At 63.0% G+C, this 56721-nt stretch carries 53 protein-coding genes and 2 pseudogenes (1 of these 55 cut by a window edge); 44 read left to right on the top strand and 11 right to left on the bottom strand.

All coding sequences use genetic code 11. From position 1 onward, the window contains the following. Window positions 1–89: the beginning of a metallophosphoesterase family protein gene (locus tag UCMB321_RS01325; protein ID WP_040063240.1), read on the bottom strand. 883 nt of this gene lie to the left of the window's left edge; 89 of the gene's 972 nt are visible here — the first part of the coding sequence; its start codon is at window positions 87–89; its stop codon lies off the left edge, out of view. 148 nt (window positions 90–237) lie between these two features. On the opposite strand from UCMB321_RS01325, the gene UCMB321_RS01330 reads away from it, so the two are divergent. Next, on the top strand, window positions 238–750 hold the full coding sequence (locus UCMB321_RS01330) for a sigma-70 family RNA polymerase sigma factor (protein ID WP_040063242.1): 513 nt from the start codon (window positions 238–240) through the stop codon (window positions 748–750). Next, window positions 743–1510 carry an anti-sigma factor family protein gene (locus UCMB321_RS01335; protein WP_040063244.1) on the top strand — a complete coding sequence of 256 codons (768 nt, stop codon included), beginning with the start codon at window positions 743–745 and terminating at the stop codon, window positions 1508–1510. Before UCMB321_RS01330 ends, UCMB321_RS01335 begins: the two co-directional genes overlap by 8 nt. Window positions 1511–1544: 34 nt before the next feature. Here the strand turns inward: UCMB321_RS01335 and UCMB321_RS01340 are convergent, their stop codons facing one another. From UCMB321_RS01340 to phhA, 3 genes are all read right to left on the bottom strand, one after another. Then, entirely contained in the window at window positions 1545–2741 is a 1197-nt protein-coding gene (locus tag UCMB321_RS01340) for an amino acid aminotransferase (RefSeq protein WP_040063246.1), read from the bottom strand. Then, complete coding sequence (locus UCMB321_RS01345) at window positions 2741–3097, bottom strand: 4a-hydroxytetrahydrobiopterin dehydratase (protein WP_040063248.1); 357 nt, start codon at window positions 3095–3097, stop codon at window positions 2741–2743. The genes UCMB321_RS01340 and UCMB321_RS01345 overlap by 1 nt, the downstream gene beginning before the upstream one ends. Before the next feature lie 101 nt (window positions 3098–3198). Continuing rightward, window positions 3199–3984, bottom strand: coding sequence for a phenylalanine 4-monooxygenase (phhA, locus tag UCMB321_RS01350; RefSeq protein ID WP_040063250.1), 786 nt, complete (start codon window positions 3982–3984; stop codon window positions 3199–3201). Window positions 3985–4271: 287 nt separating this feature from the next. Here phhA and UCMB321_RS01355 point away from each other — a divergent pair, with 287 nt between their 5' ends. Then, the gene (locus tag UCMB321_RS01355; RefSeq protein WP_040063251.1) at window positions 4272–5828 is read left to right on the top strand and encodes a sigma-54-dependent phenylalanine hydroxylase transcriptional regulator PhhR; all 1557 of its coding nucleotides are present in this window, start codon (window positions 4272–4274) and stop codon (window positions 5826–5828) included. A 52-nt stretch (window positions 5829–5880) separates the two neighbouring features. On the opposite strand, the gene UCMB321_RS01360 is transcribed toward UCMB321_RS01355, so the two are convergent. Together UCMB321_RS01360 and UCMB321_RS01365 are read right to left on the bottom strand one after the other, a co-directional pair. Beyond that, window positions 5881–6603: a TylF/MycF/NovP-related O-methyltransferase gene (locus UCMB321_RS01360; protein ID WP_040063257.1), complete on the bottom strand. Its 723-nt coding sequence runs from the start codon at window positions 6601–6603 to the stop codon at window positions 5881–5883. Further along, window positions 6600–7466 carry a 2OG-Fe(II) oxygenase family protein gene (locus UCMB321_RS01365; RefSeq protein ID WP_040063261.1) on the bottom strand — a complete coding sequence of 289 codons (867 nt, stop codon included), beginning with the start codon at window positions 7464–7466 and terminating at the stop codon, window positions 6600–6602. Before UCMB321_RS01365 ends, UCMB321_RS01360 begins: the two co-directional genes overlap by 4 nt. Window positions 7467–7801: 335 nt before the next feature. Here UCMB321_RS01365 and UCMB321_RS01370 point away from each other — a divergent pair, with 335 nt between their 5' ends. The 41 genes and pseudogenes from UCMB321_RS01370 to hcnC all read left to right on the top strand — a co-directional run bounded on the left by UCMB321_RS01370 (window position 7802) and on the right by hcnC (window position 52857). Next, complete coding sequence (locus UCMB321_RS01370) at window positions 7802–8542, top strand: flagellar basal body rod protein FlgF (protein ID WP_040063263.1); 741 nt, start codon at window positions 7802–7804, stop codon at window positions 8540–8542. Between the two features lie 46 nt (window positions 8543–8588). Then, on the top strand, window positions 8589–9374 hold the full coding sequence (flgG, locus tag UCMB321_RS01375) for a flagellar basal-body rod protein FlgG (RefSeq protein ID WP_040063265.1): 786 nt from the start codon (window positions 8589–8591) through the stop codon (window positions 9372–9374). 55 nt (window positions 9375–9429) lie between these two features. Beyond that, a complete protein-coding gene (flgH, locus tag UCMB321_RS01380; protein ID WP_040063267.1) occupies window positions 9430–10107 on the top strand; it encodes a flagellar basal body L-ring protein FlgH in 678 nt (225 codons plus the stop codon). An 11-nt stretch (window positions 10108–10118) separates the two neighbouring features. Then, complete coding sequence (locus UCMB321_RS01385) at window positions 10119–11228, top strand: flagellar basal body P-ring protein FlgI (RefSeq protein ID WP_040063269.1); 1110 nt, start codon at window positions 10119–10121, stop codon at window positions 11226–11228. A gap of 10 nt (window positions 11229–11238) precedes the next feature. After that, window positions 11239–12531, top strand: a complete 1293-nt coding sequence (gene flgJ / locus UCMB321_RS01390; RefSeq protein WP_040063270.1) for a flagellar assembly peptidoglycan hydrolase FlgJ — start codon at window positions 11239–11241, stop codon at window positions 12529–12531. A 10-nt stretch (window positions 12532–12541) separates the two neighbouring features. Beyond that, entirely contained in the window at window positions 12542–14581 is a 2040-nt protein-coding gene (flgK, locus tag UCMB321_RS01395) for a flagellar hook-associated protein FlgK (RefSeq protein WP_040063272.1), read from the top strand. 13 nt (window positions 14582–14594) lie between these two features. Then, a complete protein-coding gene (locus UCMB321_RS01400) occupies window positions 14595–16160 on the top strand; it encodes a flagellar hook-associated protein 3 (protein WP_040063273.1) in 1566 nt (521 codons plus the stop codon). A gap of 112 nt (window positions 16161–16272) precedes the next feature. Then, window positions 16273–19857, top strand: coding sequence for a glycosyltransferase (locus UCMB321_RS01405; RefSeq protein ID WP_040063274.1), 3585 nt, complete (start codon window positions 16273–16275; stop codon window positions 19855–19857). A 170-nt stretch (window positions 19858–20027) separates the two neighbouring features. After that, on the top strand, window positions 20028–20801 hold the full coding sequence (rfbF, locus tag UCMB321_RS01410; RefSeq protein WP_040063276.1) for a glucose-1-phosphate cytidylyltransferase: 774 nt from the start codon (window positions 20028–20030) through the stop codon (window positions 20799–20801). Continuing rightward, window positions 20783–21865, top strand: coding sequence for a CDP-glucose 4,6-dehydratase (rfbG, locus tag UCMB321_RS01415; protein WP_040063278.1), 1083 nt, complete (start codon window positions 20783–20785; stop codon window positions 21863–21865). Before rfbF ends, rfbG begins: the two co-directional genes overlap by 19 nt. Next, a complete protein-coding gene (locus UCMB321_RS01420; protein ID WP_040063280.1) occupies window positions 21862–22422 on the top strand; it encodes a dTDP-4-dehydrorhamnose 3,5-epimerase family protein in 561 nt (186 codons plus the stop codon). Before rfbG ends, UCMB321_RS01420 begins: the two co-directional genes overlap by 4 nt. Continuing rightward, entirely contained in the window at window positions 22419–23645 is a 1227-nt protein-coding gene (locus UCMB321_RS01425; protein ID WP_040063281.1) for a class I SAM-dependent methyltransferase, read from the top strand. The genes UCMB321_RS01420 and UCMB321_RS01425 overlap by 4 nt, the downstream gene beginning before the upstream one ends. Further along, complete coding sequence (locus tag UCMB321_RS01430; protein WP_040063284.1) at window positions 23642–24763, top strand: DegT/DnrJ/EryC1/StrS family aminotransferase; 1122 nt, start codon at window positions 23642–23644, stop codon at window positions 24761–24763. The genes UCMB321_RS01425 and UCMB321_RS01430 overlap by 4 nt, the downstream gene beginning before the upstream one ends. After that, complete coding sequence (locus UCMB321_RS01435; protein WP_040063286.1) at window positions 24760–25425, top strand: acetyltransferase; 666 nt, start codon at window positions 24760–24762, stop codon at window positions 25423–25425. Before UCMB321_RS01430 ends, UCMB321_RS01435 begins: the two co-directional genes overlap by 4 nt. Before the next feature lie 26 nt (window positions 25426–25451). Then, on the top strand, window positions 25452–26180 hold the full coding sequence (locus tag UCMB321_RS01440; protein WP_040063288.1) for a cephalosporin hydroxylase family protein: 729 nt from the start codon (window positions 25452–25454) through the stop codon (window positions 26178–26180). A gap of 70 nt (window positions 26181–26250) precedes the next feature. After that, complete coding sequence (locus UCMB321_RS01445; protein ID WP_040063289.1) at window positions 26251–29172, top strand: TIGR00180 family glycosyltransferase; 2922 nt, start codon at window positions 26251–26253, stop codon at window positions 29170–29172. A gap of 30 nt (window positions 29173–29202) precedes the next feature. Continuing rightward, window positions 29203–29352 (top strand): hypothetical protein, encoded by a 150-nt coding sequence (locus tag UCMB321_RS30535; protein ID WP_157015834.1) that lies wholly within the window; start codon window positions 29203–29205, stop codon window positions 29350–29352. After that, complete coding sequence (gene pseC, locus UCMB321_RS01450) at window positions 29349–30518, top strand: UDP-4-amino-4,6-dideoxy-N-acetyl-beta-L-altrosamine transaminase (RefSeq protein WP_040063292.1); 1170 nt, start codon at window positions 29349–29351, stop codon at window positions 30516–30518. The genes UCMB321_RS30535 and pseC overlap by 4 nt, the downstream gene beginning before the upstream one ends. A gap of 34 nt (window positions 30519–30552) precedes the next feature. Beyond that, a complete protein-coding gene (locus UCMB321_RS01455) occupies window positions 30553–31173 on the top strand; it encodes a pseudaminic acid biosynthesis-associated methylase (RefSeq protein ID WP_040063294.1) in 621 nt (206 codons plus the stop codon). Beyond that, window positions 31170–31880, top strand: coding sequence for a pseudaminic acid cytidylyltransferase (gene pseF / locus UCMB321_RS01460; RefSeq protein WP_040063296.1), 711 nt, complete (start codon window positions 31170–31172; stop codon window positions 31878–31880). Before UCMB321_RS01455 ends, pseF begins: the two co-directional genes overlap by 4 nt. Beyond that, on the top strand, window positions 31877–33382 hold the full coding sequence (gene pseG, locus UCMB321_RS01465; RefSeq protein WP_040063298.1) for a UDP-2,4-diacetamido-2,4,6-trideoxy-beta-L-altropyranose hydrolase: 1506 nt from the start codon (window positions 31877–31879) through the stop codon (window positions 33380–33382). Before pseF ends, pseG begins: the two co-directional genes overlap by 4 nt. After that, window positions 33375–34427 (top strand): pseudaminic acid synthase, encoded by a 1053-nt coding sequence (gene pseI / locus UCMB321_RS01470; RefSeq protein WP_040063300.1) that lies wholly within the window; start codon window positions 33375–33377, stop codon window positions 34425–34427. Before pseG ends, pseI begins: the two co-directional genes overlap by 8 nt. Window positions 34428–34656: 229 nt before the next feature. Continuing rightward, window positions 34657–35583: a ketoacyl-ACP synthase III gene (locus UCMB321_RS01475; RefSeq protein WP_040063301.1), complete on the top strand. Its 927-nt coding sequence runs from the start codon at window positions 34657–34659 to the stop codon at window positions 35581–35583. 81 nt (window positions 35584–35664) lie between these two features. Continuing rightward, on the top strand, window positions 35665–36957 hold the full coding sequence (locus UCMB321_RS01480) for a motility associated factor glycosyltransferase family protein (RefSeq protein WP_040063302.1): 1293 nt from the start codon (window positions 35665–35667) through the stop codon (window positions 36955–36957). Beyond that, a complete protein-coding gene (locus UCMB321_RS01485) occupies window positions 36954–37223 on the top strand; it encodes a hypothetical protein (protein WP_040063303.1) in 270 nt (89 codons plus the stop codon). Before UCMB321_RS01480 ends, UCMB321_RS01485 begins: the two co-directional genes overlap by 4 nt. 192 nt (window positions 37224–37415) lie before the next feature. Then, a complete protein-coding gene (locus UCMB321_RS01490) occupies window positions 37416–38267 on the top strand; it encodes a flagellin domain-containing protein (protein ID WP_040063304.1) in 852 nt (283 codons plus the stop codon). Between the two features lie 73 nt (window positions 38268–38340). Continuing rightward, window positions 38341–38700 (top strand): flagellar protein FlaG, encoded by a 360-nt coding sequence (locus tag UCMB321_RS01495; RefSeq protein ID WP_040063553.1) that lies wholly within the window; start codon window positions 38341–38343, stop codon window positions 38698–38700. 81 nt (window positions 38701–38781) lie between these two features. Then, on the top strand, window positions 38782–40212 hold the full coding sequence (gene fliD, locus UCMB321_RS01500; protein ID WP_040063305.1) for a flagellar filament capping protein FliD: 1431 nt from the start codon (window positions 38782–38784) through the stop codon (window positions 40210–40212). A gap of 131 nt (window positions 40213–40343) precedes the next feature. Beyond that, window positions 40344–40739, top strand: coding sequence for a flagellar export chaperone FliS (gene fliS, locus UCMB321_RS01505; RefSeq protein WP_040063306.1), 396 nt, complete (start codon window positions 40344–40346; stop codon window positions 40737–40739). A 9-nt stretch (window positions 40740–40748) separates the two neighbouring features. Next, window positions 40749–41045, top strand: coding sequence for a flagellar protein FliT (gene fliT, locus UCMB321_RS01510; RefSeq protein ID WP_040063307.1), 297 nt, complete (start codon window positions 40749–40751; stop codon window positions 41043–41045). A gap of 170 nt (window positions 41046–41215) precedes the next feature. Continuing rightward, window positions 41216–42691: a sigma-54 dependent transcriptional regulator gene (locus UCMB321_RS01515; protein WP_040063308.1), complete on the top strand. Its 1476-nt coding sequence runs from the start codon at window positions 41216–41218 to the stop codon at window positions 42689–42691. Window positions 42692–42819: 128 nt separating this feature from the next. Then, a complete protein-coding gene (locus tag UCMB321_RS01520) occupies window positions 42820–44019 on the top strand; it encodes a sensor histidine kinase (protein ID WP_167337413.1) in 1200 nt (399 codons plus the stop codon). After that, window positions 44016–45419 carry a sigma-54-dependent response regulator transcription factor FleR gene (gene fleR, locus UCMB321_RS01525; RefSeq protein ID WP_040063311.1) on the top strand — a complete coding sequence of 468 codons (1404 nt, stop codon included), beginning with the start codon at window positions 44016–44018 and terminating at the stop codon, window positions 45417–45419. Before UCMB321_RS01520 ends, fleR begins: the two co-directional genes overlap by 4 nt. 132 nt (window positions 45420–45551) lie before the next feature. Then, complete coding sequence (fliE, locus tag UCMB321_RS01530) at window positions 45552–45881, top strand: flagellar hook-basal body complex protein FliE (RefSeq protein ID WP_040063314.1); 330 nt, start codon at window positions 45552–45554, stop codon at window positions 45879–45881. Window positions 45882–45902: 21 nt separating this feature from the next. Then, a complete protein-coding gene (gene fliF / locus UCMB321_RS01535; RefSeq protein ID WP_040063316.1) occupies window positions 45903–47690 on the top strand; it encodes a flagellar basal-body MS-ring/collar protein FliF in 1788 nt (595 codons plus the stop codon). Next, window positions 47683–48702, top strand: coding sequence for a flagellar motor switch protein FliG (gene fliG / locus UCMB321_RS01540; RefSeq protein ID WP_040063318.1), 1020 nt, complete (start codon window positions 47683–47685; stop codon window positions 48700–48702). The genes fliF and fliG overlap by 8 nt, the downstream gene beginning before the upstream one ends. 10 nt (window positions 48703–48712) lie before the next feature. Beyond that, a pseudogene (locus tag UCMB321_RS29640) lies at window positions 48713–48883 on the top strand (flagellar assembly protein FliH); the annotation flags it as partial. Continuing rightward, window positions 48850–49728: pseudogene (locus UCMB321_RS01545) on the top strand (efflux RND transporter permease subunit); the annotation flags it as partial. The pseudogenes UCMB321_RS29640 and UCMB321_RS01545, both read left to right, overlap by 34 nt. Window positions 49729–49891: 163 nt before the next feature. Then, window positions 49892–50206: a cyanide-forming glycine dehydrogenase subunit HcnA gene (gene hcnA / locus UCMB321_RS01550; RefSeq protein WP_040063321.1), complete on the top strand. Its 315-nt coding sequence runs from the start codon at window positions 49892–49894 to the stop codon at window positions 50204–50206. Further along, window positions 50203–51603, top strand: a complete 1401-nt coding sequence (gene hcnB / locus UCMB321_RS01555) for a cyanide-forming glycine dehydrogenase subunit HcnB (RefSeq protein ID WP_040063322.1) — start codon at window positions 50203–50205, stop codon at window positions 51601–51603. The genes hcnA and hcnB overlap by 4 nt, the downstream gene beginning before the upstream one ends. Before the next feature lie 3 nt (window positions 51604–51606). Beyond that, a complete protein-coding gene (gene hcnC, locus UCMB321_RS01560; RefSeq protein ID WP_040063324.1) occupies window positions 51607–52857 on the top strand; it encodes a cyanide-forming glycine dehydrogenase subunit HcnC in 1251 nt (416 codons plus the stop codon). 47 nt (window positions 52858–52904) lie between these two features. Here the strand turns inward: hcnC and UCMB321_RS01565 are convergent, their stop codons facing one another. The 5 genes from UCMB321_RS01565 to UCMB321_RS01585 all read right to left on the bottom strand — a co-directional run bounded on the left by UCMB321_RS01565 (window position 52905) and on the right by UCMB321_RS01585 (window position 56586). Continuing rightward, window positions 52905–53219: a helix-turn-helix domain-containing protein gene (locus UCMB321_RS01565; protein ID WP_040063330.1), complete on the bottom strand. Its 315-nt coding sequence runs from the start codon at window positions 53217–53219 to the stop codon at window positions 52905–52907. Continuing rightward, complete coding sequence (locus UCMB321_RS01570; protein ID WP_040063332.1) at window positions 53209–53559, bottom strand: hypothetical protein; 351 nt, start codon at window positions 53557–53559, stop codon at window positions 53209–53211. Before UCMB321_RS01570 ends, UCMB321_RS01565 begins: the two co-directional genes overlap by 11 nt. Window positions 53560–53725: 166 nt before the next feature. Then, window positions 53726–55051 carry an Nramp family divalent metal transporter gene (locus UCMB321_RS01575; RefSeq protein WP_040063337.1) on the bottom strand — a complete coding sequence of 442 codons (1326 nt, stop codon included), beginning with the start codon at window positions 55049–55051 and terminating at the stop codon, window positions 53726–53728. A 133-nt stretch (window positions 55052–55184) separates the two neighbouring features. Beyond that, on the bottom strand, window positions 55185–55580 hold the full coding sequence (locus UCMB321_RS01580) for an SH3 domain-containing protein (protein WP_040063339.1): 396 nt from the start codon (window positions 55578–55580) through the stop codon (window positions 55185–55187). A gap of 61 nt (window positions 55581–55641) precedes the next feature. Further along, complete coding sequence (locus tag UCMB321_RS01585) at window positions 55642–56586, bottom strand: 2-hydroxyacid dehydrogenase (protein WP_040063340.1); 945 nt, start codon at window positions 56584–56586, stop codon at window positions 55642–55644. Window positions 56587–56721: the final 135 nt, after the last annotated feature.

A 56721-nucleotide genomic window follows, 5' to 3' on the forward strand; every position in this document is an offset into this window, starting at 1 on the left:
GCCCAGGCCGAGCATTTGAGCAGTGTCCTGCGCTCGGGATCGAGCGGGCCGTCGGTGCGTCTGTCGTGTGGTGTTGGGTGCTTGTCCATGGGAACGCCCTCGCTGGCGGTCTACAGTGATTGAGCTCACATCTGTAAAACCGGGCGGCGCGGGGCTTTATTCCTGAAAATAAAAAAAATATTTCGGGAATAAAGCCGGGGCTTTCACCGTTATAGGGACAAAGGTATCGGAGCCACTATGAAGCGATTCGAGGCGCTGTTTGCGCCGCACCTGGATGCGGCCTATAACCTCGCGCGCTGGCTCACCGACAGTGAGAGCGCCGCGCAGGATGTGGTACAGGAAAGCGCCTTCAGGGCCTTCAAGTTCCAGCACCGTTTTGTCGACGGCAATGCCAAGGCCTGGTTCCTGACCATTGTCCGCAATGAAAGCTACAACTGGCTCAAGGCCTCGGCAGGACGGCGTTGGGTGGTCATCGATGATGAGTATCTGCAGGGCGAGCCGGCGTTGACCGATGTGTGTACGCCCGAGGCACAGGTCATCCGGGCCCAGGAAGCCGAGCAGGTGCGGCTGGCGCTGTTGGCGTTGGCGCCGGTGTTCCGCGAAGTCATTGTCCTGAAGGAGTTGGAAGACATGCCCTACAAGGACATAGCGAAAGTCGTCGATATCCCCTTGGGCACCGTCATGTCACGGCTGGCCCGGGCGCGCGCCATGCTCAAGAGCGAACTGCTGAAGTTGTATCCTTATGAATGACCTCGACTGCAAGACCTGCCATGAATTGATCCATGGCTACCTCGACCATGAACTGGACGCTGTGACTTCGGCACGGGTGGCCGCGCACCTGGCGGGTTGCGTCGAGTGTGCGCGGCTGCATGAGCAGGTCCGTCAACTGATTGACGACGTCAAGATCCGGGCTCCGTATTACCGTGCGCCCGAGGCCCTGAGTCGTAGCCTGTTGAGCGGTACTCCGGCTCGTCCCTCGGTCCGCGCCGGTTTCATGCAGGGGTTGCGAGCGGCGTCGGGACGCTGGTGGGCTCCGGCGTTTTCGGCGGTGGCCTTGAGCCTGGCGGTCATGTTGTACGTGGTGACGCCGTCCGCCGAGCAACCCTGGCTGGATGAGGCGGTGTCCAATCATGTCCGTTCGCTGATGGCCGAGCATTTGAACGATGTGGTGTCGTCCGACCGGCATACGGTGAAACCCTGGTTCACCGGCAAGCTCGACTTCGCGCCGCCGGTCTTCGACTATGCGGCGCAAGGCTATCCGCTGCTGGGGGGGCGATTGGATTATCTGCAACACCAGACCGCCGCCGCACTGGCGTATCGGCATGCCAAGCACACCATCAATCTGTTTATCCTGCCGACGGCCGAGGCTGATCGGGCTCGGGAGAGCCTGTCCCTGCGGGGCTACAACGTGGTGTCGTGGCGACGTGATCACCTGCGCTTCATCCTGGTTTCGGACCTGGAGAAGGGTGAGCTCGAGGCGTTCGGGCAGTTGATCGAGAAGGGGGCCTGAGCGTGGCGGCCCCCTTGGATGCGTTGCTCCTACATCAGTCCTGGCAGACGGCAGCTATCGCCTGCGCCAGGGCATCCAGGCGCGTTGCGTCGATACCGGCGACGTTGGCCCGGCCGGAACTGACCATGTACACGCTGTGCTCGTCGCGCAGGCGTTTGACCTGGGCCGGCGACAGGCCGGTGTAGGAGAACATGCCGCGCTGCACACCGATATGCGCGAAGCGCTCGGCCAGGCCGTGAGGCCGGAGGGCTTCCACCAGGCCGCTGCGCAGTTGCGCAATGCGCAGGCGCATGGCTTCCACTTCATCGGCCCACAGGGCTTTCAACTCGGGGGTGCCGAGAATGGTGGTCACCACCGCCGCGCCGTGATCCGGTGGGTTCGACCACAGGTTGCGGGCCACCGCCGCCAGTTGGCTGCGTACGTCCAGCAGTTTCTCGGCATCGCCGGCGCAGACGATCAGCGCGCCGGTACGTTCGCGGTACAGCCCGAAATTCTTCGAGCAGGAACTGGTGATCAGTACTTCCGGCAGTTCCCGGGCGAACAACCTGGCAGCCCAGGCATCCTGCTCCACGCCATCGCCGAAGCCCTGGTAGGCGAAGTCGATCAGCGGCAGCAGTTCGCGACGGCGGACGATGTCCAGCACCTTGTACCAGTCGTCGTGGGACAGGTCGAAACCGGTCGGGTTGTGGCAGCAGGCGTGCAACAGCACCACGTCGCCCCGCGGGACCTGTTCCAGGGCGGCGAGCATGGCTTCGACGTTCAGCCGGTTATCGCGGTCGACGTAAGGGTAGTGACTGATCTTCAAGCCGGCGGCGGCGAAGATGGTCTCGTGGATCGGCCAGGTCGGGTCGCTGAGCCAGATGCCACGGCCCGGCAGGCAGTGGGCGATGAAGTCGGCGCTCAGGCGCAAGGCACCGGTACCGCCTGGCGTCTGGGTCGCACCGACCCGCTGGGCGGCGATCAGCGGCGAGTCGGCACCCATCACCAGGTCGTTCAGCAGGCTGCCGAAACGCAGGTCGCCGTGGCCGCCGATATAGGACTTGGTCAGTTGCCCGTGCACCAGTCGCTGCTCGGCCTCTTTGACCGACTGCAGGATCGGGGTCAGGCCCTGGGCATCCTTGTAGACGCCGACGCCCAGGTCGAACTTGCGGGGATTGGGGTCCTGGGCATAAGCCTCCAGCAACCCGAGAATCGGGTCGCCGGGTACACGCGCGATGGCGTCGAAATGCATTATTTACGGCCCTCGGCGGCGTGGCTGACCTCGTCGGTGCGTGCCGCCATGATGAAATCGTTACGGTGCAGGCCCTTGATCGAATGGCTCCACCAGGTCACGGTGACTTTGCCCCATTCGGTCAGCAGGCCCGGGTGATGGCCTTCGGCTTCGGAAATTTCACCGACGGCGTTGGTGAAGGCCAGGGCGAACTTGAAGTTCTTGAACAGGAAGACCTTCTCCAGTTGCATGATGCCGTCACGCACTTCGATGTTCCAGTCCGGAATCTGTTTGATCAGCACCGGCAGTTCTTCGTCGCTGACCTGGGGGGCATCGGCGCGGCAGGCTTCGCAGTGGGCTTGGTTCAAGGTGTTCATGGTGGATTCCTGAAATCGTTTTTTATTCAAGGACGCCGTTCGAATACGCTATTCGAAAACGTCGGTTCGAGAAAGACGCACGTAGCCCGCAAAGTCGCGGATCAGGCGGCCTTGGGTGGGAATTTCGGGGCGTGCAGACCCAGCTGCCGGCCGCGCTCGACCAGGGCCATGATGTCTTCGTGGGCCAGGTCGAACAAGCGCTTGAGGTCCGGCAGGACGAAGTACAGTGGCTGCAGGATGTCGATGCGATAAGGCGTGCGCATGGCTTCCAGCGGATCGAAGGCCTGGTGCTCGGGTTCGCCGGACAGGCTGTACACGGTTTCCTTCGGCGAGGAGAGAATGCCGCCGCCGTAGATGCGCCGACCTTGCGGGGTGTCCACCAGGCCAAACTCGATGGTCATCCAGTACAGCCGCGCCAGGTACACCCGTTGTTCCTTGCTGGCTTGCAGGCCGAGCTTGCCGTAGGTGTGGGTGAATTCGGCGAACCAGGGGTTGGTCAGCAGCGGACAGTGGCCAAAAATCTCGTGGAAAATGTCCGGTTCTTGCAGGTAGTCGAGTTCTTCTTCGGTGCGAATGAAGGTTGCCACCGGAAACTGCTTGTTGGCGAGCAACTCGAAAAAGGTCTGGAACGGAATCAGTGCCGGCACCCGGGCGACTTGCCAGCCGGTGGTGGCGCCAAGGACCCGGTTGATCTCGCCGAGTTGCGGAATCCGGTCGTGGGGCAGGGCCAGTTTTTCAATGCCGTCCAGGTATTCCTGGCACGCACGGCCCTCGATCACTTTCAGTTGACGAGTGATCAGGGTATTCCACACGGCATGCTCGGCGGCCGGGTAGTCGATAAACCCTTGCGCATCGGGCTCGCGAGCCACGTACTGCGTCTGCTTCATACAGCTCTCCTGCTAGGGGATTCGTTCTTGTTATGTGCAGCGATGAGCCTAGTGTTAACCCGTTGAGGGCTCGTGTGCATCCGGGGCGAGGCGCTGAAGGGCGGGGTGAAGGGTCTCATTTCGTAAAGAAAACGTTACGAACTGCCTTTCTGGTGATGTATAAGGCGTTTTGACGTGGCGATCAGGCGGGTTTGTGTCACATAATCTTGACGACTAACTGCAGCGTACTGAAAAAAGTACCCGCTCCGCAGGGACCGGTATGTCCCGGCCATCTTTCGAGCCTTTCCATGCGTATCAAAGTGCATTGCCAGAACCGCATCGGCATTCTTCGCGACATTCTCAACCTGCTGGTGGACTACGGCATCAACGTCGCCCGTGGCGAGGTCGGCGGCGACCAGGGCAACGCCATCTACTTGCATTGCCCGAATCTGATCAATCTGCAATTCCAGGCCCTGCGTCCGAAGTTCGAAACCATTGCCGGGGTCTTTGGCGTCAAGCGCGTCGGCCTGATGCCCAGCGAGCGTCGGCATATGGAACTCAACGCCCTGCTCGGGGCGCTGGAGTTTCCGGTGCTGTCCATCGACATGGGCGGCTCGATTGTCGCGGCCAACCGGGCGGCGGCGCAGTTGCTGGGGGTCAGGGTCGACGAGGTGCCGGGCCTCCCGTTGTCGCGCTATGCGCCGGATTTCGACCTGCCGGAGTTGGTGCGCGCCAACCAGTCGCGGATCAACGGCCTGCGGGTGAAGATCAAGGGTGACGTTTTCCTGGCGGATATTGCCCCGCTGCAGTCGGAGCACGATGACAGCGAGGCCATGGCCGGCGCGGTGCTGACCTTGCACCGTGCCGACCAGGTCGGCGAGCGTATCTACAACGTGCGCAAGCAGGAGCTGCGCGGTTTCGACAGTATTTTCCAGAGCTCGAAAGTCATGGCGGCGGTGGTGCGCGAGGCCCGGCGCATGGCACCACTGGATGCGCCGTTGCTGATCGAGGGCGAAACCGGGACCGGCAAGGAGTTGCTGGCCCGGGCCTGTCACCTGGCCAGTCCGCGCGGGCAGGCACCGTTGATGGCGCTCAACTGCGCCGGCTTGCCGGAGTCCATGGCCGAGACCGAGCTGTTCGGTTACGGTCCCGGCGCGTTCGAGGGCGCGCGGGCCGAGGGCAAGCTCGGGCTGCTGGAGCTGACGGCTGGCGGCACCTTGTTCCTGGACGGGGTGGGGGAGATGAGCCCGCGCTTGCAGGTCAAGTTATTGCGTTTTCTGCAGGACGGCGGTTTTCGTCGGGTTGGCAGCGACGAGGAGGTGTACCTGGATGTGCGGGTGATCTGCGCGACCCAGGTCGACCTGTCGGAGTTGTGCTCGCGGGGCGAGTTTCGCCAGGACCTCTATCACCGCCTCAACGTGTTGTCCCTGCATATTCCGCCCCTGCGCGAGTGCCTGGACGGGTTGACACCCTTGGTGGAGCATTTTCTCGACCAGGCCAGTCGGCAGATCGGCTGCCCCTTGCCGAAGCTGGCGCCGGCGGCGCTGGATCGTCTCGCACACTACCACTGGCCGGGCAATGTCCGGCAATTGGAGAACGTGCTGTTCCAGGCGGTTTCCCTGTGTGAGGGCGGGGTGGTCAAGGCCGAGCATATCCGCTTGCCGGACTATGGCGTGCGCCAGCCCCTTGGGGAATTTTCCCTGGAGGGCGGGTTGGACGAGATTGTCGGTCGGTTCGAGCGGGCGGTGCTGGAGCGCCTGTATTCGGAGCACCCGAGCAGTCGCTCGCTGGGCAAGCGACTGGGGGTTTCCCATACCACTATTGCCAACAAGCTGAAGGCGTATGACCTGGGTAAGGGAGAGTAGGCATGAATCGTCGAAAACAACGCCTGCGCCAGGCGTTGTTTTCAGGGGTGCATCAGATGTGGAAGTAACCCACGCAGGAATCGAACGGCAGGCGCTTGAGCTCGATCTTGTTCATGTCGAACACTTCGCGCAGGGCCTTGGTTTCGCCCGGGAAGTTGCGATAGGCAACCTCGTCGAGGACCACGATGGCGCCTTTCGGCATGTACGGCAGGAAGGTTTCCAGGGCGACCTTGGTCGGCTCGTAGAGGTCGGTGTCGAGGATCAGCATGGCCACCACCAGGTCCGGACGGGACTTGACGAACTCCGGCGCGGTCTTGCAGATGTCGCCCTTGACCAGCTCGCAACGCGGGATGCGGTTGACCGGACGCAGCAGGTCGTTGGCGTCGATCATGTCCTGGATCAGCGACTGGTCGGTGTCGGAGAACATGTCCTCGTTGATGTCGGCCGGATCTTCATCCTTGTTGATGCTGGTGAAACCTTCGAAGGTGTCGAAGCCGACGATCGAACGGTTGATGGCGTAGGGTTCGAGGATCATCGACAGGTGCATGTAGAGCATCAGCGAGTTGCCCTTGTACACACCGCATTCGATGATCGCGCCCGGCACATCCAGGACTTTCTTGAACAGCTCCATGCGCGACATGGCGGCCGTCACGTTGATACGGTTGGCGAACACGAACGGTGCGTCGGCCACATACTCGGCATCGACCCGCTTGAGCACGCCGGCGCGGGTTTCGTTGTATTGGGCCTCGGCAGGCGTAATGCGGCGCTTGGTCATTGATAGATTCCTTGGAAATTCGAGAAGTCGTGGGCGTGGAAGTAGTCTTTGAAGCCGGCCCCGACATCCGGGCAGGCGCTGTCGACGTTGGGGGCGCCGCGTTTGTGTTGCAGGTCGTCCAGGTGCATCAGGCGGAAGTCCACGCTGAAGCGGGTCTGTTCGGTGTAGTTCGGCACGGTGCCATGCAAATGTGAACCGGAGAAGATCAGCATCTCGCCGGTGTTGCCGGCAATGCGGATTTCCGACGAGGTGTCGATGTCGGCCAGGGGCACCGGGTGCACGCGCGTTTCTTCGGTCAGGTTGTCCTTGGCCTTGTGTCGCTGGTTGTTGACCCAGTCGTTCAGGCTCCAGTCCTTCGAAGTGTTGAGCAGCGGTTTTTCGAAGTAGCCGGGATTGATCATCATGGTCTGGTCCGGCGCGATGGTGTAGACCGGCATCCAGGTATTGATCTGGCAATCCACGCCGCCGTACCAGGTATCGCGATGCGGCTTGTAGGCGTAGCTGACGCCGGCGTGCAGGTAGTTGTAGTTGGGTACGACACGCAGGCGCGGGACGTCGAAGATGTAGTCGCGCGGGTCGATACCGATCTCGCGGATGAACGCCTGGATCAGGTCCTTGACGCGTTGGCTGTTGGTGAACTGGCCCTTGAGGCGGGTGACCCGGCTGACGAACTCTTCGACCGGCATCATCTTGTGCAGGGACTGGTGATCGGTTTCACCGTCGAAGGCCAGGGTGATGCTTTCTCTGGCAAAGTCACAGAGCTTCTTGGCGGTCGCCAACTGGGTGTCCAGGAAGATGGCGCCTGAATAGATGGCTTCCTTGAAGTCAGCTTTTTTCTGGAGCTGGTTGATGTACAGGTTCACGCGAGCCCTCCTGAATACTGTGGCTAGTTCTGGGTGTCGGCAGCCCCAGGGCAAACTTAAAGTCGGTCGCCGTATGACGGGTTGGCTTGCAAGGTCCATTCCAGGGTGGTTTCTCTGGCGCCCGTGTCACGGGGGGAGGAGACCGATGCTTGCCGCCAGCGGCATAACCGCGCCGTTTTTTCGTCTGCCCTCAAGGCCTTGAAAACCCGCGAAATGTACGCAACCCCCCGGTCCATGGGCTTGTCTTGCGTCAAAAAACAAGTTGGTTCGGAAATTGCTTGCGCCTCTCGCCGTACAGCGGTGGCGGCAAACGTCCGTCAGGAAGAGGAAAGACTGTGGACAAGTACCTTTACGTGGCAATGACCGGTGCCAGCCAGAATGCCCTGGCGCAAAAGGCCCATGCCAACAATCTGGCGAACCTCTCGACCAACGGTTTTCAGCGCGACCTGGAACAGGCCCGTTCGATGCCGGTGTTCGGCGACAGCTTTCCGGCGCGGGCCTTTGCCATGAGCGAACGCCCGGGCACCGATTTCGCGCCGGGCCCCATGGTTCAGACCGGTCGTGATCTGGACGTGGCGGTGTCCGGCGATGGTTGGGTCGCCGTGCAGACGCCTGACGGCAGTGAAGGTTACGTGCGCACCGCGAGCATGAATATTGACGCCCTGGGGGTGCTGCGCGCCGGCAACGGCATGCCGGTCATGGGCAACTCCGGGCCTATCGCCGTGCCGCCCCAGTCGCAGATCGAAGTGGGCGAGGACGGGACCATCAGCATTCGTGCCATGGGCGAAGGGCCGCGAGTGGTGGCGGAGGTCGACCGCATCAAGCTGGTCAACCCGGACCTCAAGAACATGACCAAGGGCCCGGATTCGGTGATTCATACCAAAGACGGCAAGCCGGCGTCTGTCGACGGCAACGTCAAGGTGGTATCGGGCTTTCTTGAAGGCAGCAACGTCAATGCCGTCGAGGAAATGACCTCGGTGCTGGCCCTGTCCAAACAGTTCGAATTGCACATCAAGATGATGACCACCGCCAAAGACGATGACCAGGCGATGGCTCGGGTCTTGCAGAACAGCTAATCACCAGAACGTGGCGCCGTAAAACAGGCGCGCGAAGGAGAACAGAATGCTTCCGGCTCTATGGGTTGCAAAAACAGGTTTGGCGGCACAGGACACCAACCTGACGACGATTTCCAACAACCTGGCCAACGTCTCGACCACCGGCTTCAAACGTGATCGCGCCGAGTTCCAGGACCTGCTGTACCAGATCAAGCGTCAGCCGGGTGCTCAGTCGACCCAGGACAGCGAATTGCCGTCGGGCCTGCAGTTGGGTACTGGTGTGCGGATCGTCGGCACCCAGAAGAACTTCACTGCCGGTAGCCTGCAAACCACCGACCAGCCGCTGGACATGGCCGTCAACGGCCGGGGTTTCTTCCAGATCCTGCAACCGGACGGCACCACGGCCTACACCCGTGACGGTACCTTCCACCTGAGCAACACCGGCCAGATCGTTACCGCCAGCGGTTTCGCCCTGCAGCCGGCGATCACCATTCCAAACAACGCCCAGACCTTCACCGTCGGCAAGGACGGTACGGTCTCGATCACCGTCGCCGGCAGCCCGACTTCGCAAGTGCTCGGCAACATCCAGACCGCCGACTTCATCAACCCGGCCGGCCTGCAGGCCGTGGGCGGCAACCTGTTCCTGGAAACCGCCGCCAGCGGCGCGCCGCAGGTCGGCACACCGGGCCTCAACGGTTTCGGTACCACCGAGCAGAGCACCCTGGAAACCTCCAACGTCAGCACCGTGGAGGAGATGGTCAACATGATCACTACCCAGCGTGCCTACGAGATGAACTCCAAGGTGATTTCCACCGCCGACCAGATGCTCCAGTACGTCGCACAGAACCTGTAATCAAGTCTATGAGGCGGCCTGAAGGGCGCCTGCAACACCGTGAGGTAATAGGGTCATGAATCGGTTGTTTCCCATGCTCGCGTTGAGCGCGATGGCACTGTTGGCCGGCTGTGTAAGCCCGCCGCCCAAGCCCGATGACCCGTATTACGCGCCGGTGTTGCCGCGCACCCCGTTGCCCGCGGCGGCGAACAACGGTTCGATCTACCAGGCCGGTTTCGAGCAGAACCTGTATGGCGACCGCAAGGCTTTCCGGGTGGGCGACATCATCACCATTACCCTGAACGAAGCCACCCAGGCCAGCAAGAACGCCAACTCCGACCTGTCGAAGAAGGATGCCAACAACTTTGGCCTGACCTCGCTCTTCGGCTCTCCGGTGACCAGCGGCAACGTGAACCTGGGTATCGGTTATGGCGGTACCAAGACCACTGACGGCTCGGCCAAGGCCGCGCAAAGCAACAGCCTGACCGGTTCGATCACCGTGACCGTGGCCGACGTGCTGCCCAACGGCATCATCGCCGTGCGTGGCGAGAAGTGGTTGACCCTCAACACCGGCAATGAGCTGGTGCGGATCGCCGGGCTGGTCCGGGCGGATGACATCGCCACCGACAACACCGTACCGTCCACTCGCGTGGCCGATGCGCGCATCACCTACTCGGGTACCGGCTCCTTTGCCGATACGAGCCAGCCGGGTTGGCTCGACCGCTTCTTCCTCAGCCCGCTCTGGCCTTTCTAGGTGCTATGACCATGTTCAATCTCAAGCATCTGATGGCGGCCGTGTTGCTGATGTCCACGGCATTCGCTGCCCAGGCCGAGCGTTTGAAGGACATCGCCACTATTTCCGGCGTGCGCTCCAACCAGCTGATTGGCTACGGCCTGGTGGTCGGCCTCAACGGTTCGGGTGACCAGACCACCCAGACACCGTTCACCCTGCAGACCTTCAACAACATGCTGTCGCAGTTCGGCATCAAGGTGCCGGCCAACGCCGGTACCGTGCAGTTGAAGAACGTCGCGGCGGTGTCGATCAGCGCCGATCTGCCGGCGTTCGCCAAGCCGGGGCAGGTGGTGGATATCACCGTTTCGTCCATCGGTAACGCCAAGAGCCTGCGCGGCGGCACCCTGTTGATGACGCCTCTCAAGGGGATTGACGGCAATGTCTACGCCATCGCCCAGGGCAACCTGGTGGTGGGCGGTTTCGATGCCTCGGGCGCGGACGGTTCGAAGATCACCGTCAACGTTCCGTCGGCCGGTCGGATTCCCGGCGGGGCCTCGGTGGAGCGGGCGGTACCGAGCGGTTTCAACCAGGGCAACAGCCTGACCTTGAACCTCAACCGCTCCGACTTCACCACCGCCAAGCGGATCGTCGACAAGATCAACGACATGCTCGGCCCGGGCGTGGCCCAGGCCATCGATGGCGGTTCGATTCGCGTCACTGCGCCACTGGATCCGAGCCAGCGGGTCGACTACCTGTCGATCCTGGAAAACCTCGAGGTCGATCCGGGCCAGGCGGTGGCGAAAGTCATCATCAACTCGCGCACCGGCACCATCGTGATCGGCCAGAACGTCAAGGTGTCGCCGGCCGCGGTGACCCACGGCAGCCTGACCGTGACCATTACCGAGGATCCGATCGTCAGCCAGCCGGGGCCGCTGTCCAACGGCACCACGGCGGTCGTGCCGCGTTCGCGGGTCAATGCCCAGCAGGAAGCCAAGCCGATGTTCAAGTTCGGCCCGGGGACCACCCTGGACGAGATCGTCCGTGCGGTGAACCAGGTGGGGGCGGCGCCGGGCGACTTGATGGCGATTCTCGAGGCCTTGAAACAGGCCGGCGCCTTGCAAGCCGAACTGATCGTGATTTGAGGTCGCCGATATGGATATGCGCAAGAGCGGGCTGGTCAGTACCAGCGACTCCGGTGCCTACAGCGACCTGAACCGCCTGAACAACCTGAAGGTCGGCAACCGCGACAGCGACGCCAACATCCACAAGGTGGCGCAGGAGTTCGAGTCGCTGTTCATCGGTGAAATGCTCAAGTCCGCGCGCTCGGCCAGCGATGTGCTGGCCAAGGACAATCCGCTCAATACCCCGACGACCAAGCAGTACCAGGAAATGTACGACCATCAGTTGGCGGTGACCATGTCGCGCCAGGGTGGCGGTATCGGTCTGGCCGATGTGCTGGTACGGCAGATGACCAAGAATAAACCGTCAAGGCCTGCCGACGGCGGGCTCAAGGTCGGGCCACCGGCGGGTACGGTCGCGGCCGAGACGCCGGTGGAGACACCCATCGCTGCCGGGACCACGACCAGTGCGACCCCTGCCTCGCCGTTCGTGCGCTCCAATGGCCAGCGTCCGTTGTGGGCCTCGCGGGTGGCCAGTCCGGCGCACAGCAGCGACGGCAGCCCGCGCAACGATATGGCCAAGATCAACCAGCGCCGCCTGGCCCTGCCGAGCAAGCTGACCGACCGCCTGATGGCCGGGCTGGTGCCGTCGGCCGACGGTGGCCTGGCCGCGGTCAACACTCAGGCCTTGCCCGAGCGCAACAGTGCTTCCACCGATTCCCTGCTCCAGCAGCGGGCCATCAGCAGCCTGAGCAGCGTTCCGGCCGCGAGCATGCGGATCTACGGTCGCGCCGTGGCCCAGCCACCGTTGGCGCCGGCCAAGCATGCCTTCAACTCGCCCGACGAGTTCGTCGCCACCATGCTGCCGATGGCGGAGCAGGCGGCCAAGCGCATTGGCGTCGACCCGCGTTACCTGGTGGCCCAGGCGGCCCTGGAAACCGGTTGGGGTAAATCGGTCATGCGCCAGCAGGACGGCAGCAGCAGTCACAACCTGTTCGGCATCAAGGCCGGCAGCAGTTGGCAGGGCGGGCAGGCCCGGGCCATCACCAGCGAGTTCAAGAACGGCCAGATGGTCAAGGAGACGGCGAACTTCCGCTCCTATGCGTCCTACCAGGACAGCTTCCACGACCTGGTGACCCTGTTGCAAAGCAACAATCGCTATCAAGATGTGCTGAAGTCGGCCGATAAACCTGAACAGTTTGTACGCGAGTTGCAAAAGGCCGGGTACGCCACCGACCCGGACTACGCCAGCAAGATTTCGCAAATAGCCAAACAGATGAAGAGCTACCAGAACTACGCTGCGGCGGGCGCTTCCACGAATTTATAAGGTCTGAATCATGAGCTTGCTCAATATCGGTATGACGGGGTTGAACACGGCCTCGACGGCTTTGACAACCACCGGCAACAACATTTCCAACGTTGATACAGCCGGTTATTCACGTCAGCAGACCGTGCAGACCACCTCTGCCTCGCAGCAATATGGCAACGTGTTCATCGGCACCGGCACGACCCTGGCGGATGTCCGTCGGGTCTACAGCGCCTACCTGGATTCGCAGTTGCAAACCTCGACCTCGCTCAACAGCGATTCGTCCTCGTACCTGGCCCAGGTCAAGCCGACGGACTCCATGTTGTCCGATACCGGCACTGGCATGACCGCTTCGTTGCAGAAGTTCTTCACTTCCCTGCAGGCCGTGTCGAGCAACCCGACGGACGATCCGTCGCGCCAGACCACGCTGACCAGTGCCCAGGCGTTGAGTGACAAGTTCAACGCCATCGCCAAGCAGTTGAACGACCAGAACACCGGGATCAACACCAACCTGTCGGACATGGCCGGCCAGGTGAACAAGCTGGCGAACAGCATCGCCCAGTTCAACGATCAGATTTCCCGGGTCACCACTGCCGCCGGTGCACCGAACGACTTGTTGGACCAGCGTAGCGAGGCGGTGCGCCAGCTCTCCCAACTGGTCGGTACCCAGGTGGTCGAGCGCGGTTCGAGCTATGACGTCTACATCGGCAGCGGCCAGCCGCTGGTGATGGGCAACAGCACCAACACCCTGTCCGCCGTGCCGAGCAAGGACGACCCGAGTCGTTCGTCCTTGCAACTGGATCGTGGCACCAGCACCGTCGACATCACCTCCACCGTGACCGGTGGCGAGATCGGCGGTCTGCTGCGCTATCGCAGCGATGTGCTCGACCCGTCGCTGAACGAGTTGGGGCGTATTGCCATGGTCACGGCCGACCAGATGAACAGTCAACAGGCCCAGGGCATCGACAAGAACGGCAACTTCGGTTCGGCGATTTTCAACGATATCAACAACGCGGCCCTGATCAGCCAGCGCAGTATCGCCAGCGCGAACAACAGTGCCGGCTCCGGCAACCTGAACGTGACCATCGCCAACACCGGCGCGCTGACCACCAACGATTACAAGGTGACCTTCACCAGCGCGACCAACTACAGCGTCCTGCGCTCGGACGGCACCAACATGGGCGCCTTCAGCACCACCACCACGCCGGCACCGGTGATCGACGGGATCACCCTGAGCCTCACGGGCGGCGCGATGAGTGCCGGCGACAGCTTCAAGGTGACCCCGACCCGTGGCGGCGCCAGCGATATCCAGATGGTGATGACCAACGGTCAGAACCTCGCCGCGGCGGCTCCGCTGGCCGGTGTCACCAGTGCCAACAACGGCGGCACCTACACCCAGCCGACCCTGGTCAGCCAGTTGGGCACGCCCAACGCGGTCAACAACGCGCAGTTGCAGGACGCCATCAAGTATGGCACGCCGGTCAAGCTGGTCTTCTCCGCAGCTGCCGCTGGGACCCAGGGCTACACCTTGACCGATCCCCAGGGCAACGTGATGGGCACCGGTACCATCGTGCCGGGGCAGGCCAATACGCTGAACCTGAGCGTGAACATGGTCGACTCCAGCGGCACCCCGGTGATGGACCCGGTCACTGGCCTGCAGAAGACGTTCACCGTTCAGACCACGGTGAACGGTAACCCGAAAGCGGGTGAAAGCTTCACCATGTCCATGACCGGCGCCAGCTCTGCGGACAACCGCAACAGTACCGCCCTGATCGCCCTGCAAACCAAGCAGACCGTGGGCACCAATGCTACGAGCAAGGGCAGCAGCATCACCGATGCCTACGGCACGCTGGTCTCCAACGTCGGTACCAAGGCGGCCACGGCCACTTCGGACAATACGGCCACGACCACGATCCTGACCAATGCCAAGGGCGCCCGCGATTCCCTGGCCGGCGTCAACCTGGACGAAGAGTCCGCCAACCTGGTCAAGTACCAGCAGTACTACACGGCAGCGTCGCAGATCATCAAGGCCGCCCAATCCATCTTCAGCACGCTGATCAGCAGCCTTTAAGGAGTCGTGATCCATGCGCATTTCCACCAGCCAGTATTACGAAACCACCGCTGCCAACTATTCGCGTGGCTACAACAACGCACTGCAGACCAGTGCCGAGGCCAGCAGCTTGGTCAAGGTCAACACCGCCGCCGATGATCCGGTGGGCGCGGCGCGGCTGATACAGTTGGGGCAGCAGAGTGCGGCGCTGACGCAGTACACCAGTAATATCAGCACCCTCAAAAGCTCATACAGCCAGTCGGAAACGGCCCTGACCGCGATTCAGGATGCCATGCAATCGGCCCGGGAAACCGCGTTGTCCGCCAATAACGGTACCAACACCGATGCCGACCGCAAGGCGTTCGCGCAGCAGTTGACGCAGATCCAGCAAACCATCCTGGGGCTGATGAACAGCCAGGACTCGAGCGGCAACTACATCTTCGGCGGTTCGAAGACCAGTGCCCCGCCCTATACCGCCAACAGCGACGGTACCTACAGCTATAACGGCGATCAGTCGCAGTTGAACATGGCCATTGGCGACAATCACTCGGTGGCCAGCAATATCACCGGTTGGGAAGCGTTCCAGCAATCGATCAACACCGCCCGTACCCAGGTCGCCATGACCGCGCCGGCCGTGGACGATGGACGGGTGACCCTGTCCAACGGCCAGATCAGCGACAGTGCCACCTACGATGCCAAATTCAGCGGCGGCCAGCCGTACACCATCAGCTTCGTCAGCGGCACCCAGCTCAAGATCACCGATGCCAGCGGCACCGATGTCACCGCCGAAGCCAGCCAGAATGGTGCTATCAGCAACAGCAACGGCGCGAACCAGACGGTCACTTTCCGTGGCGTGGACCTGGGGTTGAACATCAACCTCCAGTCCGGCGATGTGCCGAACACCGTGCTTCCCGGGCATACCTTCACCCTGGCCACGCAACCGGATACCTTCAATACCTCGCGCAGCGCGGGCAATCCTTCGACCGCGGTGGTGACCTCGGCCACGACCACCAACCAGGCGGTCTACAACAGCACGTTTCCCGCCGGCGGGGCGATCCTCAAGTTCACCAGCGCCACGGCCTACGACCTGTACGCAGCGCCGATCAGCGCCAGCAGCAGACCGGTGTCCTCGGGTACCCTGGCCGGCTCGACGGCGACCGCGGCGGGTGTCAGCTTGACCTTTGGCAGCGCACCGGCGGCCGGTGACCAGTTCGTGGTCCAGTCGAACAATCACCAGACCCAGAATATCCTCGACACCATGAGTCTGATGATTTCGGCGCTGAATACCCCGGTCGATGGCAGCGCGGTTGCCCAGCAGAAACTGCAGGCGACGATGAACGCGGGCGTCAGCAACGTCACCAGCGCGATGAATCAGGCCGGTAGCGCACTCACCAGCATCGGTACCCGGGGCCAGGCCCTGGACGACCAGAGCACCACCAACCAGAGCCTGGTCCTGGCCAACAGCACCAGCCAATCGGCGATTCGCGACGCCGACCCGGCGGAGGTCATGACCCGCCTGACCCTGCAGCAGACCATGTTGCAAGCGGCGCAGTTGGCGTTCAGTAAAATCAACCAGTTGGGCCTGTTCAACAAGATCTGATGTGACCCGGGCGCGGGAGCGGTCCTCGCTCCCGCGCCTCTATCGACCGCCCTTTTCAGCGGCTCCAGTGGCTCGTCCGTTTGGCTGAGTCCCGCCGCCCGTGAGCCCCGCCGTGAATCCAGTTCCACTCGTCAGCCTCGTCATTCCCGCCGTCAATCCACGTTTTTTTGGCAAAGCCCTGCACAGCGCGTTGAACCAGACTTACGCTCGTCTCGAAATCATCGTCTGCGATGACAGCCAGGGTGACGAGATTGGCCGTCTGGTCGAGGAAATGAGCAGCGATGCCGGTCTGGAGGTGCGTTATGTCCGTCATTCGCACAATCTTGGCCCTGTGGATAATCTGCTCGCGGGGCTTGAGTTGGCCCAGGGCGAGTTCATCAAGTTCCTCTACGATGACGACCAGCTGTTTGGTGCCTGTATCGAACGCCAGGCGCAGGTGCTGATCGAGCAGGCCGACGTCAACCTGGTGTTTGCGCAGCGCCTGCTCCTGGACGCCGACGATATGCAGTTGCCGATGCGGCTTGAGAATTCGCCATTGGCGCACACCTGCGCGCTATTCAAGGGTGAAGACCTGCTGGCGATGTTCGAGACCTTTCCGGTCAACCTGCTGGGGGGCTTCAGCAATGCGCTGTTGCGCCGCGCGGATGCGCTGGAGTGGTTGCCGGCCTTGACCCAGCCGGGCCATCGCTTCGTCGCTTCGCTGGCGTTCGCGCTGTACATCTGTCTGTTGCGCCGCGGCAACATGGTGATGCTGAGCCATATCCTCAGTGTCGAGCGGCGTTATCCGGAGCGCCCGAACCGTCAGCAGGCGATGCGTGAGGCGGAGCAAAGGGAAGCCGAATGGTTGGTGAAAATGCTCGAGGCGCGCAGCGGCGAGTCGGCGCCGGCCCATGGCTGGGTCCGTTTGTTGCCGCTGAGCCGTGCCCACGAGTCGCCCCGTGTCTGGGAAGAACTGGCCCTGCTGCGGACCCTGGGCACCAAGCAGACCACCGAGATCTGGCGCGTCGGCATTGCCAGCGAGAGTTTTTCCGAACTCTATGCCCAATGGCTGGCCTGCCGGACCCTGACCGAGCCTGAGCGCAAACTGCTGCCCGATGCATTGCGCGAGTGGTCGTGGCAGCCGAAGATCGTCGCGGTGGTGATCGATCGCAACTCCAGCACCGCCGCCTTGGGCATGACCCTGCAGAGTCTGGCCGGGCAGCTCTATCCGCCGGAATTGACCCTGGTTCTCTCCGATACCTGTGAAGAAGCCGTTCTGTTGGACCGGGTGTTTACCTTGCCGTTGCAGGAGGACTGGCAGCGGCAACTCAATGAGTTGCTGGCCCAGGTCGAGGGCGCGGATTGGTTTTACCTGCTGCAGGCCGGCGACCGCCTGGTGGAACCCGCGTTGCTGGTGCTGGCCGATCGCATCGTGCAGGCGGGTGAGGAGTGCTGTTTCTACAGTGACGAAGGGCGGTTGCGCGATGGCGAGTCGGCGGAGCCGGTGTTCAAGCCTGACTTCAACCTGGACCTGATGCGTAGCTACCCCTATGTCGGGCGGGTGCTGGCCTTCAAGCGAGAAGCCTTTCTGGCGCTCGGTGGCTTCGAATCGCGATACGGCGAATTGGCGACCTATGACCTGCTCTGGCGGATGGTCGAGCAGGTCGGTACCCAGGCGGTCGGGCATATCGCCGAGGTTCTGGTGGAGTCCGTGCTGGCGTTCTCCGAGTGGATGTTCTCGCCGGCCTTGATCGAACTCAACGCCCAGGTGCTCGAGGCGCATCTGTCGCGTCTGGGTATCGAGCATGAATTGCGTGACCGTGGGCAGACGCTGTTCAATCGTGTGGATTATCGGCACGCGCAGCGGCCGTTGGTCTCGATTATCATCGTCTGCAAGGATCAGTTGGCGGCGGTGCAACGATGTGTCGAATGCCTGCTGGAAAAAACCGCCTACAGCGAATATGAGTTGCTGCTGGTGGACAACGGCAGTGAAAGTCCCCAGACACTGGCCTGGTTGAACGGCATGGCGAGCATGGGCAGCGAGCGTCTACGTGTGCTGACCTTTGCGCAGCAGTCGACCCATGCCGTGATCAACGCCGCTGCCGGACAAGCCCGGGGCGACTATTTGTTGATGTTCAATCCCTATCTGGTGGTGACCGACGGCCGCTGGCTCGATGAAATGCTCAACCATGCGCAGCGCCCGGAAGTCGGGGTGGTCGGTCCCAAACTGTACAATGCCGACGGGCGCGTGGTTCATGCCGGGATCGTGCTTGGATTGCACGGCGCGGCGGGGCTGCCGTTCCATGGTGAGTCCCTGCAGTCCATGGGCTATATGCAACGTTTGCAAGCGGCTCATGACCTGAGCGCGGTCGGTGGTGACTGCCTGATGGTGCGCAAGACAGTCTTCGACAACGTGCAGGGACTGGATGAAGGGCAACTGGGCCAGACCTTCAGTGAGGTCGACCTGTGCCTGAAGGTCGGGCGTGCCGGTTATCTGGTGGTCTGGACCCCCCATGCCCAACTGGCCCTGGGGGCCCGGCCGGCGGTCGTGATCGAGGCCGAGCAGCGTGAGCGTGAGCAGGAGGCCTTCCTCCTGCGCTGGTTGCCGGTGGTCGCCCGGGACCCGGCCTACAACCCCAACCTGAGCTTGAGCGCCCTGGGTAACGGCAGTTTCAACCTCGAACCGGGTCAGCTGACCGGCTGGAGCCCGTTTTCGCGGCGTAGCCTGCCGAAGATCCTGGCCCTGCCGGTCAACGCTTCGGCCATCGGCCATTATCGGGTGACGCAGCCGCTGATCGAGCTGCAGGCCGCGGGGCGGGCGGTCGGGCGGATCATCTATGAAATGCCTTCGATCATCGAGGTGGAGCGTCAGTCTCCTGACGTTATCGTGTTGCAGGGGCGTTATACCGCGGGCCCGATCAACGAGTGCGTGCCGCTGAAGACCTACTCCAATGCCCGCCGCATCTACGAGCTGGATGACTATGTGATCCAGCCGACCAAGAAAAACGACCATGTGCGCAATATGCCGAACCGCGACGAGATGGAGGCGCTGGTTCGACGTGGCGTGGGGCTCTGTGATCGGGTGGTGGTGTCGACCGAGCCGCTGGCCGATGCCTTGTCGTCCATGCATAACGATATCCGCGTGGTGCCCAATATGCTCGCGACCCATATGTGGACGGGCTTGCAGGGGCAGCGCCGGACCTCGAAGAAACCGCGTGTCGGTTGGGGCGGGGGCACCAGCCACGCCGGTGACCTGGCGGTCATTGCCGATGTCGTGCGGGAGTTGGCGGCGGAGGTCGATTGGGTGTTTTTCGGCATGTGCCCGCAGGAACTGCGCCCCTACATGCATGAGTTCCATGGGACCATCGGGCTCGATATCTATCCGGCGAAGCTGGCGAGCCTGAACCTGGACCTGGCCCTGGCACCGCTGGAGTTCCATATCTTCAACGACTGCAAGAGCAATCTGCGTCTGCTGGAGTACGGGGCTTGCGGTTATCCGGTGATCTGCAGCGACACCAAGGCCTATACCGGTTATCTGCCGTGCACCAAGGTCAAGACCAACACCACCGATGAATGGCTACAGGCCATTCGCATGCACCTGTCCGATCCCGATGCCAGCTACCGCATGGGTGACGAGCTGCGTGAGATCGTCCTGCGCGACTACATGCTGCGCGGCGATAACCTGCGTTACTGGGAGAACGGCTGGCTGGCCGATTGATCCCTTTCTGGAGCTGGCGCGTTTCCTGCAAGTCCCCCTGCATATCGCCATAAATCGTGCATTTGGCGGCGCGGCCCACGGGCCGCGAGCCGATCGCACGATTTGACCCGGCAGTCTGGTAAGTCCCACAGCGCCCGAACAGGCCCTGTGTCGAACAAGAGGGGACGTTGATGAAGGCAGTTATTCTGGCGGGCGGCCTGGGCACGCGGATCAGCGAGGAATCGCACCTCAAGCCCAAGCCGATGATCGAGATCGGCGGCAAGCCAATTCTCTGGCACATCATGAAGCAGTACTCCGCCCATGGCATCCACGACTTCGTGATCTGCCTGGGGTACAAGGGCTACGCCATCAAGGACTTCTTCGCCAACTACTTCCTGCACACCTCCGACGTCACCTTCGACATGAGCAACAATCGCATGGACGTTCACCAGAACTACAGCGAGCCATGGCGCGTGACCCTGATCGACACCGGCGAAGAAACCATGACCGGCGGCCGCCTGCGCCGTGCCGGTCGTTACCTGGAAAACGAAGAGGCCTTCTGCTTCACCTACGGCGACGGTGTCTCGGACCTGAATATCGGCGCGCTGGTGGACTTCCATCTTTCCAGCGGCAAGCTGGCGACGGTCACTGCGGTGCAGCCGCCTGGTCGTTACGGCGCGCTGGAGCGCGATGGCGACATGGTTCGAGGTTTTATCGAGAAGCCCCGTGGCGATGGCGGCTGGATCAACGGCGGTTTCTTCGTCCTGTCGCCCAAGGTGCTGCCGCTGATCAGCGACGACAGTACCGTCTGGGAAGCCGAGCCGTTGATGGGGTTGGCAGCCCGGGGGCAGTTGAATGCCTTCCAGCACGACGGTTTCTGGCACCCGATGGACACCCTGCGTGACAAGAATCACCTGGAGCATTTGTGGCAGAGCGGGGAGGCCCCATGGAAGCAGTGGGACTGAGCCCGACCTTCTGGAGCGGCAAGCGGGTCCTGCTGACCGGCCATACCGGCTTCAAGGGCAGTTGGCTGGCGCTGTGGCTGGAGAGCCTGGGCGCCCAGGTCAGCGGCTTCGCCCTCGACCCCGGCACCGAGTCCAGTCTGTATGAGCTGGCCCGCGTCGGCGAAGGCCTCAACGACCAACGGGGCGACCTGCGCGACCTCGGCGCCTTGCTCGAACTGATCGCCGAGACCGAGCCGGAAATCGTCCTGCACCTGGCGGCCCAGCCGCTGGTGCGCGAGGCCTATCGCGATCCGCTCGGCACCTATTCGAGCAATGTCATGGGCACCCTCAACCTGCTGGAGGCGATGCGCCAGGTCGGCGGGGTACGCGCCTGTGTGCTGGTCACCACCGACAAGGTCTACGCCAACCAGGAGTGGGCCTGGCCTTATCGCGAGAACGAAGCCCTCGGCGGCCATGATCCCTACAGCAGCAGCAAGGCCTGCTGCGAGCTGCTGGCGCAGTCCTACGTGGCCTCCTTTTTCCCCTCCGAGCGCTACGAGGCCCATGGCCTGGCGGTGGCGACCGCGCGGGCCGGGAATGTCCTGGGCGGCGGCGACTTTTCCCCGGAGCGACTGATTCCCGATGTGCTTCGCGCCTGGTCGGCGGATGAGCCGGTCACGCTGCGTTATCCACAGGCCGTGCGTCCCTGGCAGCATGCGCTGGAGCCGCTGGCCGGCTACCTGCAACTGGCCGCCGCGCTCTATGAGCGCGGGCCGGAAGTGGCCGGGGCGTGGAACTTCGGACCTGGCGAAGAGGACATGTGCAGTGTCGGCGACGTGGTCGAGCGACTCGCCGGGCGCTGGCCGCAGGCGCCGGGCCTGCGGGTCGAGCGCAGTGAACTGCACGAGGCCGGCCTGTTGCGCCTGGACAGCAGTCGCGCCCGGCAGTTGCTCGGCTGGCAGCCGCGCTGGTCATTGCAGCAATGCCTGGAGCACACCCTCGACTGGCACCTGGCCTGGAAAAACGGCGAAGACATGCGCAGCGTGACCCTGGCGCAACTGAATCAGTACCGGGGTGGGTTTTGAGTGAGTTCCTGATTCATGGCTTGCCCCTCAAGGGGCTGTTCAGTGTGCAGCACAAGCGTCACGCCGATCAGCGCGGGCATTTCTCCCGGTTGTTCTGCGAAGGCAGCCTGAGCGCGTTCGGCGAGTCTTTCCATATCCGCCAGATCAACCATTCCTGTACCCGCGAACGGGGCAGTGTGCGTGGCCTGCATTATCAGAATGCCCAGGCCCCGGAAGCCAAGTTGATCACCTGCCTGCGCGGCGAGGTCTGGGATGTCGCGGTGGACCTGCGTGCGGATTCGCCGACCTTCCTGCACTGGCACGCCGAACACCTGCGCGCCGGCGATGGTCGCAGCCTGTTGATTCCCGCCGGCTTCGCCCACGGTTTCCAGACCCTGAGCGATGACGCCGAGCTGCTTTACCTGCACAGCGCCGACTACGCGCCGGACTGCGAGGGCGGCCTGTCGGTGCTCGATCCGCGCCTGGCAATTGCCTGGCCCGAGGCTGTCAAAAATCTGTCGACCAGGGACAGCAATCACCCCCTGATCGACGCGTCTTTCCCTGGAGTGCGTTTATGAACTGCCGAGGTTGCGGCACCCCGCTGGCTTTGCCATTGATCGATCTGGGGACTTCGCCGCCGTCCAATGCCTACCTGCGGGCCGACCAGCTGGAGCAGGCCGAGCCGTGGGTGCCGTTGAAAGTCGCGGTGTGCCAGAGCTGCTGGCTGGTGCAGACCGAGGACTACACCCGCGCCGATAGCTTGTTCGACGCCGACTACGCCTACTTCAGTTCGTTTTCCAGTACCTGGCTGGCCCACGCCGAGCGCTATGTGGCCGAGATGGTCGAGCGCTTCGAACTGGGCGCCGACAGCCGTGTGGTGGAGGTGGCCGCCAACGATGGCTACCTGCTGCAATATGTCGCCGCGCGCGGCATCCGTTGCCTGGGGGTCGAGCCGACCCGCAGCACTGCCCAGGCGGCGCGGGACAAGGGCCTGGAGATCCGCGAGCTGTTCTTCGGCCGGGACACCGCCTTGCAGCTGCGCGAAGAAGGCTGGGCGGCCGACCTGATGGCGGCCAACAATGTGCTGGCCCATGTGCCGGACATCAATGACTTTCTCCAGGGCTTCGCGACGCTGCTCAAGCCGACAGGGGTGGCGACCTTCGAGTTTCCGCATCTGCTCGCCCTGATCGCCGGGCACCAGTTCGATACCCTGTATCACGAGCACTACTCCTACCTGTCGCTGACCGCCGTGCAGGCCTTGTGCGTGCGCAACGGTCTGGAAATCTTCGATGTCGGCGGCCTGCCGACCCATGGCGGTTCGCTGCGGGTCTTCGTGCAGCGCGCCGACGGTTCGCGTCGCGCGGTGCAACCGGTGGTCCGCCAGGTGCTGGACGCCGAACTGGCCGCCGGGGTGAAGACCCCGGCGTTCTACGCCACCCTGGCCCCGGCCGCCGAACGCATCAAGCACGGCCTGCTGCGCTTCCTGTTGCAAGCCAAGGCCGAGGGCAAGCGCGTGGTGGGCTATGGCGCGGCGGCCAAGGGCAACACCTTGCTCAACTATGCCGGGGTCAGGCCGGACCTGCTGGCCTGGGTGGCCGATGCCAACCCGCACAAGCAGGGCAAGTTCCTGCCGGGCAGCCGCATTCCCGTGGTGTCGCCCGAGCGGATCGAGGCGGAAAAGCCGGACTACGTGCTGGTGCTGCCATGGAATCTGGTGGACGAAATCACCCAGCAGTTCGCGCTCGTCCGTACCTGGGGCGGACAATTTGTGGTTGCCATTCCGGAGTTGAGTTTCAGATGAGCCGAATTCACTACACCAAGCCCAGTGTGGGCGAGCTGGAAGCCAGCTACGTACTGGACGCCGTACAACATGGCTGGGGCGACCGCTGCTATGAGTACATCACGCGCTTCGAGCGATCATTCGCCGAGCATCTGGGTGTGACCTATGCCATTGCCACCTCCAGTTGCACCGGTGCCTTGCACCTTGGGATGGCGGCGTTGGGCATAGGTCCGGGTGACGAAGTCATTTTGGCCAACACCAACTGGATCGCGTCGGCGGCGCCGATTGATTACCTGGGCGCCACTCCGGTATTTGTCGATGTGTTGCCGGACAGTTGGTGCCTGGATCCGGAACAGGTCAAGCAGGCCATCACGCCCCGGACCAAGGCCATCGTGGCCGTGCATCTGTACGGCAATCTCTGTGACCTGGATGCGCTCCTGGAGATCGGCCGCGAGTACGGCATCCCTGTCATCGAGGATGCCGCCGAAGCCATCGGCTCCCAGTGGCGCGGCAAAGCCGCCGGTTCCCTGGGAACCTTCGGCGCCTTTTCATTTCATGGCACCAAGACCATGACGACCGGTGAGGGCGGAATTTTCGTGACCTCGGACCGGGCGCTGTACGAGCAGGTGCTGACCCTTTCCAATCATGGTCGTGTCAGCGGTAGCAAGCGTCAGTTCTGGCCGGACTTCATCGGCTTCAAATACAAGATGAGTAACCTGCAGGCGGCGATCGGTTGTGCCCAGGTCGAACGGCTCGAAGAACTGATCGCCCGCAAGCGCGCAATTTTCGACCGCTATGCCCAAGGGCTGCTGGATATTCCGGTGTTGTCCATGAACCCGCAGCCGGAGCATTCGCGCAACGGTTACTGGATGCCCACGGTGGTTTTCGAGGCCGCTACCGGGGTGACCCGGGAGATCTTGATCGAGGCGTTCCAGGCGGCCGATATCGATGCCCGGGTGTTTTTCTGGCCGCTGTCCTCGTTGCCGATGTTCTGCGACAAGCCGGTGGTGACCCCGATGGCCTTTTCGCTGTCGGAGCGGGCCATCAATCTGCCGAGTTACCACGATATGTCGGATGCCGATCAGCAGCGGGTGATCGATGTCATTCGCAACGTCTGCCGGCAAAGGAACCTGTTGTGAACCTCTACCTGCTGGGTGCGGCCAACCCCGAGGCGGTCCGCATGATCCGGGCGGTGCAGCGTGCCAATCCGATTGTCGAGTTTGCCTTCCTCGACAATGACCCGGCCAAGCATGGCACGTTGTTTCATGGTGTGCCGGTCATTGGTGGAGTGGAGCGGGTGGCCGATCTGAAAGGTCCGGACACCCGCTTCGTGAACCTGATCACCCGCGATACCCGAACCCGTTATGAGACCACTCGCCAGATCATCGAGGCCGGTGGCACCTTGTGCAATTTTCTACACCCCGGGATCGACCTGACCATGACCCGAATGGGGGTGGGTAACTATCTCCAGGAGGGCGTGATCCTTCAGGCCGAGGTGTCCCTGGGCGATAACAGCAGCATCAGCTACGGCAGCCTTGTCGGGCACGAGGGGCGCATCGGTCATTCGGTGTTCATGGCTCCCGGCGTGGCTATCGCAGGGTGTGTCGAGGTGGGGGACGGTGCGTTCATCGGCACCAACGCGACCATCCTGCCGCGCCTGCGCATCGGTCGCTGGGCGACGGTAGGCGCCGGCGCCGTGGTCACTCGGGATGTTCCCGATTACGCCGTGGTCGTGGGCAATCCGGCCAGGATCATCAAGGCTCAGGCAGTTCCCTATGCGGACGGCCGGGTCTTCAACTAACAAAACCCCCGTATTGGAGTGTTTGCATGAATCCACATGAGCAGTTTCGTGAAGAAGTCCGCCAGAACATCGACGGTCTGCAACAGGACAAACAGCTTCAGGCCGAGTCGCTGGACTGGGTCGGCGTGACCGCCAAGCATAAATACACCTACAACTTCAGCTGGATGGGCCGGCCGATCATCCAGTTCCCCCAGGACATGGTCGCCATGCAGGAAATCATCTGGGCACTGCGTCCGGATGTGATCGTCGAGACCGGTATCGCCCATGGGGGGTCGTTGGTGTTTTACGCCTCGATGCTGGAACTGATCGGACACGGTGAGGTGCTGGGGATCGATATCGATATTCGCCAGCACAATCGGGAAGCTATCGAGAGTCACCCGATGGCGCGTCGGATCAGCATGATCCAGGGTTCGAGCATCGACCCGGCCATCGTCGAGCAGGTCCGCGAGCGGGTGGCCGGCAAGAAAGTGCTGGTGGTGCTGGACTCCAACCACACCCACGAGCATGTGCTCGAAGAACTGCGGGCCTACGCCCCGCTGGCGTCGGTCGGCAGCTACTGCGTGGTGATGGACACCGTGGTCGAGGACATGCCCGCCGATGCGTTTCCGGATCGTCCGTGGGGCAAGGGCGATAACCCGAAAACCGCGGTCTGGGTCTATCTGGAGGAAAATCGCGATTTCGAGATCGATGCGCGAATCCACAGCAAGCTGCTGATTACGGTTGCACCGGACGGTTACCTGCGTCGGGTCCGCTAAGCGACCCAGCCGTCAAGCAACGCCATTCATCTGAGTTCATCGGGCAATTCGCCGGTCGTGGGGAAAGTTTATGCAAGGCAAGTACGTTTCAGAACAGGGGTTACCGCTGAGCGAGTTGTTGACAGTGGTGCTGATCACCCATAACCGCCCGGCCTTTGCGCGCCGGGCGGCGAAGTTCTACAGCAGCCTGCCTTGCAGGATACTGGTGCTGGACTCATCGACCCGGATGACCGAGGGGCTCGAGGGCGTCTATCCGAACGTCGAGTATCGGCATCTGTCGCAGTTCGGCTATTGGGGGATCCAGGAGAAGCTTATCCATGGGGTGGAGCAGGTCCGTACGCCCTATATGGTGTTTGCCGCGGATGACGATTTCATCGTGCATGACGCACTGGCTGCTTCCGTGGACTTTCTGCAGTCGAACCCGGACTACGGCCTGTGCCACGGCTATTGCCTGATGTACCTGACGCTGGCCAATAGCGTCCGCTATTACCGTCGCGACAAGAAAGTCTGCGAGGACTATTCGTCCGATGCCCGGTCGCGGGTCATCGACTTCATGCATTCATACATTCCGCCGTTCTACGCCGTGCACCGCACCGCCTTGCTGCGCGACTGGTATGCCGCCATGCCCGCGGGCACGACCTTCCAGTGGCAGGAGATCGGCCATGCCTACTATATGCTGGCCAAGGCCAAGGCGCGCATGCTGCCGATGCCCTATGTGATCCGGGAAATCAACGCCGGAGAGTCGGAGCACAAGACCGAGGTGTATCACTCGCTGACCTTCATGGATGCGAAATCCGTGGCCGAGCGGGAGGCGTTCGCCGAATTCCTGGCGGCACAACCCACGCAGATCGAAGGGCTGGATCTCGCGCAGAGAAAAGCCTTCGCCCTGGAAAGTTTCGAGGCGATGACCGACAGTTTGCGCACCGGACGGTCCTTGACCGTCGAGCTGCTGTTCGAGTCCTTCTGGACGAGCACGGATGCTCCGCCGCAGCGCAGTTTCGGACCCCGGCAGTACGTGGAGATGCCTTACTACAACGCGGCGTTTTTCGAGCTGTTGGCCCAGTACGAATTCCTGCTGCATGCGATGCCGGCCGGTCGCATACAGTTGCAGATGCTGGAGGGGATCTGGAGCCGTCAGGACGCCCTGTTGTGCCCGCGTCACTACGACACGCCGGAAGATCGGTTGGACCGTCTCTGCAAGGCCCAGGAAGCCAACCTGTTCAACCGTCGGGTGGTCAAGCAACTGGCCTCGCAACTGCAGGAGCGGGGCGAAGAGGAACAGGCGCGGAACCTGTTCGCCTGGGCCGAGCGCCTGGACGCGGTGTCTACTGACGACAATCAGGCGACTTTAGACACGATGCTGTCGGGGCGTCTGCGCAACTGGATGAAAGTCCGCGAGCCGTCCGCCGCTGAGCTTGAGGCGATTGCCGAGCATCAGGTCGCGCAGGGCAACGGTCCGGTCTTCGGCGTGCTGGTCCTGGATCTGGACAACGATGCCGACAAGTTGAAGGTGACTCTCGACAGCCTGCTGGAAGGGCACGGCAAGTCCTTCCGCATCGTCGTCTTCACCACCGGCGAGCCGCCGGCGGCGACCTCCCCGCAGAACACCTTGCACTTCATTCGGGTGACCCCGGGCAATCTGGTCGACAAGATGAACCAGGCGATTCGCCAGTTGCCTTGCGATTGGGTGCTGCTGACCGAGGTCGGCGATGAGTTCACCGCCAGTGGCCTGCTGCGCGCCGGCCTGGAGTTGCGCCATGCCGAGGGTTGCCGCGCGGTGGCCACCGATGAGATTCAGCGTGATGCCAATGGCGCGCTGACCACGGTGTTCCGTCCGGGCTTCAACCTCGATCTGCTGCAAAGCGTGCCGACGCTGATGGCCAGGCACTGGCTGATCCGCCGGGAAGTTCTGCTGGACGCCGGCGGCTACAAAGCCGATTTCAGCAAGGCGCTGGAATTCGATCTGTTGCTGCGTTTGATCGAGCAGGGCGGCATGGCCGGGCTGGCCCATCTGGACGAGCCATTGCTGATTACCAGCGTGCCGTCGTTCGAGGAGAACGACCAGGAGCGCCTGGCGCTGATCCGTCACCTGGGCGCGCGCGGTTACAAGGCCCAGGTCAGTTCGCCGCAGCCTGGGACCTACATGGTCGATTATCGCCATACCGAGCGTCCGCTGGTGTCGATCATTCTCCACGGCCAGGCGGACTTCGCCGAGCTGGAACGTTGCCTGAGCGCGATCCTGCAAAAAACCCGTTACCTGAAATACGAAGTGCTGGTGGCCGATCATCCGAGCTATTCGCAAGCGCTCGCGACTTGGCTCAAGGCACAACCGCAGGCCGGCAAGGTGCGTATCCTGTCGGCGGACGGGGCGAGTACTCCGGCGTTCTGCAACGCGGCGGCGCGCCAGGCCCAGGGCGAGTATCTGGTGCTGCTCGCGCAGGACAGCGAACTGGTCAACCCCAACTGGGTCGAGTCCCTGCTCAACCAGGCCTTGCGTCCGGAAGTCGGGGTGGTCGGCGCCAAGCTCTACAGCCGGGATGCGAATATCTCCCAGGCCGGTCTGATTCTCGGCTTGAACGGCGCTGTTGGCTCGCCTTTCGTGGGCGAGAAGCGGGATGTCGAGGGTTATATGCGCCGTCTGATGGTGGAGCAGAACTATTCGGCGGTGTCCGGCGTGTGCCTGATGGTGCGCAAGGCGTTGTTCGACGCGGTTGGCGGCCTGGATGAAGGCGCTTTCGCCGAGGCCTTCGGCGATGTCGATCTGTGCCTCAATATCGGCCAGGCCGGTTACCTGGTCTCGTGGACGCCGCATGTGCAGCTGTACCACCCCGGCACCTTGCCCGAGGCGCCACTAGCCTTGGCGGCCCTGCGGGAGAAATGGGCGGCGCAGTTCCAGGCCGACCCGGCGTACAACCAGAACCTGTCCTTGAATGGCAAAGGCTTCGGCCTGGGCGATGCCGACGGTTTCGGGTGGATGCAGTTGCTGGGTTGAATCTGGCAGACGGTTTAAGGGAGTCACGGCATGTTCAATGGCAAATCGATTTTCATCTCCGGCGGCACCGGCTCGTTCGGTCGCCACTTCATCCATCGTTTGCTGGAGCAGTACCCGCCCCAACCGGGCTGTCTGAAGGTGGTGCAGAATGTCGATCCGCATGCCGGGCTGCCAGCATGACGCCCTATCAGATTCCTTATGGTTGCCAGAGCATCGAACAGGACGATATCGACGCGGTGGTCGAGGTGCTCAAGTCGCCCTGGTTGACCCAGGGGCCGACCATCCCGCGCTTCGAGGCGGCGCTGGCCGAACATTGCCAGGCCGATTTCGCCGTGGCGGTGTGCAATGCCACGGCGGCCTTGCATATCGCCTGCCTGGCGGCGGGGGTGGGGCCGGGGGACCGCTTGTGGACCAGCCCCAATACCTTCGTCGCGTCGGCCAATTGCGCTCGCTACTGCGGGGCCGAGGTGGATTTTGTCGACATCGACCCCTTGACCTTGAACCTCGATGCGCGCCTGCTGGCGCAGAAACTGGAAGTCGCCGAGGCGGGTGGGCATTTGCCCAAGGTGGTGGTGGCCGTGGCCTTTGCCGGCCAGAGTTGCGATATGCGCACCCTCGCCGAATTGTCCGAGCGCTATGGTTTCACGCTGATCGAGGATGCTTCCCACGCGGTGGGCGCGTCCTATCTCGGGCGACCGGTGGGTTGCGGCGCCTTTGCCGCGATGACCATTTTCAGTTTCCATCCGGTGAAGATCATCACCTCGGCCGAAGGCGGCATGGTCCTGACCAACCGCCCCGAGTTGGCCGAGCGCCTGCGCCGCCTGCGCAGTCATGGGATCACCGGCGATCCGGCGCAGATGAATGTTCCCGCGCAAGGCTTGTGGTACTACCAGCAGTTGGAACTGGGCTTCAATTACCGGATGACCGACCTGCACGCCGCGTTGGGCCTGTCGCAAACGGCCCGGCTCGACAGCTTTGTCGCCCGGCGCCGTGAACTGGCCGCCCGCTATGACCGTTTGCTGGTCGACCTGCCGCTGCGATTGCCCGTGGCTCAGGCCGGTGCCGAGTCCGCCTGGCACCTGTACGTGGTGCGCCTGCAGCTGGAGCGGATCCAGGTCAGTCAGCGCGAAGTCTTCGACAGGCTGCGGGCGGCCGGCATCGGTGTGAACCTGCATTACATTCCCGTGCACCTGCAACCCTACTACCGTGAGCAGGGTTTCAAGGAAGGCGACTTCCCCGAAGCCGAACGTTACTTCGGTGAAGCCCTCAGCCTGCCGTTGTTCCCGCTGCTCACCGAAGCGCAGCAGGACTATGTGGTCGAACAGTTACGAAATCTTGTCGGTTAAACGACATTCAATGGTCCGAGGATAAGCACCCGACATGCGTGAGTTCAGCGAGCAGGAAGTGTTCTGGCGTGGCGAGTTCGGCGATGACTATGTGGGTCGCAACCAGGGGCAGGCGCTGGTCGCCGCCAACCTGGCGCTGTTCGCCAAGGCCCTGGCGCGCACCGCTCGGCTCGCCAGCCTGCTGGAGCTGGGCACCAATACCGGCAACAACCTGCAAGCCTTGTGTCAGCTTCTGCCCGGTTGTGCCCTGCAGGGTGTGGAGATCAACGCCAAGGCCTGCGAGCAGGCGCGCAACCTGGGCATCGCCGAAATCTGGCATGGCTCGTTGTTCGATTACCCGCGCGAGCGTACCTTCGACCTGACCCTGAGCAAGGGGGTGCTGATTCACCTGGCGCCCGAACTGCTGGCGACGGCCTATGAGCAGCTGTATACGTTGAGCGGGCGCTATATCCTGATCGCCGAGTACTACAACCCGGTGCCGGTTGAAGTGTCCTATCGCGGCAACAGCGGCAAACTGTTCAAGCGCGACTTTGCCGGGGAAATGCTCGATCGCTACCCGGACCTGCAACTGCTGGACTACGGCTTCAGCTATCACCGTGATCCGCAGTTCCCGACCGACGACATCAATTGGTTCCTGCTGGAAAAACGCCTTTGAGTGCGATTGCAATCATTCCGGCGCGCGGTGGCAGCAAGCGCATCCCGCGCAAGAATCTCAAGCTGTTCCACGGCGAGCCGATGATTGCCCGCTCGATTCGCCTGGCGCTCGATTCGGGCCTGTTCGAGCGGGTGATCGTCAGCACCGATGACGAGGAAATCGCCGCCCTGGCTCGGGCTCGGGGGGCAGAGGTGCCGTTCATGCGTCCGGCGGCCCTGGCCGATGATTTCACCGGCACGGCGGCGGTGATGGCCCATGCCGTGGAGGCGTTGCGCCAGGCCGGCCATGACTTCGAATGGACCTGCTGCCTCTATGCCACGGCACCGTTGTTGCAGAAACGCTTTCTGTGCCAGGGGCTTGATCGGTTGAAAGAGCAGGTCGACAAGTCCTTTGCGTTTTCGGTCTGCGAATTCGGTTTCCCCGTGCAACGTGCCCTGACACTCGACGAACAGGGCGCGTTGACAGCGCTGTATCCCGAATACCGCCAGACCCGTTCCCAGGACCTGCCGCCGGCTCTTCAGGATGCCGGGCAGTTCTACTGGGGACGCAGTGAAGCCTGGCTCAGGGGCGACGTGCTGTATTCGGAAAAAAGCCTGCCGGTCATCCTGCCGCGCTACCTGGTCCAGGACATCGACACCGACGAGGATTGGCGGCGCGCCGAGTATCTTTACAGTGCCTTGCTGGCCGGTGGAGAGCTGGAACCATGAGAGTATTGATCCGCGCGGATGCCTCGCCGGCCATTGGCAGCGGGCATGTGGCACGCTGCCTGAGCCTGGCCCAGGTGTTGCGCCAGGGCGGCGCCGAAGTCGTGTTCGCCTGTCGGGCCTTGCCCGGCCACTCGCTGGAGCGTATCGCCGAGCAGGGCTTTCGGGCCCTGGCGTTGCCTGCCGAGTACGCGGGCGAAGAGCCCGGGGCGAGCATCGAGGCGCCGTTGCCGTGGCAGGCGGATATCGCCGCGCTGGGCGCCTGCCTGGTCGCCGAGGCCAGATTCGACTGGATCGTGGTCGATCACTATGGCCTCGATCATGCCTGGCAAACCGCCGCTCGCCAGTGGGCGCGGCAAATTGCGGCCATCGACGACCTGAACAATCGCCGACACGCCGTGGATATCCTCTTCGATCAGAACTTCACGGCCGGCGATCCCGAGTACGCCAACCGCTGCTTGCAGCCCTGTCGTGAACTGTTCGGTCCACACTACGCGCTGATCCGTGACGAGTTCCGCCGCGAGCCCGTGCCGATCTCCCTGCAGCCGCGTCGGGTGCTGGTGAATTTTGGCGGCCTGGACGCGGCCGGCGAAACCTGGAAGGCCATGCGCGCCCTGGCGGATTTCAGCGAGCTGGAAGTGGATTTCATCGCCGGCACCGCCAACCCGATGCTGGCGTCGATCCAGGCCATGGCGGCCGGGCAGCCGCGCTGGCGGGTGCAGACCTTCGTCAGCGACTTCGCGGCGCTGATGGCCCGGGCCGACCTGTTTATCGGTGCCGGTGGCGGTACCAGCTGGGAGCGTGCGGTGCTCGGCCTGCCGACCCTGTGCATTGCCGTGGCGGACAATCAGCGCGCCAATGCCGAGCGGCTGGCCGCGGCCGGGGTGCATGTCTATCTGGGCAGCAGCGACGAAGTGGATGTCGACAGCCTCAGGCAGGCCATCGGTTTCCTCCTGGGCAATGTCAGCCTGCGGCGCAGCCTGGCCGAACAGTCGCGGCGCCTGGTGGATGGGCTGGGGGCACGGCGCTTTGCCGTGGCCCTGGCCGGCGCCAGCCTGGCCTTGCGGCGGGCCACGGTGGAGGATTCGCCGCTGTTGTTCGACGGTCGCAATGCCGAGTCGGTTCGGCGCGCTTCGTTGAGCCCCGAGCCCATCGGCTGGGAGGCGCACCAGGCCTGGCTGGCCGCGAGTCTGCTCAACCCCGGGCGCCTGCTGCTGATCGCCGAGGCCGACGATGGCCCGGTGGGCGTGCTGCGCTACGATCTTGCGGGTAGCCGCGCCGAAGTTTCGTTGTACCTGTTCCAGGACCGCATGGGCCTGGGCTGGGGCAGGGCGCTGCTGGCCCGTGGCGAAGAAACCGTGCGCGGGCATTGGCCGCAGGTGACGGTGATCGACGCCCAGGTACTGCCGGACAACCCGGCTTCCCTCGAATTGTTCCGTCACGGCGGCTATGTCCAGTCGGTCTGCCGTTTCGAGCGTGTGCTAAAGGATCCGCTCCATGACTAGTTTCAAGATTGGCCAACGGCTGATCGGCCCGGACGCGCCGCCGTTCATCATCGCCGAGATGAGCGGCAACCATAACCAGTCGCTGGAGGTGGCGCTGCGCATTGTCGAGGCGGCGGCCAAGGCCGGTGCCCACGCGCTCAAGCTGCAAACCTACACCGCCGACACCATGACCCTGGACCTGGACGAAGGCGAGTTCTTCATCCGCGACCCGGGTAGCCTGTGGGCCGGTTCGTCGCTCTACGCCTTGTATGAAAAGGCCCATACGCCCTGGGAGTGGCATGCGCCGATCTTCGCCCGGGCCCGGGAGTTGGGCATGCTGGCGTTTTCCACGCCTTTTGATGAAACGGCGGTGGATTTTCTCGAAAGCCTCGACGTGCCGGCCTACAAGATCGCCAGTTTCGAAAACACCGACCTGCCGTTGATCCGGCGCGTGGCCGCGACCGGCAAGCCGCTGATCATTTCCACTGGCATGGCCAGCGTCGCCGAACTGGATGAAAGCGTGCGCGCCGCCCGGGCCGCCGGGTGCCGGGACCTGGTGCTGCTCAAATGCACCAGCACTTACCCGGCCAGCCCGGAAAACAGTCATGTGCGGACCATTCCCCACCTTCGGGAACTGTTCGGCTGCCAGGTCGGCTTGTCCGATCACTCCATGGGCGTGGGCGTGGCGGTGGCGGCGGTGGCGCTGGGGGCCACGGTGGTGGAGAAACATTTCACCCTGGATCGCGCCGAGGGAGGCGTGGACTCGAGCTTTTCCCTGGAGCCGGCCGAACTGGCCAGCCTGGTGGTCGAGACCGAACGCGCCTGGCAGGCGCTGGGGCAGGTGCATTACGGCGTCACCGAGGCGGAGCGCAAGTCCCTGGTGTATCGCCGCTCGTTGTATGTCACCCGCGACATGGCGGTCGGGGAAACCTTCAGCGCCGACAATCTGCGGGCGATCCGACCCGGCCTGGGGCTGGCCCCCCGGCATCTCGACGCGGTGCTCGGGCGCAATGCCCGTCAGGCCCTCAAGCGCGGGACTCCGCTGGATTGGTCGCTGGTCGAATAGCCCTTTGTAGGATGGATTCGGCAAAATCGCGTGACCTGTGAGTCATAACGCGCATCTTCACTGTATTGTATTGACCTGGAAGAGGGCGCCTGGCTCATGACCGATCCGGTGATAGCCTTTTGTTCTTCCGGCAGCCGCTCCCCGTGGGCGGCGTCAAAATCTCTGTTTGTCGGCAGCCCTCGGTCCTGTAGATCGAGGGTTTTCAGCTGTTTATTATTGGGAAGCCGTAATGATTGGCATAAAAAGCATTGCGAGCTACGTGCCTGTAGCCGGCCTGGACAATTACGCACAAGGTGCAAAATTCGAGAAGGATGAAGCCTTCATCCTCGGCAAGATCGGTTCGGCTTTCTTGCCGCGCAAGGATGACGGGCAGGAAACCTCGGACCTGTGTGTCGAGGCCGTTAACGCGCTGTTCGCCCGCAATCCCGAGCTCAAGCGCGAATCCATCGACGCGCTGATCGTGGTCACCCAGAACGGCGATGAAGAAGGCCTCCCGCACACCGCCGCCATTGTCCAGGACAAGCTCGGCCTGCCCACCAGCGTGGCCGCGTTCGATATCTCCCTGGGTTGCTCCGGTTATGTCTACGGCATTTACGCCATCAAGGGCTTCATGGAAGCGGCGGGCCTGAAGAACGGCCTGCTGGTGACCGCCGACCCCTATTCGAAGATCGTCGATCCGGAAGACCGCAACACCACCATGCTCTTCGGTGATGCGGCGACGGCCACCTGGATGGGCGAAGACGCGCCCTGGCAGTTGGGCAAGGCCAAGTTCGGCACCGATGGTGCCGGCGCTCCACACCTGAAGGTCAGCGACGGGGTGTTTTTCATGAACGGTCGCCAGGTGTTCAACTTCGCCTTGCTCAAGGTCCCGGCACACCTGCACGAGTTGCTGGGGGAATCGGGCCTGCAGCCGGACGATATCGATGCGTTCTGCATCCACCAGGGCAGCGCGGCTATTGTCGATGCGGTGGCGCGGCGTTTCGAGGGCGAGCCCGAGAAGTTCATCAAGGACATGGTCGAGACCGGCAATACGGTGTCGTCGAGCATTCCGCTGCTGCTGGAAAAGCATGTGCTGGGCTCCACGTTCAAGCGCGTGGCCCTCAGCGGCTTTGGCGTGGGCCTGTCCTGGGGGTCGGCGATCATTCACCGGCCTTGAGCGGTTAACGCTTCTGAAATGGCGCTCCAGGTGAGATAACCTTGAGCGCCATTTTTTTGCGCGGATATTGAGTGAGGCGGCATGAGCGAAATTTTCGAGCACAACCTGCAGATCATCGGCACACGTTGGCCGGGGCTGCTGGCGCGGCTATTGGCCGAGGACAGCGAGTCGTTGCCGGTCGAACTGGTGGAAGGGCTGGGCTCGACCCTGAGCGTGGGGGGCATTCAGCTCACCAGCCGGCATGATCGTGTCGCCGAGGCCCGCCTGCAGGCTGCCAGCCTGCCGCCTGACAGCCCCTTGTTGCACCTGTACGGCACGGGGCTGGGCGATCTGCAACAGGTCCTGCTGGAGTGGCCGACGCTGCAGCGCCTGTGTGTCCATGTCCTCAATGGGGCGCTGTTCAAGCGGGTGCTGGGCCTGTTGGACCAAGGCTCATGGCTGGGCGATCCACGGGTCGAACTGAGCTACGCCGCCGACCATCCCGAGATTCTCCTGCCGTTTTTCGCGCTGCCGGCCGAACTGGTGCTGGCCGATGACGGTAATGCGCGGATGCGCGATCGGCTGGTCGGCGAAGTGCACCTGACCTTCAACAACCGCGAATTCAATCCACAGTCCCTGGAAATCGTGCAACGTCTGCAGGACTCCCGCGAGGTGTTCGAGTCCGATCGCGATGTGGCCGAGCTGTTTTCCACCCGTGAGGGTCAACACATTTATGTGATTGGCACCGGGCCGACGCTGGAGCAGCAGTTCGAGCGCCTGCATGCGATTGCCCGGCAGCCGGACAGGCCGCTGTTCATCAGTGTCGACACGGCCTATCGGCCACTGCGCGAGCACGGCATCAGGCCCGATATCGTGGTCAGCATCGACCAGCGCATCGGTTTCCGGCATTTGCCCCCCGAGGCCTCCGAGGGCGTTCCCCTGGTCTATATGCCGATGAGCGATCCCCAGGTGCTGCAGGCCTGGAAAGGTCCGCGCTACGGCGGCTACTCCATCAGCCCGATCTATGCCCAGGTGCGCCAGCAGCTCCAGCGCGGCCTGTTGTTCGTCGGCGGCAGCGTCCTGCATCCGGCGGTCGATCTGGCGGTGAAAATGGGCGCGGCCCGCATCACCCTGTTCGGTGCCGACTTCGCCTTCCCGATGAACAAGACCCACGCGGGTTGGAAGGATGGCGACCTGGGCCCGGGTGTCGACCTGGCGCGCCACTGGGTACTGGACGGTCATGGGCAGCGGGTCAGGACGCAGTTGAACTTCCGGCGTTACCTGGTTGAATTGGAGCGCTATATCGCCCGTCATCCGCAGGTGGCTTTCCTTAACAGCAGCCGGGCGGGGGCGGGGATCGTCGGTGTCGGCTTCGACCGGGAGTTCGTGCAATGAGTGGATTGGCACAATGCATCGGGCAGGCCCGCGCCTGTGCCGCGTTGTTTCGCCTCGGGCGTGACGTGGAGGCGGCGTTGGATATGGTCAAGGTGTTCGAGACGGCCCAGTCGCTGCTGGAAGGTGCCTCGACCGAGTCCCGACGGCGGTGGATGCAACTGCTGACCGACATGTTGGCATGCCAGGAGTCACAGGACTGGTTGGGGCTGGCCGACTGGATGGAGTACGAACTGGTGGCGTTACTGGAGGTCGCGGCAGTTCCCTGACGTCATTTTTTTCTCGTGGGTGGGGCGCAAGCCCTTGTTTTCCAAGGTGTGGCAGTGTGATAGCAAATTTTTTGAAAAAAGCCCTCAAGCCAGCCGCTATCCCGACGATAACTATTACGAAGGTTCTCTAGGCCACACCCGGCGCTTGCCAGGGCCGGAAAGCCGCAGTACCCAACCAACGAGGATTTCGTCATGTCTTTAAGCGTAAATACCAACGTAACTTCGCTATACGTTCAGCGGAACCTGAACAACGCAGCCACTGGTGTGTCCACCGCCATGCAGCGCCTGTCTTCCGGCCTGAAAATCAACAGCGCCGCGGACGATGCCGCCGGCATGCAGATCGCTAACCGCATGACCAGCCAGATCCGTGGTCAGACCGTTGCGATCAAGAACGCCAACGATGGTATTTCTCTGGCGCAGACCGCTGAAGGCGCGATGCAGGAACAAACCAACATCTTGCAGCGTATGCGTGAGCTGGCTGTTCAAGCCCAGAACGGTTCCAACAGCACCGCTGACCAGACCGCACTGAACTCCGAATTCGCCCAGATGTCGGACGAAACGACTCGTATCGCAGCCAGCACCCAGCTCAACGGCAAGAACCTGCTGGACGGTTCGGCTGGTACCATCACCCTGCAAGTGGGTTCCAACACCGGTTCGGCCAACCACATCTCCGTGAGCCTGAGCTCCAAGCTCGACGCCGTCAGCATGTCCGTGGACAGCGGTACTCTGGTTCTGACCGGTGCTACTACCGCCACCGCTAGTGCGAACATCGACAAGGCGATCACCGCGATCGACGCCGCACTGTCCACCATCGGTGCCATCCGTGCAAACCTCGGTGCAACGACGAACCGTCTGAACAGCACCATCTCCAACCTGCAGAACGTGAACGCGAACGTGACCGCCGCACAGGGTCGCGTACAGGACACCGACTTCGCAGCTGAAACCGCTGAGCTGACCAAGCGGCAGACCCTGCAACAGGCGTCCACTTCGATTCTGGCCCAGGCCAACCAGCTGCCTAGCTCTGTACTGAAACTGCTTCAGTAATTTCAGAGTGGGTTTTGGCGGGGGAGTGTGCTTGGCGCGCTCTCTCGCTTTTTCACATTGAGAGGTGATGGACGTGGACATGAGTGTAAAGCTTAATTTGTCTTATCCAGCGGTTACGCCGGCCAGTTCCAGTCCTGCTACCGACAAGCCGGCGGCGCCTCATGCGGATGCGGTGAAAGCCGCTTCGGCCACCAGCAAGGATTCGGATTCTTCCGACAGACTCAAGCAGGCTGTGCAGGATATCGAGAAGTTCGTTCAATCGATCAAGCGCAACCTGGAATTCTCCATCGACGAGCACTCCGGGCAAGTCGTGGTCAAGGTGATCGCCAGCGAAACCGGCGAAGTGGTTCGCCAGATCCCCAGCGAAGAAGCCTTGAAACTGGCTGATAGTCTGAGTACGGCCGGCAACGTATTGTTCGACGCGAAAGCCTGAACGGTTGGCATGAATCGTGTATGCGCTTTCCAGGCGTCGGCAAAGCTCAAAAGACTGGCGGTAAACTGAGGGTAAATAGGTATGGCAAGTCCAATTACATCGAATGTGGGACTCGGTTCCGGCCTGGATATCGGTTCGATCGTGACCGCATTGGTCAACTCCGATAAAACGGCCAAGCAAACGCAGATCAACACTCAGACATCGGCCAATACGCTGAAAGTTTCTGGCGTGGGTTCTCTGAAAAGTGCGCTGACGACCTTCCAGACCGCGCTGACCAACCTCAACAGCACGACCAATCCGCAGTTTTCCGGTTACTCGGCCACCTCCGGGACGCCGGCGACCTTGACTGCCACCTCCGACAATACGGCAGTGGCGGGCAACTACAATATTACGGTCAACAGCCTCGCCACGGGTTCGCAGATTGCCAGTGCCGCTTTTGCCGGTGGCGCGTCCAGTGCCATTCCGAGTGGTACCCTGACCATCAGTCAGAATGGCACTAACTACAATGTCACCATCGGCGCCAATGCCACGCTGCAGAGTACACGGGACGCGATCAACTCGACGCTGTCGTCCAAGGGTATTTCCGCCAACATCGTGACCGACAGCAATGGTTCGCGTCTGGTGCTCGGTTCCACCACCACGGGCGCGGGTTCCGATATGTCGGTTAGCGGTATTGCCGGACTGACCATCAATGGCACCCAGGTCATGGCCAATCCTCCGACGGCCTCCAGTTCGGGTGCGGTTTCCGCGTTGGCCAAGGATGCGAGCCTGTCCATCAATGGCCTGGCGGTGACCAGCAAAAGCAATACCGTCAGCAGCGCGATCAGCGGTCTGACCTTGAACCTAGTGGCGGGAGGGGGGGCGACGTCGACGGTTACCGTGGGCACCAACAGCTCGGGTTTGCAGACCTCGATCCAGAGCTTCGTGACGGCTTACAACAACCTGATGTCGACCATCAACACTCTGAGCAAGCCCACTGCGGATTCCAGTGGCGCGCTCACGGTTTCGGCGGCGTTCACCGGCGACTCCCTGCCTCGCTCATTGATTTCCGCCATGCGCGGTGTGCTCACCACGCAAGGGTCGGGCAGTCAGTTGACGGTGCTCTCGCAACTGGGCGTGGGCACCGATGAGATCACCGGGCAGTTGAACTTCGACTCCACGAAGTTCAACAAGGCCATGACCACGGGTGGTCTTAGCGGCCAGGTCCAGCAGCTGTTTACCGGTACTACCGCCCAGTCCGGTGCCGATGGTCTGCTGTCGCGGATGATCAAGGCGATCACTCCTTACGTCCAGACCGGCGGTATGCTCGATCAGCGCAGCAACATGTTGCAGAAGAACGCCGCCGATCTGAGTAAACAGCAGGCGGCGCTGGACCTGCACGTCACCAATCTGACGGCTACCTTGACCGCCAAGTACAACGCCATGGACCAGGTGGTCGGGCAGTTGAAGGCGACGGCCACCAGCATCACGGCGTTCTTCACCTCCCTGAACGCTTCGAAATCATCGGGCTGATCCGTGTCGTCCACGCCAAAAACCCGGCTGCGTTTACCGCCTGCCGGGTTTTTGTCTTCCGGGTCTAAAGTTTTCTGACTCAAAGGCGATACACTGCTTATACGAACCCTTGAGTGGCAATGAGGTAGAACATGAATCCGATGCTAGCCCTTCGGCAATACCAGAAAGTGGGAGCCCAGGCACAGACCTCCGAGGCCAGTCCTCACCGTCTGGTGCAGATGCTGATGGAAGGTGGCCTGGATCGCATTGCGCAGGCCAAGGGCGCGATCCAGCGCAACGATATTCCGGGCAAGGGCGTGGCCATCGGCAAGGCTATCGATATTGTCGGTGGGCTGCGCGAAGGCTTGGATCTGGAGAAATCCGCCGATACGGTGGGTGATCTGGACAAGCTTTACGCCTATATGATGACGCGTCTGTTGGAAGCCAATGTTCACTCGGACATCCAGATGCTCGACGAAGTCGCCGGCCTGCTCACCACGGTCAAGGAAGGCTGGGACGCCATCGCCGCGCCAGGTCCGCAGTTTTAAGGGGGCATCATGAGTCTCGTACTGCAGCGTATCGAAGAAACCCGCGAAGCCCTGGTGAGGGCTTTGGCTGAGCGCGACTGGGAGGCCATCAGTCAACTGGACCTGGCCTGCCGTGCCTGCATGGAAGATGTGCTCGACGAGACGGCAGTGGATGAGGATGCACTGCGCATCAAGCTGGAAGAGTTGCTCCACGTCTATCGCCAACTGCTGGAGGCCGCCATGGGCGAACGCCAGTCGATAGTCGACGAGATGTCGAAGATCCAGCAAGCAAGGAACGCTGCAAAGGTTTACCATCTGTTCGGTTAATGTTGGGTTAATCGAACCGTATTGCGCCATAAATTTGACTATGTACGCTTTTTTGACTTAACTAGTGCTGTTTCCAGATTTCAGTCGTCCTTGAAGGCCCTTTCCGGCCTCGGATGTCTAGCTTGCCCACCCATACCGGGCATCGAGTTGACTAGGGAAGTTGCTATTGCATGTGGCGTGAAACCAAGATTCTGCTGATCGATGACGATAGCGTTCGCCGCCGCGACCTGGCGGTGATTTTAAATTTTCTCGGCGAAGAAAATCTTTCCTGTACCAGTGATGACTGGCAGCAGGTGGTCGGCTCGTTGTCGTCCAGTCGCGAGGTGCTGTGCGTCCTGATCGGGACGGTCAATGTCGCGAGCGGACTGACTGGCTTGCTTAAGACACTCTCCACCTGGGATGAGTTCCTTCCCGTGTTGCTTTTGGGTGAAATTTCTTCCGCCGACCTGCCGGAAGAGCAGCGCCGCCGGGTGTTGTCCAGCCTGGAAATGCCGCCCAGCTACAGCAAGCTGCTCGATTCCCTGCACCGTGCCCAGGTCTATCGCGAGGTGTACGACCAGGCCCGCGAGCGTGGTCGGCAGCGCGAGCCCAACCTGTTCCGCAGTCTGGTCGGTACCAGCCGGGCCATCCAGCATGTGCGCCAGATGATGCAGCAAGTGGCCGACACCGACGCCAGCGTGCTGATCCTCGGCGAGTCCGGCACCGGCAAGGAAGTGGTGGCGCGCAACCTGCATTATCACTCCAAGCGCCGCGACGCGCCTTTCGTGCCGGTCAACTGCGGGGCGATTCCCGCCGAGTTGCTGGAGAGCGAGCTGTTCGGTCACGAGAAGGGCGCCTTTACCGGGGCCATCACCAGCCGTGCCGGGCGTTTCGAGCTGGCCAACGGCGGTACCCTGTTCCTCGACGAGATCGGCGACATGCCGCTGCCGATGCAGGTCAAGCTGTTGCGCGTGCTGCAGGAGCGCACCTTCGAGCGCGTGGGCAGCAACAAGACCCAGAGCATCGACGTCCGCATCATCGCGGCCACCCACAAGAACCTCGAAAGCATGATCGAGGTCGGCAGCTTTCGCGAAGACCTCTACTATCGCCTGAACGTGTTCCCCATCGAGATGGCGCCGCTGCGCGAGCGGGTCGAAGACATCCCGTTGCTGATGAACGAATTGATCTCGCGGATGGAGCACGAAAAGCGCGGCTCCATCCGTTTCAACTCGGCAGCGATCATGTCGCTGTGCCGTCACGCCTGGCCGGGCAACGTCCGCGAACTGGCCAACCTGGTGGAGCGCATGGCGATCATGCATCCGTACGGGGTGATCGGTGTCGCCGAGCTGCCGAAGAAATTCCGCTACGTCGATGACGAAGACGAGCAGTTGGTGGACAGCCTGCGCAACGACCTGGAAGAGCGTGTGGCGATCAATGGCCATGCGCCGGACTTCGCCACCTCGGCGATGCTGCCGCCCGAGGGCCTGGACCTCAAGGACTACCTCGGTGGCCTGGAGCAGGGGTTGATCCAGCAAGCCCTGGATGACGCCAATGGCATCGTGGCACGTGCCGCCGAGCGCCTGCGTATTCGTCGCACCACCCTGGTGGAGAAGATGCGCAAGTACGGTATGAGTCGTCGCGAGGGTGATGAACAGGCGGATGATTGACGCCGGTTTTTCAACCCGCTGAAAAATGGGCGGTTTTTTTTAGGCACGGGTATTGCTAAGTCTCTTGCAACGTTCCGTTTAAATGACGGTCAGCCAAGCGAGAGAGCACCATGCCCCAAGCCGCCCCGATGTCACCTGTCCCTGAATCCACGGGGCAATCGTCGTCCGTCGAGCAGGTTAGTCGGCTGGGTCTGGAGCAGGCCTTCTCGCTGTTCAACCAGATGTCGACGCAACTCACCGACTCCTACAGCCTGCTCGAAGCCCGGGTTACCGAGCTCAAGGGTGAGTTGGCCGTGGTCAGCGCCCAGCGCATGGCGGAACTGGCGGAGAAGGAGCGCTTGGCCAATCGCCTGCAGAACCTGCTCGACCTGTTGCCGGGCGGGGTCATTGTGATCGACTCCCATGGCATCGTCAGTGAAGCCAACCCTGCGGCCCGGGATTTGCTGGGCCTGCCGCTGGTCGGCGAGCTCTGGCGCCAGGTGATCGCCCGTTGCTTCGCGCCGCGCGAGGACGACGGCCATGAAATCTCCCTCAAGGACGGTCGGCGTCTGTCGATCTCCACGCGTTCGCTGGACGCGGAGCCGGGCCAGCTGGTCCTGCTCAATGACCTGACTGAAACCCGTCGCCTGCAGGATCAGTTGGCCCGGCATGAACGCCTTTCGTCGCTGGGGCGCATGGTGGCGTCCCTGGCGCACCAGATCCGCACCCCGCTCTCGGCGGCCTTGCTCTATGCCAGTCACCTCACTGAACAGGCCTTGCCGGTCGAGACCCAGCAACGCTTTGCCGGGCGCTTGAAGGAGCGCCTGCATGAGTTGGAGCACCAGGTGCGCGACATGCTGGTGTTCGCCCGCGGCGAGCTGCCGCTGACCGATCGGCTGACACCCAAGGGGCTGATGCAGGCGCTGCAAGCCGCAGCCCAGACCCATGTTCGGGGGGCGGCCGTGCGCTGGCAGTGCGACAGTCATGCCGGTGAGTTGTTGTGCAATCGCGACACCCTGGTGGGGGCGTTGCTGAACCTGATCGAGAACGCCCAGCAGGCCGCCGCCGGCGAGGTGCGCCTGAAGGTGCACCTGTACGCTCGGGGCGCGACCTTGCGCCTGTGCATCAGTGACAATGGTTCGGGGATCGAGCCGGCGGTACTGGCGCGCCTGGGCGAACCCTTCTTTACCACCAAGACCACCGGCACCGGCCTCGGTCTTGCCGTGGTCAAGGCCGTTGCCCGGGCGCATCAGGGCGATCTGCAATTACAGTCGCGGCTGGGGCGTGGCACCTGTGCGATGGTCTGTCTGCCACTGATTCCCGGTGCCATGGAGGAGGCTCAACAATGACCCCGCTGCTCAAGGTCCTGCTGGTCGAGGATGATCACGCCCTGCGTGAGGCGCTGGGCGACACCCTGCTGCTGGCCGGGCATCGGTTTCACGCGGTCGGCTCGGCCGAGGAGGCGCTGGAGGCGGTCGCCGCGCAGGCGTTCGGTCTGGTGATCAGCGACGTCAACATGCCGGGCATGGACGGGCACCAGTTGCTCGGTCTGCTGCGGGCGCGCCAGCCGCAGTTGCCGGTGCTGCTGATGACCGCCCACGGGGCGGTGGAGCGTGCGGTCGATGCGATGCGCCAGGGCGCGGCCGATTACCTGGTCAAGCCGTTCGAGCCCAAGGCGCTGCTCGACCTGGTGGCGCGCCATGCCCTGGGGCGCTTGAGTGCGGTGGAGGGTGAAGGACCGATTGCCTCGGAGCCGGCCAGTGCGCAGTTGCTCGAACTGGCGGCGCGGGTGGCACGCAGCGATTCGACCGTACTGATTTCGGGGGAGTCCGGCACCGGCAAGGAGGTGCTGGCGCGCTATATCCATCAACAATCGCCGCGTGCCAGCCAGCCGTTTATTGCCATCAACTGCGCGGCGATTCCCGACAACATGCTGGAGGCGACCCTGTTCGGGCACGAAAAGGGTTCGTTCACCGGCGCTATTGCGGCCCAGGCCGGCAAATTCGAGCAGGCCGATGGCGGCACCCTCCTGCTCGATGAGATTTCCGAAATGCCCCTGGGGCTCCAGGCCAAGCTGCTGCGCGTGCTCCAGGAGCGCGAAGTCGAGCGGGTCGGTGCACGCAAACCGATCAGCCTGGATATCCGGGTGGTGGCCACCACCAACCGCGATTTGGCCGGAGAAGTGGCGGCGGGGCGCTTTCGTGAAGACCTTTACTATCGCCTGTCGGTTTTCCCGCTGGCCTGGCGTCCGTTGCGCGAGCGTACCGCCGATATTCTGCCGCTGGCCGAGCGTTTGCTCGCCAAGCACAGCGCCAAAATGAAACATGCCTCTGTTCGACTGTCATCCCAGGCGCAGGCCTGCCTGATCGGCTATCCGTGGCCGGGCAACGTGCGCGAGCTGGACAATGCGATCCAGCGGGCGCTGATCCTGCAGCAGGGCGGGCTGATCCAGGCCGAGGATTTCTGCCTGGCCGGCCCGGTCGGCGGGGCGTGCATGCCTGCCGCTGCCCGGCCGGCCGTCGTCGAGTCCGCGGCGCTCGAGGTGGTGTCGGTCGAGCAGCCGGGCGGCCTGGGCGACGACCTGCGGCGTCGCGAATTCCAGATGATCATCGACACCCTGCGGGCCGAGCGCGGACGGCGCAAGGAGGCCGCCGAGCGACTGGGTATCAGTCCGCGTACGCTGCGCTACAAACTGGCGCAGATGCGCGATGCCGGAATGGATGTCGAGGCCTATCTGTTTGCCACATAAACCGATTCAGGTCGGCTCCGCGTGTATCGGATTTTGTTCGAGGATGACAAGGAGCTGGCACCCTTGTTGCTAACCCTTCACTAACTGCTGCACGAGTGTCAAAAAATTGCAGGTCGCCGGAGAGAGAAGTTCATGAGCCAGGGTGTTGAATTTAATCGCTTGATGCTGGACATGCGCTCCATGCAAATGGATGCCATGGCTCAACCGAAATCGGCTGTGGCCGCGCCGGAAATCAGCGGTAGCAGCTTTTCCGACTTGCTCGGCAATGCAATCAACAAGGTCAACGACGTGCAGCAAGCCTCTGGCCAGCTGTCCACGGCCTTCGAGATCGGCAAGAGCGGCGTCGACCTGACGGATGTCATGATCGCCTCGCAGAAAGCCAGCGTCTCGTTCCAGGCCTTGACCCAGGTGCGCAACAAGTTGGTCCAGGCGTATCAAGACATCATGCAGATGCCGGTTTAAGGGTTAGGGACGTAGACAGTCATGGCAGAAGTGCTCGCCGATAACGTACCGGCCAAGTCCAGCCCCGCAGACGGTAAACCGCCGCTGTTCGGGTTGTCCTTTCTGGAAAATCTTTCCGAAATGACCATGCTGCGTCAGGTTGGCCTGATGGTCGGCCTGGCGGCCAGCGTGGCGATTGGTTTTGCCGTGGTGTTGTGGTCCCAGCAGCCCGACTACCGACCGCTGTATGGCAGCCTGGCCGGTATGGATGCCAAGCAGGTCATGGAAACCCTGGCGGCGGCGGATATTCCCTACACCGTCGAGCCGAACTCCGGTGCGCTGCTGGTCAAGGCCGATGACGTTTCCCGGGCCCGGCTCAAGCTGGCCGCTGCCGGGGTGACCCCGAGCGACGGCAATGTCGGTTTCGAGATCCTCGACAAGGACCAGGGCCTGGGCACCAGCCAGTTCATGGAAGCGACCCGTTATCGTCGCGGCCTGGAGGGCGAACTGGCCCGGACCATTTCCAGCCTGAATAACGTCAAGGGTGCCCGCGTGCACCTGGCGATCCCGAAAAGCTCGGTATTCGTGCGCGATGAGCGCAAGCCCAGTGCCTCGGTACTGGTCGAGTTGTACCCCGGCCGTTCCCTGGAGCCCGGCCAGGTACTGGCGATTGTCAACCTGGTGGCCACCAGCGTTCCCGAGCTCAGCAAGTCGCAGATCACCGTCGTCGACCAGAAAGGCAACCTGCTCTCCGACCAGGCGCAAAACTCCGAATTGACCATGGCCGGCAAGCAGTTCGACTACAGCCGGCGCATGGAAAGCATGCTCACCCAGCGGGTGCACAACATCCTGCAGCCGGTGCTGGGCAACGATCGCTACAAGGCCGAAGTCTCCGCCGACGTGGATTTCAGTGCCGTCGAGTCGACCTCCGAACAGTTCAACCCTGACCAGCCGGCGCTGCGCAGCGAGCAGTCGACCACTGAACAGCGCACCGCCAGCAACGGTCCGCAAGGTGTGCCGGGGGCCTTGAGCAACCAGCCACCAGGCCCGGCCACCGCGCCGCAGACCACCGGCGGCGCCGGCGCTTCGTCCGGTGCCATCGCCGCCGGCCAGCCGCTGCTCGATGCCAATGGCCAGCAGATCATGGACCCGGCCACCGGCCAACCGATGCTGGCGCCGTATCCGGCGGACAAGCGTCAACAATCGACCAAGAACTTCGAGCTGGATCGCTCCATCAGCCACACCAAGCAACAGTTGGGTCGCCTGACCCGCCTGTCGGTGGCGGTGGTGGTCGACGACCAGGTCAAGGTCAACCCGGCCAATGGCGAGACCACCCGGGCACCGTGGAGCGCCGACGAATTGGCGCGCTTCACCCGCCTGGTCCAGGACGCCGTCGGTTTCGACGCCAGCCGCGGCGACAGCGTCAGCGTGATCAACGTACCGTTCTCCGCCGAGCGCGGTGAAGTGATCGCCGATATCCCGTTCTACTCGCAACCCTGGTTCTGGGATGTGGTCAAGCAGGTGCTGGGTGTGCTGTTCATCCTGGTACTGGTGTTCGGGGTGTTGCGTCCGGTGCTCAACAACATCACCGGCGGTGGCAAGAACAAACAGCTGGCCGGTTTCGGCGGCGATGTGGAACTCGGCGGCATGGGCGGCCTGGATGGCGAACTGGCCAACGACCGCGTCAGCCTGGGCGGCCCGCAAAGCATCCTGCTGCCGAGCCCGAGCGAAGGCTATGACGCACAGCTGAATGCGATCAAGAGTCTGGTAGCCGAAGACCCGGGCCGCGTGGCACAGGTCGTCAAAGAGTGGATTAACGCCGATGAGTAATAACGCCGCCGTCACCCAGAAGCTGACCCGGGTCGATAAAGCCGCGATCTTGCTGCTGTCGCTGGGTTCCACCGATGCCGCACAAGTGTTGCGCCACATGGGCCCCAAGGAGGTCCAGCGGGTTGGCGTGGCCATGGCGCAGATGGGCAACGTGCATCGCGAGCAGGTCGAGCAGGTCATGAGCGAGTTCGTCGAGATCGTCGGCGACCAGACCAGCCTGGGCGTCGGCTCCGACGACTACGTGCGCAAGATGCTCACCCAGGCCCTGGGCGAAGACAAGGCCAACGGCCTGATCGACCGTATCCTGCTGGGCGGCAATACCAGCGGCCTGGACAGTCTCAAGTGGATGGAACCACGGGCGGTGGCGGACGTGATCCGTTACGAGCACCCGCAGATCCAGGCGATTGTCGTGGCTTACCTGGACCCCGACCAGGCCGGCGAAGTGCTGAACAACTTCGACCACAAGGTACGCCTGGACATCATCCTGCGGGTCTCGTCGCTGAACACGGTTCAGCCGGCGGCCCTCAAGGAGCTCAACCAGATTCTCGAGAAGCAGTTCTCCGGCAACTCCAACGCGGCCCGTACCACCTTGGGCGGTATCAAGCGTGCCGCGGACATCATGAACTTCCTCGACAGCTCGATCGAAGGCCAGTTGATGGACTCGATCCGCGAAGTGGACGAGGACCTGTCGACCCAGATCGAAGACCTCATGTTCGTCTTCAACAACCTGTCCGACGTCGACGACCGCGGGATCCAGGCGCTGCTGCGCGAAGTGTCTTCGGACGTGCTGGTGCTTGCGCTCAAAGGCTCGGACGAAGGCGTCAAGGAAAAGATCTTCAAGAACATGTCCAAGCGTGCGGCGGAACTGCTGCGCGACGACCTCGAAGCCAAGGGTCCGGTTCGCGTCAGCGACGTGGAGACCGCGCAGAAGGAAATCCTCACCATCGCCCGCCGTATGGCCGAAGCCGGAGAAATCGTGCTCGGTGGCAAGGGCGGCGAAGAGATGATCTAAGGATCAAGCCATGACTGATCCAACCGATCTGATCCGCGCCCGGGATGTGAGTGGTTTCGACCTCTGGTCGCTGCCCAGCTTCGACCCGCATGTCGAGGAGCCCGAGCCCGAACCGGTGGAAGAACCGCCGGCCGAGATCGAAGAAGTGCCGCTGGAGGAAGTCCAGCCGCTGACCCTCGAAGGGTCGAGGGCGTGGCCCGTTATCCCATCAACCTGCGTTACCCGCGGGAATGGCGGGACAGCCCGCAGGCCTTGCAGCGCTTGCCGATGCTCACCGCCAGCGGGCAACAGATCACCCTCGGCGCGGTGGCGGATATCGGCGTGAGCGCGGGGCCGCCGATGCTGCGCAGCGAGAACGGCCGCCTGTCGGGCTGGGTCTATGTGGATGTCCGCGGGCGCGACCTGGCCTCGACCGCCAGGGACCTGCAGCAACAGGTGGCCCGGCAGGTGAAGCTCAAGGCCGGGATGACCGTCTCCTACTCCGGGCAGTACGAGTTCCTGGAGCGGGCCAATGCCCGGCTGATGTGGGTGGTGCCGGCCACCCTGCTGATCATTTTCGTGCTGCTCTACCTCACCTTCGGGCGTTTCAGCGAAGCGGGACTGATCATGCTGACCCTGCCTTTCGCGCTGTCCGGCGGCGTCTGGTTGCTCTACCTGCTGGACTTCAACCTGTCGGTGGCCACGGGGGTGGGCTTTATCGCACTGGCCGGGGTGTCGGCGGAGTTCGGCGTGATCATGCTGCTCTATCTGAAGAACGCCTGGACGGCGCGCCAAGACGCAGGAAGCGAGGAGGACCGCGATTTGCTTGAAGCGATAGGCGAGGGCGCGGTCTTGCGGGTCCGGCCCAAGGTGATGACGGTGGCGGTGATCATCGCCGGCCTGCTGCCGATTCTCTGGGGCAGCGGCACCGGTTCCGAAGTGATGAAGCGGATCGCCGCGCCGATGGTCGGTGGCATGATCACCGCGCCGTTGTTGTCGATGCTGGTGCTGCCGGCGGCCTACTGGTTGATGAAGCGTCGGCGGTAAATCAGATCTGTGGCGAGCGGGCAAGCCCGCTCGCCACAAGGGGGGACGCTGCTGGTCGCCCCCCCCCCGGATTTTTTGTTCCTCTTTACTGGCCTGGATCAAATTTTCGCAGCGTCGAATCCCTTAGCGTGCACCCTTCACGCTAGTCATGGACGATGCACCTATGCAAAACCTGGATCGACAATACGATATTCAACCCCTTTCCCAAGTGGACATGACCGTCCACCTCAACGGTCAGCTGGTGCCGGCAGCCGCCGGCGAGACCGTACTCAGCGTGCTGCAATCGGTCGGCCTGCGGCAGCTGGCGCGCAACGATCACGGCCAGGTCGCCGGGGCCTTCTGCGGCATGGGCGTTTGCCAGTGCTGCCTGGTCTCGATCGATGGCCGGTTCAAGCGCCGGGCTTGCCAGACGCTGGTACGACCGGGCATGCAAATCGAAACCGGCGTCAGCCGCTTCCCCGTGCTGGAGGTGCTATGAACCGCTTGCCCGTGGTGATCGTCGGCGGTGGTCCGGCCGGCATGGCCGCCGCCGCCGAGCTGGCCCGGCACGAGGTGTCCAGCGTGCTGTTCGAGGAAGCTTCGCGCCTGGGCGGCGTGGTTTATCGAGGACCGTTGCGCAACGGCGTCGACCTCGGCTACCTGGGCACGCGCTACCGCGAGGTGCTGGAGCGGCTGCACGGTGAGTTCGCGCGTTATTCCGACCGGGTCGATGTGCGCCTGGGCGCTCGGATCCTCGGCGGCGAAGGTACGCGAACGTTGATGGCGCTGGACGCCGCCGAACGCCTGCATGAGGTCGAATATTCGCAACTGCTGCTGGCTGCCGGCTGCCATGAGCGCAACGTGCCGTTTCCCGGCTGGACCTTGCCCGGGGTCATGCTGCTCGGCGGTTTGCAGTTGCAGATCAAGAGCGGCGTGGTCAAGCCGCTGGGAGCCACCGTGATCGCCGGCACCGGTCCCCTGTTGCCCTTGGTGGCCTGCCAGTTGCACGCCGCCGGGGTGTCGGTGGCGGGCGTTTATGAAGCCAGCGCGTTTGGCCGGATCGCCCGTGAAAGCCTGGCCCTGCTGAACAAGCCGCAGATGTTTCTCGATGGCTTGAGCATGCTCGCCTATCTGAAGTTGCACGGCATCCCGTTCTACTACGGCTGGGGTGTGGTCGAGGCCCAGGGGCGCGAGGAACTGACGCGCGTGACCCTGGCGCCTTATTCCAGCGATTGGCAGCCGGACCTTGCCCAGGCTCACCGGATCGAGGCCCGGACCCTGGCGGTCGGTTACGGCTTTGTCCCGCGCACCCAACTCAGCCAGCAGATGGGCCTGGTCCATGGGGTCGGCGAGGACGGCTGCCTGCGGCCCGAGACTAACGTCTGGCAGCAGAGCAGCGAACCGTCCATCCATCTGGCCGGCGACATGGGCGGGATTCGTGGCGGCGAGGCGGCGATGCTGGCCGGCAGGATTGCCGCCGTATCGATCCTGATGCAACGCGATGTGCTCGACACCGAGTCCGCCCTGGCCCTGCGCCAGGTCTACCTGGACAAGCTGAAGAAGATCCGCAGGTTCCGCGCCGGCGTCGATCGCTACACCCGACGCGGCACCCGGCAGATCGACCTGCCCAGGGCCGACACGGTGATCTGTCGTTGCGAGCATGCGACCCGCGCCGATATCGACCTCGCCCTGTCCCAGGGGGTCGAGGACATGGCCGCGCTGAAGATGCGCACGCGGGTCAGCATGGGCGATTGCCAGGGGCGCATGTGCGTCGGCTATTGCAGCGACCGCCTGCGCCAGGCCACCGGACGCGCCGATGTCGGCTGGCTGCGCCCGCGCTTTCCCATCGAGCCGATTCCCTTTTCCGCCTTCCAGAACCTGGGCAAGGACGCCTGAACCATGAACAGAACCTACGATGTGGTGATTGCCGGTGGCGGCGTGATCGGTGCTTCCTGTGCCTACCATCTGTCCCGGCGCAGGAACCTCAAGATCGCCTTGATCGACGCCAAGCGCCCCGGCAATGCGACCCGGGCTTCGGCCGGCGGTCTGTGGGCCATCGGCGAGTCGGTGGGACTGGGCTGCGGGGTGATCTTCTTCCGCATGATGTCGGCCCAGCGTCGTCGCGAGGCCCACGGCGCGGCGGTGGCGGTGGACGCGAGCACCCCGCATATCCTGCCGCCGGCGTTTTTCGAGTTCGCCCTGCAGTCCAATGCCCTCTATCCGCAGCTGCACCGCGAACTGATCGAACGCCATGGCATGGACTTCAAGTTCGAACGCACCGGTTTGAAATACGTGATCTACGACGATGAAGACCGCCTGTATGCCGAGCACATCGTTTCGCGGATCCCGCACCTGGCCGAGCAGTTGCGTTGGCTGGATCGCGCAGCGCTGCGCGAGGCCGAACCGGCGGTGAGCCATGAGGCGCAGGGGGCGCTGGAATTTCTCTGCGACCACCAGGTCAGCCCGTTCCGCCTGGCCGATGCCTACACCGAGGCGGCGCGGCAGAATGGCGTGGACCTGTACTTCAACACCAATGTCACCGGGGTCCTGCACGAGGGCGGTCGGGTCAGCGGTGTACGCACCGCCGAGCAAGGCACCTTCCACTGCGCCACGCTGATCAATGCCGCCGGGGCCTGGGCTGCCGAGCTCAGCGAGCAGGCCAGCGGGATCAGGCTGCCGGTCAAGCCGGTGAAAGGCCAGATCCTCCTGACCGAGCGCATGCCCAAGTTGCTGGAGGGCTGCTTGACCACCAGCGATTGTTATATGGCGCAAAAGGACAACGGTGAAATCCTCATCGGCAGCACCACCGAGGACAAGGGCTTCGATGTCAGTACGACCTTCCCGGAAGTCGCCGGCCTGGTGCAGGGGGCCTTGCGTTGTGTGCCCGAGCTCAAGGGCATCAACCTCAAGCGCTGCTGGGCCGGCCTGCGCCCGGGCTCGCCCGACGAGCTGCCGATACTTGGGGCCATGGCGGGCGTGGAAGGCTATCTGAATGCCTGCGGGCATTTCCGCACCGGCATCCTGACTTCGGCGATCACCGGCGTGATGCTCGAACGGCTGGTCCATCAGGAGCCTCTGCCCCTGGAGATCACGCCGTTCCTGGCGGATCGCTTCGAGGTGGGGCTTGCCCCGATGTCCGTCGCCTCATGAAGACATCGGGAGCGCCGCGCAACCTGGTGCAGGAGCGGCCCGTCGCCTCAGGTCAGGGACGCCAGGCGCTCCACGGTTTCAGGGTACTTCTCGACCAGGCGGATCAGCGTGGTGGCCTGGGCATTGGGCCTGGCCCGCCCCTGTTCCCAGTTTTCCAGGGTCCGGGTGTTGGTGCGCAGGTACAGGGCGAATACCGCCCGTGACAGCTTCAGCTGGGTTCGGATCGCCACCAGCTCATCGGCGCTGATCGGTTGCAGCTTGTTCAACTGGATCTTGTGGGTACGCAGGGTGACCTTCCCCTGGCGTTCATCGGCCAGGGCATCGAAGCCCTCGACCAGCTCTGCAAAGATGTCACGCTTCATGATGGTTTCTCGCCTCTATCTCTCGGTCCAGAAGCCGCTTCAGGGTTCCCTTCTGCTGCGGGCTCAAATCGTCCTGCTGGTCTTTGTCGTACAGGGTGAACAACCAGAACTGGGAACCTTGCGGCCACTTGTAATAGATCACCCGGATGTCGCCCCGTTTACCTTTGTGTCGCTTCATGTCCACACAACGGACCTTGCGCAGTCCGCCGGTGCCCTGGATGACCTCACCCGCTTCGGGGTTGTGCAGCAAGGCGAGCTGGAAACATCGGAACGCCTCGTCGCCCAGGTAGGCTCTGCGATGACGTTCGAAGGGAGGCAGTTCGATAAACAGAGCATTCATTATTTGTACGCTACTCACGTATAGAGTTAAAGAGAGAATGTGTGTCTGCTCTTCACCCTAGTTGAGTCCTGACAGCCTCTTTGTGGGACTTTTCCTGCGTATTTGCAGTGTTGAGCGGCGATGTTTGTCAGGGGAGGGACGTTGCTCGCGATTGATGTTTTTCCTGTCACTCGCCGCCGAGCAGCTGCACGATCAGCCAGGCGTTCGCCGCACCGATCACCACGAACAGGCCCCAGGCGAGCCCCTTGGTGTACCAGCGATTCACGAACTCGCCCATCAGGCGTTCATCGCCGGTCATGCGGATCAACGGGTAGAGGGCAAAGGGCAGTTGCAGGCTCAGCACCACCTGGCTCAGCACCAGCAGCTTGCCCACCGCCCCTTCGCCCATCAGCCAGACCCCGGCAAAGGCCGGGATCAGCGCCAGGCCTCGGGTGATCAGGCGGCGCTGCCAGCAGGGGATCTTCAGGTTCAGGTAGCCTTCCATGATCACCTGGCCGGCGATAGTGCCGGTAAAGGTCGAGCTCTGCCCGGACGCCAGCAGGGCGATGCCGAACAAGGTGCTGGCGAAGGCGCCGCCCACCAGCGGGTCGAGCAGGTGATAGGCGTCCTGGATCTCCACCACCTCGGTATGCCCGCTCTGGTGGAAGGCCGCCGCGGCGAGGATCAGGATCGCCGCATTGACCAGCAACGCCAGGCCCAGGGAGCCGAGGGTATCGATGCGTGCCAGGCGCACGGCGTCCTGGCGGCTGGCCTGGTCCGTGCCGATCAGTCGGGTCTGCACCACCGAGGTGTGCAGGTACAGGTTATGGGGCATGACCGTGGCCCCGAGAATGCCGATGGCCAGGTACAGCGGCGCGGCTTCGCCCAGGGCCGAGAGGGATGGCTTGAAACCCTGGAACACCTGCGGCCAGTAAGGCTTGATCAGCACCAGCTCGATGAAAAAGCACACGCCGATGGTTGCCACCAGCACCAGCATGATCGCCTCCAGGCGCCGGAAACCGCGGTTCTGCAGGGCCAGGATGAGCAAGGTGTCGAGTGCCGTCAGGGCAATGCCAAAGGTCAGCGAACAGCCCAGCAGCAGATGGAAGGCCAGGGCGCAGCCGAGGACTTCGGCCAGGTCCGTGGCGATGATCGAGACCTCCGCCAGCAACCACTGCAGCTTGGCCGAGCGCGGGCTGTAGCGCTCCCGGCAGAGCTGCGCCAGGTCCCGTCCGGTGGCGATCCCCAGGCGCGAGCAAAGGCACTGCACCGCCATGCCGGCGAGGCTGGCGAGCAACACCACGAACAGCAGGCTGTAGCCGAAACGCGAGCCGGCCTCGATGGCCGTGGCCCAGTTGCCCGGGTCCATGTAGCCGATGGAAATCAGCAAGCCGGGGCCGGCGAAGCGCAGGACGCGCTTGAAGAACGGCGCCCCGCTATCGACTGCAATCGAGCCGTTCACTTCAGAAGGGCAGAAGGGGGCGGTGGCAACTTTCGGCAGGCTGAATTTCACACGGCGATCCAGGGCGACAGGCGAGGGGGTTCCAGATTAGACGTTTGCCGCGCTCGTCCCAAGCTATCGGGGCGATTGAATCTGCCTTGTCTTGAGTCCAGCCCCCGTGAAGCTTGGCCCGGCGCGGACGGGCTTACTGTTCCGGCGGGGTGGATGGCGCCGGGTCAGCGCCGTAGTGCCGGCCCAGTTCGACACGGTTTTCCTCGACCCAGCCGCTGAAGTCGTCACCGTCCTTGGCGATGTACATGACCTGGGCCCAGCCGTCCTCGGTGCTGGCATACACCGTGAGGCTGTCGCCGGGAACGACGAAAACCTTTTTGGTGATACAGGCGCTGTTGGGGGCGCTGTGAAAGTACGCCCGACCCTTGCCGATGACCTTGCCTTCGACGGGCGGGCGGTAGCTGCCGGCTTCGGCATTGGCCTTTTCATGCAGGGCGGCGCAATCGACGGGGGCTTCGCCCGCTTGGGCCAGGGGCGAGAGGCTCAGCAGCAGGCAGGCAAAGGGCAGCAGGCGGGCGGTGCGTTCCATGCGGGAGGTGTCCATCAAGGGTATGGGAAGCGGCTGATCATAACGTATCGGTCCGTGGCCATCAGCCGGGAAGGGCCACCGGCGTGAGCACCGGCTTGCCGGAAAAATACGCCAGCAGATTCTCGACCATCAGCGTCACCGTGGCTTCGGAAGCCTCCGGCGACAGGCCGGCGACGTGGGGTGTCAGCACGACGTTGGCCAAGCCCTTGAGCACATCCGGCACGTTGGGTTCGTCGTCGAACACATCCAGCGCCGCGCCGGCGAGGCGACCTTGCTGGAGCGCGTCCACCAGGTCATCGGTCGCCACCACGCTGGCGCGTGCAATGTTGACCAGGAAGCCTTGCGGGCCCAGGGCTTCAAGGGCCTGGCGGTCGATCAGGGCGTGGGTGCCGGCACCGCCCGGCGTGGCGACGATCAGGAAGTCCGAGGCCAGCGCCAGTTCGGTGACCGTCGCGCAATAGCGGTAATCGACATCCGTGCGCGGCCGCCGGTTGTGATAGCTCACCGTCATGCCGAACCCCAGGGCCGCCCGCTGGGCAATCGCCAGGCCCACGGCACCCATGCCGAGGATACCCAGGCGCTTGCCGCCCAGGGACGGACGCGTCAGCTTGCGCCACTCGCCACGGCGTACCGAGGCATCGGCCCGGGGAATATCCCGGACCAGCGACAACAGCAGGGCCATGGCATGATCGGCCACGGGCGAGGCGTTGGCACCGGCGCCGTTGGTCACGACGATGCCGCGTTGCGCCGCGGCGTGCAGGTCGACTTTTTCATAGCCGGCGCCGAGCACGCAGATGATCTCGAGCTTGGGCAGGGCGGCCATTTCGTCGGCGAACAGCCCCAGCGGGCCGCGTGTCAGCACGACGTTGATGCGCTCGCCATGGGTGGCGATGGCCTCGGCGCGCAGGGCTTCGGTTGGCGCCAGGATCAGTTCGAAGCCGTGCTTCTGGAGGATCGGCAAGTAGTCGTTGACGGTTTCCACGAGTACCAGCACCACGTTGCTCATGTGTTTCTCCGGGCCGTATCAATAAGGAATGACCGGCCAGGTATCGCCCTGCCGGTCATTGCACTCAATGGTCGGTGCTGCGGTGGATGAACTCAAGCATTTCTCGTGGATGGCCGTTTCGTCAGGGCCAGATGC

Source organism: Pseudomonas batumici, from assembly GCF_000820515.1.
GTDB lineage: Bacteria > Pseudomonadota > Gammaproteobacteria > Pseudomonadales > Pseudomonadaceae > Aquipseudomonas > Aquipseudomonas batumici.

What these genes read in the sequence shown, in the direction of transcription:
- pseC (WP_040063292.1), top strand. Translation starts at nt 29,349, where the DNA reads ATGACGCCCTATCAGATTCCTTATGGTTGCCAGAGCATCGAACAGGAC.
- rfbF (WP_040063276.1), top strand. Translation starts at nt 20,028, where the DNA reads ATGAAGGCAGTTATTCTGGCGGGCGGCCTGGGCACGCGGATCAGCGAG.
- hcnB (WP_040063322.1), top strand. Translation starts at nt 50,203, where the DNA reads ATGAACCGCTTGCCCGTGGTGATCGTCGGCGGTGGTCCGGCCGGCATG.
- fliS (WP_040063306.1), top strand. Translation starts at nt 40,344, where the DNA reads ATGAATCCGATGCTAGCCCTTCGGCAATACCAGAAAGTGGGAGCCCAG.
- flgK (WP_040063272.1), top strand. Translation starts at nt 12,542, where the DNA reads ATGAGCTTGCTCAATATCGGTATGACGGGGTTGAACACGGCCTCGACG.
- fliE (WP_040063314.1), top strand. Translation starts at nt 45,552, where the DNA reads ATGAGCCAGGGTGTTGAATTTAATCGCTTGATGCTGGACATGCGCTCC.
- flgH (WP_040063267.1), top strand. Translation starts at nt 9,430, where the DNA reads ATGAATCGGTTGTTTCCCATGCTCGCGTTGAGCGCGATGGCACTGTTG.
- UCMB321_RS01580 (WP_040063339.1), bottom strand. Translation starts at nt 55,580, where the DNA reads ATGGAACGCACCGCCCGCCTGCTGCCCTTTGCCTGCCTGCTGCTGAGC.
- UCMB321_RS01360 (WP_040063257.1), bottom strand. Translation starts at nt 6,603, where the DNA reads ATGACCAAGCGCCGCATTACGCCTGCCGAGGCCCAATACAACGAAACC.
- UCMB321_RS01475 (WP_040063301.1), top strand. Translation starts at nt 34,657, where the DNA reads ATGATTGGCATAAAAAGCATTGCGAGCTACGTGCCTGTAGCCGGCCTG.
- UCMB321_RS01385 (WP_040063269.1), top strand. Translation starts at nt 10,119, where the DNA reads ATGTTCAATCTCAAGCATCTGATGGCGGCCGTGTTGCTGATGTCCACG.
- fliG (WP_040063318.1), top strand. Translation starts at nt 47,683, where the DNA reads ATGAGTAATAACGCCGCCGTCACCCAGAAGCTGACCCGGGTCGATAAA.
- fliF (WP_040063316.1), top strand. Translation starts at nt 45,903, where the DNA reads ATGGCAGAAGTGCTCGCCGATAACGTACCGGCCAAGTCCAGCCCCGCA.
- fliT (WP_040063307.1), top strand. Translation starts at nt 40,749, where the DNA reads ATGAGTCTCGTACTGCAGCGTATCGAAGAAACCCGCGAAGCCCTGGTG.
- UCMB321_RS01430 (WP_040063284.1), top strand. Translation starts at nt 23,642, where the DNA reads ATGAGCCGAATTCACTACACCAAGCCCAGTGTGGGCGAGCTGGAAGCC.
- hcnA (WP_040063321.1), top strand. Translation starts at nt 49,892, where the DNA reads ATGCAAAACCTGGATCGACAATACGATATTCAACCCCTTTCCCAAGTG.
- UCMB321_RS01520 (WP_167337413.1), top strand. Translation starts at nt 42,820, where the DNA reads ATGTCACCTGTCCCTGAATCCACGGGGCAATCGTCGTCCGTCGAGCAG.
- pseI (WP_040063300.1), top strand. Translation starts at nt 33,375, where the DNA reads ATGACTAGTTTCAAGATTGGCCAACGGCTGATCGGCCCGGACGCGCCG.
- UCMB321_RS01330 (WP_040063242.1), top strand. Translation starts at nt 238, where the DNA reads ATGAAGCGATTCGAGGCGCTGTTTGCGCCGCACCTGGATGCGGCCTAT.
- hcnC (WP_040063324.1), top strand. Translation starts at nt 51,607, where the DNA reads ATGAACAGAACCTACGATGTGGTGATTGCCGGTGGCGGCGTGATCGGT.
- UCMB321_RS01440 (WP_040063288.1), top strand. Translation starts at nt 25,452, where the DNA reads ATGAATCCACATGAGCAGTTTCGTGAAGAAGTCCGCCAGAACATCGAC.
- UCMB321_RS01480 (WP_040063302.1), top strand. Translation starts at nt 35,665, where the DNA reads ATGAGCGAAATTTTCGAGCACAACCTGCAGATCATCGGCACACGTTGG.
- UCMB321_RS30535 (WP_157015834.1), top strand. Translation starts at nt 29,203, where the DNA reads ATGTTCAATGGCAAATCGATTTTCATCTCCGGCGGCACCGGCTCGTTC.
- UCMB321_RS01485 (WP_040063303.1), top strand. Translation starts at nt 36,954, where the DNA reads ATGAGTGGATTGGCACAATGCATCGGGCAGGCCCGCGCCTGTGCCGCG.
- UCMB321_RS01565 (WP_040063330.1), bottom strand. Translation starts at nt 53,219, where the DNA reads ATGAAGCGTGACATCTTTGCAGAGCTGGTCGAGGGCTTCGATGCCCTG.
- UCMB321_RS01455 (WP_040063294.1), top strand. Translation starts at nt 30,553, where the DNA reads ATGCGTGAGTTCAGCGAGCAGGAAGTGTTCTGGCGTGGCGAGTTCGGC.
- flgJ (WP_040063270.1), top strand. Translation starts at nt 11,239, where the DNA reads ATGGATATGCGCAAGAGCGGGCTGGTCAGTACCAGCGACTCCGGTGCC.
- UCMB321_RS01335 (WP_040063244.1), top strand. Translation starts at nt 743, where the DNA reads ATGAATGACCTCGACTGCAAGACCTGCCATGAATTGATCCATGGCTAC.
- UCMB321_RS01490 (WP_040063304.1), top strand. Translation starts at nt 37,416, where the DNA reads ATGTCTTTAAGCGTAAATACCAACGTAACTTCGCTATACGTTCAGCGG.
- fliD (WP_040063305.1), top strand. Translation starts at nt 38,782, where the DNA reads ATGGCAAGTCCAATTACATCGAATGTGGGACTCGGTTCCGGCCTGGAT.
- rfbG (WP_040063278.1), top strand. Translation starts at nt 20,783, where the DNA reads ATGGAAGCAGTGGGACTGAGCCCGACCTTCTGGAGCGGCAAGCGGGTC.
- UCMB321_RS01340 (WP_040063246.1), bottom strand. Translation starts at nt 2,741, where the DNA reads ATGCATTTCGACGCCATCGCGCGTGTACCCGGCGACCCGATTCTCGGG.
- UCMB321_RS01425 (WP_040063281.1), top strand. Translation starts at nt 22,419, where the DNA reads ATGAACTGCCGAGGTTGCGGCACCCCGCTGGCTTTGCCATTGATCGAT.
- UCMB321_RS01345 (WP_040063248.1), bottom strand. Translation starts at nt 3,097, where the DNA reads ATGAACACCTTGAACCAAGCCCACTGCGAAGCCTGCCGCGCCGATGCC.
- flgG (WP_040063265.1), top strand. Translation starts at nt 8,589, where the DNA reads ATGCTTCCGGCTCTATGGGTTGCAAAAACAGGTTTGGCGGCACAGGAC.
- UCMB321_RS01355 (WP_040063251.1), top strand. Translation starts at nt 4,272, where the DNA reads ATGCGTATCAAAGTGCATTGCCAGAACCGCATCGGCATTCTTCGCGAC.
- UCMB321_RS01585 (WP_040063340.1), bottom strand. Translation starts at nt 56,586, where the DNA reads ATGAGCAACGTGGTGCTGGTACTCGTGGAAACCGTCAACGACTACTTG.
- pseG (WP_040063298.1), top strand. Translation starts at nt 31,877, where the DNA reads ATGAGAGTATTGATCCGCGCGGATGCCTCGCCGGCCATTGGCAGCGGG.
- UCMB321_RS01400 (WP_040063273.1), top strand. Translation starts at nt 14,595, where the DNA reads ATGCGCATTTCCACCAGCCAGTATTACGAAACCACCGCTGCCAACTAT.
- phhA (WP_040063250.1), bottom strand. Translation starts at nt 3,984, where the DNA reads ATGAAGCAGACGCAGTACGTGGCTCGCGAGCCCGATGCGCAAGGGTTT.
- UCMB321_RS01445 (WP_040063289.1), top strand. Translation starts at nt 26,251, where the DNA reads ATGCAAGGCAAGTACGTTTCAGAACAGGGGTTACCGCTGAGCGAGTTG.
- UCMB321_RS01515 (WP_040063308.1), top strand. Translation starts at nt 41,216, where the DNA reads ATGTGGCGTGAAACCAAGATTCTGCTGATCGATGACGATAGCGTTCGC.
- UCMB321_RS01570 (WP_040063332.1), bottom strand. Translation starts at nt 53,559, where the DNA reads ATGAATGCTCTGTTTATCGAACTGCCTCCCTTCGAACGTCATCGCAGA.
- fleR (WP_040063311.1), top strand. Translation starts at nt 44,016, where the DNA reads ATGACCCCGCTGCTCAAGGTCCTGCTGGTCGAGGATGATCACGCCCTG.